Annotated in this window: 51 protein-coding genes, 2 tRNA genes and 1 pseudogene (1 of these 54 running past the window's edge); 26 read left to right on the forward strand and 28 right to left on the reverse strand. The window is 69.5% G+C overall.

The window, feature by feature from the left end:
- Positions 1–407 precede the first annotated feature (407 nt).
- Together ACWEVS_RS40840 and ACWEVS_RS40845 are read left to right on the forward strand one after the other, a co-directional pair.
- Positions 408–968: an SMI1/KNR4 family protein gene (locus ACWEVS_RS40840; protein ID WP_452556179.1), complete on the forward strand. Its 561-nt coding sequence runs from the start codon at positions 408–410 to the stop codon at positions 966–968.
- Between the two features lie 115 nt (positions 969–1,083).
- A complete protein-coding gene (locus tag ACWEVS_RS40845) occupies positions 1,084–1,323 on the forward strand; it encodes a hypothetical protein (protein ID WP_452556181.1) in 240 nt (79 codons plus the stop codon).
- On the opposite strand, the gene ACWEVS_RS40850 is transcribed toward ACWEVS_RS40845, so the two are convergent.
- Together ACWEVS_RS40850 and ACWEVS_RS40855 are read right to left on the reverse strand one after the other, a co-directional pair.
- Positions 1,307–2,137: an integrase gene (locus tag ACWEVS_RS40850; RefSeq protein ID WP_452556183.1), complete on the reverse strand. Its 831-nt coding sequence runs from the start codon at positions 2,135–2,137 to the stop codon at positions 1,307–1,309. The genes ACWEVS_RS40845 and ACWEVS_RS40850 overlap by 17 nt on opposite strands.
- 1 nt (position 2,138) lies before the next feature.
- Positions 2,139–2,906, reverse strand: coding sequence for a sigma-70 family RNA polymerase sigma factor (locus ACWEVS_RS40855; protein WP_452556185.1), 768 nt, complete (start codon positions 2,904–2,906; stop codon positions 2,139–2,141).
- 272 nt (positions 2,907–3,178) lie between these two features.
- On the opposite strand from ACWEVS_RS40855, the gene ACWEVS_RS40860 reads away from it, so the two are divergent.
- A complete protein-coding gene (locus tag ACWEVS_RS40860; RefSeq protein ID WP_452556187.1) occupies positions 3,179–3,427 on the forward strand; it encodes a hypothetical protein in 249 nt (82 codons plus the stop codon).
- A 69-nt stretch (positions 3,428–3,496) separates the two neighbouring features.
- Here ACWEVS_RS40860 and ACWEVS_RS40865 read toward each other — a convergent pair.
- The 6 genes from ACWEVS_RS40865 to topA form a co-directional block, all read right to left on the reverse strand.
- Positions 3,497–3,573: transfer RNA gene (locus ACWEVS_RS40865), tRNA-Thr, on the reverse strand.
- Positions 3,574–3,630: 57 nt separating this feature from the next.
- Entirely contained in the window at positions 3,631–5,097 is a 1,467-nt protein-coding gene (locus tag ACWEVS_RS40870; protein ID WP_452556189.1) for an alpha/beta hydrolase, read from the reverse strand.
- A gap of 161 nt (positions 5,098–5,258) precedes the next feature.
- On the reverse strand, positions 5,259–6,083 hold the full coding sequence (locus tag ACWEVS_RS40875; RefSeq protein ID WP_354909524.1) for a PSP1 domain-containing protein: 825 nt from the start codon (positions 6,081–6,083) through the stop codon (positions 5,259–5,261).
- Between the two features lie 114 nt (positions 6,084–6,197).
- Positions 6,198–7,373 (reverse strand): DNA polymerase III subunit delta', encoded by a 1,176-nt coding sequence (locus ACWEVS_RS40880; protein ID WP_452413437.1) that lies wholly within the window; start codon positions 7,371–7,373, stop codon positions 6,198–6,200.
- A 10-nt stretch (positions 7,374–7,383) separates the two neighbouring features.
- Positions 7,384–9,267: a dTMP kinase gene (gene tmk / locus ACWEVS_RS40885; protein ID WP_452556191.1), complete on the reverse strand. Its 1,884-nt coding sequence runs from the start codon at positions 9,265–9,267 to the stop codon at positions 7,384–7,386.
- 318 nt (positions 9,268–9,585) lie between these two features.
- Positions 9,586–12,246, reverse strand: a complete 2,661-nt coding sequence (gene topA, locus ACWEVS_RS40890) for a type I DNA topoisomerase (RefSeq protein ID WP_452556193.1) — start codon at positions 12,244–12,246, stop codon at positions 9,586–9,588.
- A 177-nt stretch (positions 12,247–12,423) separates the two neighbouring features.
- On the opposite strand from topA, the gene ACWEVS_RS40895 reads away from it, so the two are divergent.
- The gene (locus tag ACWEVS_RS40895) at positions 12,424–12,609 is read left to right on the forward strand and encodes a DUF5703 family protein (RefSeq protein ID WP_354909235.1); all 186 of its coding nucleotides are present in this window, start codon (positions 12,424–12,426) and stop codon (positions 12,607–12,609) included.
- 192 nt (positions 12,610–12,801) lie between these two features.
- On the opposite strand, the gene ACWEVS_RS40900 is transcribed toward ACWEVS_RS40895, so the two are convergent.
- The 3 genes from ACWEVS_RS40900 to ACWEVS_RS40910 all read right to left on the reverse strand — a co-directional run bounded on the left by ACWEVS_RS40900 (position 12,802) and on the right by ACWEVS_RS40910 (position 17,040).
- Positions 12,802–14,787 (reverse strand): chaplin family protein, encoded by a 1,986-nt coding sequence (locus ACWEVS_RS40900; RefSeq protein ID WP_452556195.1) that lies wholly within the window; start codon positions 14,785–14,787, stop codon positions 12,802–12,804.
- Positions 14,788–14,969: 182 nt separating this feature from the next.
- Positions 14,970–15,575: a hypothetical protein gene (locus tag ACWEVS_RS40905; RefSeq protein WP_452556197.1), complete on the reverse strand. Its 606-nt coding sequence runs from the start codon at positions 15,573–15,575 to the stop codon at positions 14,970–14,972.
- A gap of 187 nt (positions 15,576–15,762) precedes the next feature.
- On the reverse strand, positions 15,763–17,040 hold the full coding sequence (locus ACWEVS_RS40910; RefSeq protein ID WP_452556199.1) for a M20/M25/M40 family metallo-hydrolase: 1,278 nt from the start codon (positions 17,038–17,040) through the stop codon (positions 15,763–15,765).
- A gap of 108 nt (positions 17,041–17,148) precedes the next feature.
- Here ACWEVS_RS40910 and ACWEVS_RS40915 point away from each other — a divergent pair.
- A tRNA-Leu gene (locus ACWEVS_RS40915) sits at positions 17,149–17,234 on the forward strand.
- 320 nt (positions 17,235–17,554) lie between these two features.
- On the opposite strand, the gene ACWEVS_RS40920 is transcribed toward ACWEVS_RS40915, so the two are convergent.
- From ACWEVS_RS40920 to ACWEVS_RS40930, 3 genes are all read right to left on the reverse strand, one after another.
- Positions 17,555–19,771, reverse strand: coding sequence for an N-6 DNA methylase (locus ACWEVS_RS40920; RefSeq protein WP_452556201.1), 2,217 nt, complete (start codon positions 19,769–19,771; stop codon positions 17,555–17,557).
- Complete coding sequence (locus ACWEVS_RS40925; protein ID WP_452556203.1) at positions 19,768–20,412, reverse strand: hypothetical protein; 645 nt, start codon at positions 20,410–20,412, stop codon at positions 19,768–19,770. The genes ACWEVS_RS40920 and ACWEVS_RS40925 overlap by 4 nt, the downstream gene beginning before the upstream one ends.
- Before the next feature lie 904 nt (positions 20,413–21,316).
- Positions 21,317–22,009 carry a CAP domain-containing protein gene (locus ACWEVS_RS40930; RefSeq protein ID WP_452556205.1) on the reverse strand — a complete coding sequence of 231 codons (693 nt, stop codon included), beginning with the start codon at positions 22,007–22,009 and terminating at the stop codon, positions 21,317–21,319.
- 185 nt (positions 22,010–22,194) lie between these two features.
- Here ACWEVS_RS40930 and ACWEVS_RS40935 point away from each other — a divergent pair, with 185 nt between their 5' ends.
- The 6 genes from ACWEVS_RS40935 (at position 22,195) to ACWEVS_RS40960 (ending at position 29,594) form a co-directional block, all read left to right on the forward strand.
- Positions 22,195–23,205 carry a polysaccharide deacetylase family protein gene (locus tag ACWEVS_RS40935; RefSeq protein ID WP_452556207.1) on the forward strand — a complete coding sequence of 337 codons (1,011 nt, stop codon included), beginning with the start codon at positions 22,195–22,197 and terminating at the stop codon, positions 23,203–23,205.
- A 530-nt stretch (positions 23,206–23,735) separates the two neighbouring features.
- Positions 23,736–25,127 carry an MDR family MFS transporter gene (locus tag ACWEVS_RS40940; RefSeq protein WP_449922090.1) on the forward strand — a complete coding sequence of 464 codons (1,392 nt, stop codon included), beginning with the start codon at positions 23,736–23,738 and terminating at the stop codon, positions 25,125–25,127.
- 287 nt (positions 25,128–25,414) lie between these two features.
- Complete coding sequence (locus tag ACWEVS_RS40945; RefSeq protein ID WP_452556209.1) at positions 25,415–25,813, forward strand: hypothetical protein; 399 nt, start codon at positions 25,415–25,417, stop codon at positions 25,811–25,813.
- 226 nt (positions 25,814–26,039) lie between these two features.
- Entirely contained in the window at positions 26,040–27,506 is a 1,467-nt protein-coding gene (locus ACWEVS_RS40950; protein WP_452556211.1) for an alpha/beta hydrolase, read from the forward strand.
- 315 nt (positions 27,507–27,821) lie between these two features.
- A complete protein-coding gene (locus ACWEVS_RS40955) occupies positions 27,822–29,102 on the forward strand; it encodes an ArsB/NhaD family transporter (RefSeq protein WP_452556213.1) in 1,281 nt (426 codons plus the stop codon).
- Between the two features lie 51 nt (positions 29,103–29,153).
- Positions 29,154–29,594 carry a CBS domain-containing protein gene (locus tag ACWEVS_RS40960; protein WP_354909186.1) on the forward strand — a complete coding sequence of 147 codons (441 nt, stop codon included), beginning with the start codon at positions 29,154–29,156 and terminating at the stop codon, positions 29,592–29,594.
- A 62-nt stretch (positions 29,595–29,656) separates the two neighbouring features.
- Here ACWEVS_RS40960 and pdxR read toward each other — a convergent pair whose 3' ends face one another.
- Positions 29,657–31,060 carry a MocR-like pyridoxine biosynthesis transcription factor PdxR gene (pdxR, locus tag ACWEVS_RS40965; protein WP_452556215.1) on the reverse strand — a complete coding sequence of 468 codons (1,404 nt, stop codon included), beginning with the start codon at positions 31,058–31,060 and terminating at the stop codon, positions 29,657–29,659.
- Between the two features lie 120 nt (positions 31,061–31,180).
- On the opposite strand from pdxR, the gene ACWEVS_RS40970 reads away from it, so the two are divergent.
- The 4 genes from ACWEVS_RS40970 (at position 31,181) to ACWEVS_RS40985 (ending at position 34,000) form a co-directional block, all read left to right on the forward strand.
- Entirely contained in the window at positions 31,181–31,927 is a 747-nt protein-coding gene (locus tag ACWEVS_RS40970) for a metallophosphoesterase (RefSeq protein ID WP_449922154.1), read from the forward strand.
- Positions 31,917–32,567: an HAD family hydrolase gene (locus ACWEVS_RS40975; RefSeq protein ID WP_452556217.1), complete on the forward strand. Its 651-nt coding sequence runs from the start codon at positions 31,917–31,919 to the stop codon at positions 32,565–32,567. The genes ACWEVS_RS40970 and ACWEVS_RS40975 overlap by 11 nt, the downstream gene beginning before the upstream one ends.
- Positions 32,568–32,936: 369 nt before the next feature.
- Positions 32,937–33,380 carry a YbhB/YbcL family Raf kinase inhibitor-like protein gene (locus ACWEVS_RS40980; RefSeq protein ID WP_449922101.1) on the forward strand — a complete coding sequence of 148 codons (444 nt, stop codon included), beginning with the start codon at positions 32,937–32,939 and terminating at the stop codon, positions 33,378–33,380.
- Complete coding sequence (locus ACWEVS_RS40985) at positions 33,377–34,000, forward strand: protein-L-isoaspartate(D-aspartate) O-methyltransferase (RefSeq protein WP_449922102.1); 624 nt, start codon at positions 33,377–33,379, stop codon at positions 33,998–34,000. The genes ACWEVS_RS40980 and ACWEVS_RS40985 overlap by 4 nt, the downstream gene beginning before the upstream one ends.
- 53 nt (positions 34,001–34,053) lie before the next feature.
- Here the strand turns inward: ACWEVS_RS40985 and ACWEVS_RS40990 are convergent, their stop codons facing one another.
- The 3 genes from ACWEVS_RS40990 to ACWEVS_RS41000 are packed head-to-tail and all read right to left on the reverse strand — an operon-like array spanning position 34,054 to position 37,258.
- Positions 34,054–34,830, reverse strand: a complete 777-nt coding sequence (locus ACWEVS_RS40990) for an ABC transporter permease (protein WP_452556219.1) — start codon at positions 34,828–34,830, stop codon at positions 34,054–34,056.
- The gene (locus ACWEVS_RS40995; RefSeq protein WP_452556221.1) at positions 34,827–36,341 is read right to left on the reverse strand and encodes an ABC transporter permease subunit; all 1,515 of its coding nucleotides are present in this window, start codon (positions 36,339–36,341) and stop codon (positions 34,827–34,829) included. Before ACWEVS_RS40995 ends, ACWEVS_RS40990 begins: the two co-directional genes overlap by 4 nt.
- Positions 36,338–37,258 (reverse strand): ATP-binding cassette domain-containing protein, encoded by a 921-nt coding sequence (locus ACWEVS_RS41000; protein ID WP_452556223.1) that lies wholly within the window; start codon positions 37,256–37,258, stop codon positions 36,338–36,340. The genes ACWEVS_RS40995 and ACWEVS_RS41000 overlap by 4 nt, the downstream gene beginning before the upstream one ends.
- 134 nt (positions 37,259–37,392) lie before the next feature.
- On the opposite strand from ACWEVS_RS41000, the gene ACWEVS_RS41005 reads away from it, so the two are divergent.
- Positions 37,393–38,721, forward strand: coding sequence for a sensor histidine kinase (locus tag ACWEVS_RS41005; protein ID WP_452556225.1), 1,329 nt, complete (start codon positions 37,393–37,395; stop codon positions 38,719–38,721).
- A 96-nt stretch (positions 38,722–38,817) separates the two neighbouring features.
- Positions 38,818–39,477: a response regulator gene (locus ACWEVS_RS41010; RefSeq protein ID WP_449922112.1), complete on the forward strand. Its 660-nt coding sequence runs from the start codon at positions 38,818–38,820 to the stop codon at positions 39,475–39,477.
- Positions 39,478–39,596: 119 nt separating this feature from the next.
- On the opposite strand, the gene ACWEVS_RS41015 is transcribed toward ACWEVS_RS41010, so the two are convergent.
- Both ACWEVS_RS41015 and ACWEVS_RS41020 read right to left on the reverse strand, forming a co-directional pair.
- Complete coding sequence (locus ACWEVS_RS41015) at positions 39,597–39,938, reverse strand: hypothetical protein (protein WP_449922114.1); 342 nt, start codon at positions 39,936–39,938, stop codon at positions 39,597–39,599.
- Between the two features lie 110 nt (positions 39,939–40,048).
- Positions 40,049–40,960 carry a LysR family transcriptional regulator gene (locus ACWEVS_RS41020; RefSeq protein WP_452413408.1) on the reverse strand — a complete coding sequence of 304 codons (912 nt, stop codon included), beginning with the start codon at positions 40,958–40,960 and terminating at the stop codon, positions 40,049–40,051.
- A gap of 129 nt (positions 40,961–41,089) precedes the next feature.
- Between ACWEVS_RS41020 and ACWEVS_RS41025 the strand changes: the two genes are divergently transcribed.
- Both ACWEVS_RS41025 and ACWEVS_RS41030 read left to right on the forward strand, forming a co-directional pair.
- Entirely contained in the window at positions 41,090–41,677 is a 588-nt protein-coding gene (locus tag ACWEVS_RS41025) for an isochorismatase family protein (protein ID WP_449922117.1), read from the forward strand.
- A 50-nt stretch (positions 41,678–41,727) separates the two neighbouring features.
- Complete coding sequence (locus ACWEVS_RS41030) at positions 41,728–42,147, forward strand: hypothetical protein (RefSeq protein WP_452556228.1); 420 nt, start codon at positions 41,728–41,730, stop codon at positions 42,145–42,147.
- 45 nt (positions 42,148–42,192) lie between these two features.
- Here the strand turns inward: ACWEVS_RS41030 and ACWEVS_RS41035 are convergent, their stop codons facing one another.
- Positions 42,193–42,840, reverse strand: coding sequence for a response regulator transcription factor (locus tag ACWEVS_RS41035; protein WP_449922121.1), 648 nt, complete (start codon positions 42,838–42,840; stop codon positions 42,193–42,195).
- A complete protein-coding gene (locus tag ACWEVS_RS41040) occupies positions 42,825–44,084 on the reverse strand; it encodes a sensor histidine kinase (RefSeq protein WP_452556230.1) in 1,260 nt (419 codons plus the stop codon). Before ACWEVS_RS41040 ends, ACWEVS_RS41035 begins: the two co-directional genes overlap by 16 nt.
- Before the next feature lie 275 nt (positions 44,085–44,359).
- Here ACWEVS_RS41040 and ACWEVS_RS41045 point away from each other — a divergent pair, with 275 nt between their 5' ends.
- Entirely contained in the window at positions 44,360–44,800 is a 441-nt protein-coding gene (locus tag ACWEVS_RS41045; protein WP_452556232.1) for a hypothetical protein, read from the forward strand.
- Between the two features lie 107 nt (positions 44,801–44,907).
- Here the strand turns inward: ACWEVS_RS41045 and ACWEVS_RS41050 are convergent, their stop codons facing one another.
- The gene (locus ACWEVS_RS41050) at positions 44,908–47,394 is read right to left on the reverse strand and encodes a tetratricopeptide repeat protein (RefSeq protein ID WP_452556234.1); all 2,487 of its coding nucleotides are present in this window, start codon (positions 47,392–47,394) and stop codon (positions 44,908–44,910) included.
- A 178-nt stretch (positions 47,395–47,572) separates the two neighbouring features.
- On the opposite strand from ACWEVS_RS41050, the gene ACWEVS_RS41055 reads away from it, so the two are divergent.
- The 3 genes from ACWEVS_RS41055 to ACWEVS_RS41065 all read left to right on the forward strand — a co-directional run bounded on the left by ACWEVS_RS41055 (position 47,573) and on the right by ACWEVS_RS41065 (position 49,872).
- Positions 47,573–48,028, forward strand: coding sequence for a carboxymuconolactone decarboxylase family protein (locus ACWEVS_RS41055; protein WP_452556236.1), 456 nt, complete (start codon positions 47,573–47,575; stop codon positions 48,026–48,028).
- A 196-nt stretch (positions 48,029–48,224) separates the two neighbouring features.
- Positions 48,225–48,683 (forward strand): iron chaperone, encoded by a 459-nt coding sequence (locus tag ACWEVS_RS41060; protein WP_449922129.1) that lies wholly within the window; start codon positions 48,225–48,227, stop codon positions 48,681–48,683.
- A gap of 157 nt (positions 48,684–48,840) precedes the next feature.
- Positions 48,841–49,872 (forward strand): hypothetical protein, encoded by a 1,032-nt coding sequence (locus ACWEVS_RS41065; protein ID WP_452556238.1) that lies wholly within the window; start codon positions 48,841–48,843, stop codon positions 49,870–49,872.
- Positions 49,873–50,104: 232 nt separating this feature from the next.
- On the opposite strand, the gene ACWEVS_RS41070 is transcribed toward ACWEVS_RS41065, so the two are convergent.
- From ACWEVS_RS41070 to ACWEVS_RS41080, 3 genes are all read right to left on the reverse strand, one after another.
- Positions 50,105–50,659, reverse strand: a complete 555-nt coding sequence (locus ACWEVS_RS41070) for a hypothetical protein (RefSeq protein WP_452556240.1) — start codon at positions 50,657–50,659, stop codon at positions 50,105–50,107.
- A 443-nt stretch (positions 50,660–51,102) separates the two neighbouring features.
- Complete coding sequence (locus ACWEVS_RS41075; RefSeq protein WP_452556242.1) at positions 51,103–51,474, reverse strand: hypothetical protein; 372 nt, start codon at positions 51,472–51,474, stop codon at positions 51,103–51,105.
- A gap of 236 nt (positions 51,475–51,710) precedes the next feature.
- Positions 51,711–52,256: a GNAT family N-acetyltransferase gene (locus ACWEVS_RS41080; protein ID WP_452556244.1), complete on the reverse strand. Its 546-nt coding sequence runs from the start codon at positions 52,254–52,256 to the stop codon at positions 51,711–51,713.
- Between the two features lie 447 nt (positions 52,257–52,703).
- Between ACWEVS_RS41080 and ACWEVS_RS41085 the strand changes: the two are divergent.
- A pseudogene (locus tag ACWEVS_RS41085) lies at positions 52,704–53,207 on the forward strand (integrase core domain-containing protein); the annotation flags it as partial.
- A 474-nt stretch (positions 53,208–53,681) separates the two neighbouring features.
- Entirely contained in the window at positions 53,682–54,083 is a 402-nt protein-coding gene (locus tag ACWEVS_RS41090; RefSeq protein ID WP_452556252.1) for a tyrosine-type recombinase/integrase, read from the forward strand.
- 646 nt (positions 54,084–54,729) lie between these two features.
- Here ACWEVS_RS41090 and ACWEVS_RS41095 read toward each other — a convergent pair.
- Both ACWEVS_RS41095 and ACWEVS_RS41100 read right to left on the reverse strand, forming a co-directional pair.
- Positions 54,730–55,881 (reverse strand): hypothetical protein, encoded by a 1,152-nt coding sequence (locus ACWEVS_RS41095; protein ID WP_452556246.1) that lies wholly within the window; start codon positions 55,879–55,881, stop codon positions 54,730–54,732.
- Positions 55,882–55,923: 42 nt separating this feature from the next.
- Positions 55,924–56,052: a hypothetical protein gene (locus ACWEVS_RS41100; RefSeq protein ID WP_452556248.1), complete on the reverse strand. Its 129-nt coding sequence runs from the start codon at positions 56,050–56,052 to the stop codon at positions 55,924–55,926.
- A gap of 381 nt (positions 56,053–56,433) precedes the next feature.
- Here ACWEVS_RS41100 and ACWEVS_RS41105 point away from each other — a divergent pair, with 381 nt between their 5' ends.
- Positions 56,434–56,639 carry the 5' end (the start) of an HAD family hydrolase gene (locus ACWEVS_RS41105; RefSeq protein WP_452556250.1) on the forward strand. Its footprint extends 220 nt past the window's final position, so the window shows 206 of its 426 coding nt (coding positions 1–206); the start codon lies at positions 56,434–56,436; its stop codon lies beyond the right edge, outside the window.

Genomic DNA, 56,639 nt, shown 5'->3' on the forward strand with positions numbered 1-56,639 from the left:
TGGGCTGGCCTTCCGCTTCGACAAGACTCCCGACAGCTATCTGGCAGGCCTGCATCTACGCGGGGCGATCTTGTGGATCCGAAGCCTCCAACCCGTCTGAAGATCCGAAGTCCGTACAGGCCCTAGGCCCGTTCGTGGCCTCCAGCTCCGGCGCGCAGATGGGAAGAGATCGAAGTCGGTGATTGTCGCGGCCCCACCCTCCCAGAGCGGGACGTACCGCACCCGCATTAGAAGAGCGACGCTCCTGTGGTCCGGTGTGCTGGGTGGCCTGCGGGGATGCCAAGCATCGATAGATGCCACACCTTGATCATCTCGTGTATGTCCCGCACCTGGAGGTTATCGGGAAGGGCAGCCCTAGCCTTGTACTGCACATGCAGCAGCCACTCGAAACGGGGTATCTTCTCGCGATGAGTGCCAAGTACGCATGGTCTGAACGCTTCCCTGCAAGCCCTCTGGTGACCGAGGGTTCTGATCACCCGGCGGTCAGTCCACTCGGCGATCTGTATCCCCCGGCTACCGAAGCAGAGGTCCGCCAGCTTGAAGAGCGGCTGGGCATGGAGTTGCCGCCGAGTTACCGGCAGTTTCTCCTGTTCGCCAACGCGTGGGGCAGCGACGATGACTGCCGCCTGCTGCGTGTCGAAGAAGTCGGCTGGCTCCGTGATGTCGATCCCTCGATCGCCGAGATCTGGTCAGCACCCAAGCGGGAGAACTCATGGAGCGTGCCCGACGAGCTCTACTTCGTCTACGGACTGGAGCAGGACCCCATTCATTACAGAGGGGAGTATGTGCCCGACACCCTTCTGATCGGATACTGGGCTGACGGAGTTGCTCTCCTCAATCCCCACGTCCGCACCGCTGAAGGCGAGTGGGAAGCCTGGTACCTCGAACCAGGACTGGCCGGCGCTAACCGTTACAGGTCCTTCTGGGACCTCGCAATGGACGAGCTGCGAATGCGATACCCGAGTTGATGTCCCTTTCGTCGTTGAGCTAGCTTCGCCGTCTCGGGCCCTTCGTGGCGGTGGTCATGCGCGTGGGCAGGCAGATCCCTCATATAGGCAACGTCGTAGACGTGGTAGTCGAGTCATGGCCAGCACCACGGATGAATTTGGTTGGACGCCCTACACCAACCGCGGGACCTGGCTACGGGTCCGGGCTGTTCACCGTTACGGTGACGTCGAGTATGAGCTGTGCATGGAAGGCGGCCAGATGCTGATCCGCCGCCTGGAATATCGCCGAAGGCCGGTCGTCATTTCCGAGTCCTGTCGCGGCCTGGCCCGGCACGTCGAAGCTGCGTGGGTCAGCCTAATCAAGTCGCTGCACTGAACCCGTGGCAGAGCGCGATCGTGGCGTCGTCGCTCACCTTGTACCGAGGCCATCGCGATTTACGCGCGTCCGCCAGCTCGACCTCGCGCACCCGGCGAAGCCACTCCCCCGGCCCGGCCTCTGCGAGCGTTGCCAGGGCCTGGCCCCATTCCATCGCCTCGTAGGTGTCCACGAGGCAGGAAGCCCCATCCGACATGACGGCGACCGAGCGGACGTCCTCAAGGGGAGCCGCACCAACCAGGGCATGCTCGGCCGCTTCCGGTACGGCCCCGGCCAACCAGTAACCGCCCTCGACGTTGCGCAGCTTGCGCTGAGTGGCGATGAGCTCCTCCAGGCGCTCGCGCTGCTCCGCACTTCCTGGCACTGCGGTCTTGGCCGCCCGGGAAAGGCCCCCAATCAGGGCATCGACCCGCTTGTCCGAGACGACCTCGACGCCGGCCCCAAGCGCGATAGCGATCGTGGCGTCCGAAAGCACGAGGTAATCCAGCTGGTCACCGAAACTCCGTGCAATGGCCACGGTCGCCGAAGGCGTACCGTCAGCGGTCAGGTCGCAGGTGTCCGCGTGGCTTAAGGCGACCGCCTCCAAAGCCGAGTAGAGCACGCCCCCCAACTCCCTGCCCGGCTCTCGCGAGGCCACGGCCACGATCTGCGTGGCAAGGGAGTTGGCGTACCACGGGGTGCCGTGAATGCATCCCGTGGCCAGCCGTGACGTGCTCACCCCGTCCACCACCGCCACGACGTCCGAGGAGGCCGCCACGGCATCCTCATTGGGAACCTCAGCAGACCCGGCCAGCGTGGCGAAGTATACGTCCATATCAGACCCCCGGCGCCAGGTAGTAGTCAGAGGCGAGCCGTGTGGCCACGATCTCCCGGCCGGTGGTGTCCGGGTCGAAGTCACACTCGATGATCGCAGAGAACCGCTTGCCCTTCAGTTGCTTGTACATGTCGGCGATGTTGTGCTCCAGGAAGTGCGCGATGCCCGCCTCACCGACCGCGTGGATACCGGCCCCGTAGAGAAAGGTCCCCTTTCCATCGGGCCGACGCAGGCGGGCCAGATACGCGTAGTCGCGCGGCTCCTCGGCGTCCATCGGTGAGCGGAACATCTTCCCGGCCCGGTGGTCGATGAGGTGCCAGCCCTGTTCGTCCTTGTCGAAGGAGATCGCCTCGTCCGACTCGATGACCTCGCGCAGGTTGGGAAAATGACGCGGGCCGCACATGACAATGAGGTTGTCGCGATTGAGCCTGACGAAACCCCCGCTTGGCTCCACCTCGTGAGTAGCGTCCAGGCCGAGCGACTTGGTGGGCTGGCGCAGGCGTTCGAAGGCGATCAGGTCGTCATGCGCCACCACCGGCTGGGGGTCGGGCCGCCCTGTTTCGAGCTTGCCGACCATGACGACTGTGAGTGTGTCGGTACCGAGGAACGCGCGCTCGGGTGCCGGTCCTGACTTCAGGAGTTGGCCGACACGCTGACGGGTCATTCCGAGCGCCTCGCCGATCTGGGTGTTGTTCATGCCGCTGTCCACGAGCTCTTGCAGCGCCTCGCGCCGGACTCTGGCCAGCTCTTCCCCGCCTTTCTGGAACACGTCATGGACTCGCCCGGCTTAGCCCGTTGGAGCGGCTCTTTGATGCTCAGCACCTTGAGCACGTCTGGATGCATTTGGCCCTCCGTCGAAACCAGCAACACGCAAGGGGGGGCTTGACATTGGCCGTGGGGTGCGGCTCAAGCTAGCCTCTAGGCGCAATTGCTCCTTTCGTTAGAGCGAAAGAGGCTCTTGCGTAACGCGAGGTCAGCCGGGAAGACCTGGGAAGGCCCCCGCCGGAGATCGGAAAGGATCAGGGTCTCGTCTTCGCCTCAATGATTGCTCGACTCCCACAACGTCCGCGCGCCTTCCGCCTGATCGTCGCCAAGACCGACCTGCGCCCGAAGCAGTGGACCCCCGCGAGCTACGGCACAGCTTCGTGTCCTTGCTCTCCGATCAAGGTATTCCCCTGGAGGCGCCTGGTCGGCCACAGCAGCACGGCGGTAACCGAACTGGTCTATCGCAAGCAGATCAGGCCGGTCATGCAAGAGGCGACGGCCATGGATCGGATCTTCAAGACATGAGGGCAGGAGGCTTAGTCAAGCAGTTAGACAAACAGAAGCCCCTCGCGATCTTGCGAGGGGCTTCTGAGCTGGAGCCGCCTTCGGGATTCGAACCCGAGACCCCTTCATTACGAGTGAAGTGCTCTGGCCGACTGAGCTAAGGCGGCGTGCCATACAACGTCATGAAGTCTACAGGAGCCCGCGGAGTCCTCGCGCCTTCCTTTTCACTCGATCGCGGGGCATCTCGTGTCCTCGCGCGGCGCCCGGCCGGTCAGCAGGTAGGCGTCGACCAGCCCGTCCACGCACGTCGACCCGTTCAGGTAGGCGGTGTGCCCGTCGCCGTCGAAGCTCACGAGCACGCCGGACTCGAGCTGCCCGGCCAACGCCCTGGCCCAGTCGTACGGCGTGGCGGGGTCGCGGGTGGTGCCCACCACGAGGATCGGCGGCGCGCCCGACGCCCGCAGCGGCCGGGCCGGGGTGGTCGGCGGAGCCGGCCAGAAGGCGCAGGGCAGCGAGCTCCACATGATGAACGCCCCGAAGCCTGGCACCTTCCGCTCCGCCTCCTCCGCCGCCTTCGCGAACCCGGCGGTCGTGCGGGGGTAGGGGCTGTCGACGCAGTTGACGGCCATGTTGGCCTCGGTCTGGTTGGTGTACGTGCCGTCCTCCGCGCGTCCGACGAGTCGGTCGGCGCTCCGCAGCAGCAGGTCGCCGTCGCCGTTGGCCGCCGTGTGGAGCGCGTCGGACAGCAGCGGCCACGACCGCCGGTCATACAGCGGGGTCAGCGCGCCGAGCGTGGCCAGCGCCTCGGTGACCTGGCGCCCGCCACCTCGCAGGGGCCTGCGGTCCGTACGGCGAAGCACCTCCGCGAGCTCGGCGACGGCACCGTCGACCGTACGGCTCCGCAGAAGGCAGTCGGGAGCGGCGACGCAGTCTTCGGCGTAGGCCCTGAAGGCGTCGGAGAAGCCCTTGGCCTGCCCTTCGTTCAGCCGCACCCGGGTGAGGGCGGGGTCGATGCCTCCGTCGAGCACGAGCGCCCGCACGCGACGGGGGAACAGGTCGGCGTAGTGGGCCCCTAAGGACGTCCCGTACGACTTGCCGAGATAGGTCAGCCGGTCGTCGCCGAGCGCGGCGCGCAGGATGTCGAGGTCGCGGGCGGCGTTCGTGGTGCCGAGGTGCGGGAGCAGGCGGGCGGAGGCGGCCTGGCAACCGCGGGCGAACTCCCGGGAGCCCTTCTCGAGCGCGGCCACCTCGGCGGTGGTGTCGGGGGTGGCGTCGAGGGCGAGGAAGGCGTCCAGCCGTTCGTCGCTCAGGCAGTCGACCGGCGACGATTCGCCGACGCCGCGCGGGTCGAAGCCGACCACGTCGAACCTGGCCCGCACCTCGGGGCTGACGACCAGCCGGGCGGCTCTGCCGTACTCGATGCCCGAGCCTCCCGGGCCGCCGGGGTTGAGTACGAGGGAGCCGAGGCGGTCGCCGGTGGCGGGCAGCCTGATCACGCTGATGGACAGCCGGTCGGCGCCCGGGCGGGCGTAGTCGAGCGGTACGGCGAGCTCGGCGCACTGGAACCCGTCGCCGCAGTCGCTCCAGGCAAGCTTCTGCCGGTAGAGGTCGGGAGAGGGGGTGGCGGGCGCGCCGCACGCGGCGACCAGCAGGCTCACCCCGAGACCGATGACGAACCCGCGCCGCCCCACCCCACGTCACCTCCGCGATCCGACTCCGGCACGAACGCCGCCCGAGGCCGCCCTCCAGGAACGAGCCCGCGCCCTCAACCCACGCCGCCTCCGGCCGCTCCAGAGCCCGCGCCCTCAACCCACGCCGCCTCCGGCCGCTCCAGAGCCCGCGCCGGCAACCGTCAGTCGCCCTCGCCGTACGTCGAGTCGTACGCCTTGCGCGGACCGCACACGCTGGCCTTCGAGCACGAGCACCGCCGCCCGCCGTCGTTCAGCCGCACCACCACCGAGTCGGACGGCACGTTGTGCCCCACCACGGTCCCCGGCCCCTCGGGGGTGTCCACAGCGGCCCCGACCCGCGGCGTGGACGCCCGGAACTCCTGGTACAAGGGATGCTCGTACTTCAGGCAGCACATCAACCGGCCGCACGCCCCGGCGATGCGGAGCGGGTTGACCGGCAGGTCCTGGTCCTTGGCCATCCGCACCGACACGGGCTCGAAGTCCTTCAGGAACGTCGCGCAGCACAGGTCGCGCCCGCAGGGGCCGATCCCGCCCTGCAGCCTCGCCTCGTCACGCGGCCCGATCTGCCGCAGCTCGACCCTGGCCCGGAGATTGCGGGCCAGGTCGCGCACCAGCGCCCGGAAGTCGACCCGATGCGGGGCCGAGAAGTAGACCGTGTAGACGTTCTCCTTGTCGAGGTAGTCGACACCCACCACCTTCATCGGCAGCGCGTGGCGTTTGATGAGCCGCTTGGAGACGCTGCGGGCCTCCGCGCGCCGCCGTTTGTTGGTCTCGTCGCGCGTCAGGTGCTCCTCGCCTGCCAGGCCCTGGCACACCGGCAGGCCGTCGATGTCCTCGCTGGAGTACTGCGGCGCCCACACGCATTCGGCGACCTCCGGCCCCGCGTCGGTGGGAACCAGCACCTTGTCTCCCACCTTGGGGCTGTGCCCACCCGGATCGAGGTAGTAGAGCCTCCCGTAGCGGGTGAAGCTCACGGCCATGATCATTCCCATGGGCTCGCGCTCGCCTCCTGACGGCCTCGGACATCCATACCGGCCTTCATTCCCACCCTACGAGAGGCAGCACCGCTCAGGGGGCGCGGCAAGCATCGAAGTCGGCGGTCAGGGGCGGCGCAGCCCCAGCATCATCGCCTCGACCGCGATCTGCGGGTTGACGTTCGCGGCCAGCCGTTCCCTGCACTGCATGATCGCGTCGATCCGCCGCAGGCTCTCCTCCGGTGTCGACGCTCTGGCCAGCGCGTCGAGGTGGAAGCGGTGGTCCTCGTTGGCCAGCTGTACCGGAGCGCCCAGCTGTACGGCCAGCACGTCACGGTAGTACGACACGAGCTCGAGCAGCGCCACGTCCAGGGAGTCGCGTTTCACCCTGGTGGCCCGCGACTTCTGCCGGTCCTCCAGCTCCTTGAGCGCCCCGGCGCCGCCCCGCACCAGCCCCCTGTTGAGGCCCTTGCCCGAGGACCCCTCACCGTAGAGCTTCCTGAGCTCGGCGGTCTCGCTCTCGTTGAGCGCGGTGGTCGCCGCGGCCGCCTCCTCCTCGGCGGTCTTCACCAGGCGCTCGGCGGCCGTGATGCAGTCGCCGACCCCGCTGAGCGAGCGGGGGATCGCCAGCACGGCCTCGCGGCGCTGCCGTACCCCATCGTCGAGGGCGAGCGCCCGCGCACGGGACAGGTCGCCCTGCGCGGCCCGCGCGGCGAAGGCGGCCATCTCCCACGGCACGTTCTCGCGGGTGGCCAGCACGTGGGCCACGGCCTCGCCCGAGGGGGTGACCAGGCCGACGACCCTGCACCTGGACCTGATCGTGATGATCATGTCGTCGGGGGCGGGCGAGCACAGCAGCCACACCGTCCGCGGCGGCGGCTCCTCGATGGCCTTGAGCAGCGCGTTGGCCGCCGACTCGGTGACCCTGTCGGCGTTCTCGAAGAGGATCACGCGCCAGCGGCCCTGGGTCGGGGCGCCGGCGGCCCGCAGGATGAGCTCGCGGGTCTGCTTGACGCTGTAGGACAGGCCCTCGGGCTTGACCGCCTCCAGGTCGGGGTGGGAGCCGATCATCACCTGATGGCACTGCTCGCAGTGGCCGCACCCGCCCGACGGGCACAGCAGCGCGGCGGCGAAGGCGCGCGCCGCGTCTTCGCGGCCGGACCCGGACGGCCCGGTGAAGAGCCAGGCGTGCGTCATGCCCGCGCCGCGCCCGCCCCCCACCACCTCGGCGGCGGCGAGAGCGGCCCGCGAGAGAACGGCAGCAGCCTGCTCCTGGCCCACCAGGTCGTCGAAGACGCTCACCGGGACAAGGTTAGTCGCGGATGGCGGGCATCGTGCCGGTGATGTCTTCGGACTCGCTCGGCACCGGGTCGGGCAGGATGTCGCGCACCCGGTCCTGGACGGTCCTGCTGATCTCGTCGAGCGGCAGCGTGCCGTCGACCACGAGGTAGCGTTCGGGCGCCGCCGCGGCGAGCTTGCGGAACTCCTTGCGCACCCGCTCGTGGAAGTCCAGCGGCTCCGACTCGATGCGGTCGGCCGCGCCGCCCAGCCGGGTCAGCCCGATCGACGGCGGGGTGTCGATCAGCACCGTCAGGCGCGGCACCAGCCCCTTGGTCGCCCAGGCGTTGACGCCGGCCACGTCGGCGGGGTCGAGCGACCGGCCCGCCCCCTGGTAGGCGAGCGAGGAGTCGACGTAACGGTCGGTGATCACCAACGCGCCTCGCTCCAGCGCTGGACCGATGACCTTCTCCACGTGTTCGGCGCGGTCGGCAGCGTAGAGCAGCGCCTCCGCCCTGGGCGACAGGCCCTTCTCCGCCGCGTCCAGCAGGATCGCGCGCAACCGCATACCTATCTTGGTCGAGCCGGGCTCTCTGGTCTGCACCACGTCGTACCCCTGGTCGCGCAGCCAGATCGCCAGCAGTCGCGACTGCGTGGTCTTGCCCGAACCCTCTCCGCCCTCGAAGGCGATGAACACCCCCGGCACTTCTTCCACATCCCCCGGTGTGTAACGCTCACCACGCAGCGCGGCGAGCAGGTCCTCCGAGAGTGACACACCCTTCCTGTCGTCCACCCGCCGCAACGCCAGGGCGCCGCCGACCATCACCAGGCCGCCCACGGCGAGCAGCGCCAGCACGGCACCTCCGGCGAGGCCCGCCGCGGGCGCGACCACGGCCGCCACCAGCAGCAGCGTCACCCTGGCGACCGGCTCCATGAAGGCGCCCCGCAGGACGTCCATGCCGACCCGCCAGGCGACGCCCGCGCACAGGCCGAGCGCCACCGTGAGCATGACCACCACGGACCGGTCACCGACGAGCGCGATCACCCCCAGCGCAGCACCCACCGCGACGACCGAGACCCCCAGCAGGCGCAGCCGCGACAGCTGTGTCAGAACCCGAGAACCGAAGAACAATCCGATCGCGACGCCCACGCCGAGCGCCCCGACCACCACCCCGTAGGCCACCGCGCCGGCCAGCACGCTGACACCGACGAGCGCGCCGCCCGCGGCCACCGTGGCCAGCAGCCCCGCGCGCACACCGCGCGCGCGCCGGTCGGCGCCCACGCCCCGCCAGCCTTCGCGCACCGAAGGCGTCGCGACGGCGCCGCCGCGCCTGGGCAGCCCGCGCAGCGTGAACACCAGCGTGGCCGACACCAGGTAGGCGAGCGCGCTCCCGGCCACCATCCACTGCCCCGCCGCGGTCAGCACGGTGAACAGCAGCGCGGCGACCGGCGCCGTGCCGTACGTCACGAGGACGCCAAGCCTGGTCGCCTCCTCCAGCCGCTCCGTGGGCACCAGCGCGGGCACTGCGGTGTCGCTCGCGGCCCCCCGGAACAGGGCCGCGCACTCGACGAGGAAGGCCGCGGCCACCACCCACGTGTAGCTGCCGGCCAGCGGCACCGACGCCACCAGCGCGAGCCTGGCCAGGTCGGCGACGAGCATCGTCATGCGCCGGTCGAGCCGGACGCCGATCGGGCCCGCCAGCGGGCCCAGCAGCAGCGCGGCCAGCAGCTTGGCGAGGAACACCCCGCCGACGGCCGCCGCCTGCGACTGGTAGCCGTTCGCCGCGGTGACCTGCGTGGCCAGCACGGTCAACGCGAGAAGGGTGAGCCAGTCGCCCAGGCTGCTCGCGGACATGGCCATCCACAGCCTGCGGAAAGATGAGATGTCCAGCACATGCGCCGGTCTGCGGACGGTCATGGTGTCAGGGTATCCAGGGGGGTTGAGGTCGGGAGTCTGATATGCCCGGCTGTTCGTGGCCTGAGGGTAATACCTGTGGACTCCCCGCGCAGGCAGGTTCGGCCGGGGAGATCGCGCGGTGTCGGCCCACGCGCGCCCCCGCTCCCCGCGGCCCCGTTCGCGCGCGCACCCGTACGCCCAGGCGGCACCCGCCCACGCACGGTGAACGACGGAACGACGAACCGGGCACGGCACGCGCCATGCCCGGCTGAAACCGCTCTGCTGACCGGCTGCCGGATCACCCCGTCAGCTTACGATCGGTGACCGACAATTCACCGGTCACGATTTGGCGGCAGGCTTCTTCCTCGTCGTCGTGGTCGTCTTCTTCTTGGCCGGAGCCTTCTTCGCCGCGGGCGCCCGCTCACGCCGCTCGGCCAGCAGCTCGGCGGCCCGCTCGATGGTGATGTCCTCGACCGTGTCGCCCTTGCGGAGCGAGGCGTTGGTCTCCCCGTCGGTGACGTAGGGCCCGAAACGCCCCTCCTTGACCACGACCGGCTTCTTGGAGTTGGGGTCCTCGCCCAGCTCGCGCAGCGGCGCGGCGGCAGCCGTACGGCGACCGCGCTGCTTGGGCTGCGCGAACAGCTCCTTGGCCTGCTCGATCGTGATCGTGAGCAGCTCCTCCTCCGAGCCGATCGACCGCGAGTCGGTGCCCTTCTTGATGTAGGGACCGAACTTGCCGTTCTGCGCGGTGACCTCCTCGTCGTCGATCACGCCGACCACGCGCGGGATCGACAGCAGCCTGAGCGCGTCCTCCAGCGTGACCGTGTCCAGCGACATCGACTTGAACAGCGAGCTCGTGCGCGGCTTGGGCGCGTCGGCCTTCCTGGTGCGCTTCTTGGCGTCGTCGTTGGCCTCGGGCAGGATCTCGGTCACGTACGGCCCGAAACGCCCGTCCTTGGCGACGATCATGTTGCCGGTCACCGGGTCCCTGCCCAGCTCGCGGTCGCCGGTCGGCCTGGCGAACAGCTCCTCGGCCTTCTCGGCGGTCAGCTCGTCGGGCGTCATGTCCTCGGGGATGTTGACGCGCACGCCCTCGCGGTCGAGGTAGGGGCCGTAGCGACCCACCCTGATCACGATGTCGCTGTCCTTGATCGGGAAGGAGCTGATCTCCTTGGCGTCGATCTCGCCGAGGTCGGTGACCATCTCCTTCAGGCCCTCGTCGCCCTCGTGACCGAAGTAGAAGCGGCGCAGCTCGGGAACGCGCTCGGCCCGGTCGTTGGCGATGTCGTCGAGGACCTTCTCCATCTCGGCGGTGAAGTCGTAGTCGACGAGGTTGCCGAAGTGCTGCTCGAGCAGGTTCACCACGGCGAAGGCCAGGAAGGAGGGCACCAGCGCGGTGCCCTTCTTGAACACGTAGCCCCGGTCGAGGATCGTACCGATGATCGACGCGTACGTCGAAGGACGGCCGATCTCCCGATCCTCCAGCTCCTTGACCAGCGACGCCTCGGTGTAGCGGGCCGGCGGCTTGGTGGAGTGACCCGACACGTCGAGCCTGGTCAGCCCGAGCGCGTCGCCCTCCGCCAGGTTCGGCAGCCGCTTCTCGGAGTCGTCACGGTCGGTCGACGGGTCGTCGGCGCTCTCGACGTAGGCCTTCAGGAAGCCGTGGAAGGTGATCGTCCGGCCCGTGGCGGTGAACTCCGCGCCGCCGCCCGCCACCTTCACCGTGACCGACTCGCCGACCGCGTCCTTCATCTGCGAGGCCACGGTCCGCTGCCAGATCAGCTCGTACAGGCGGAACATGTCACCGCTCAGCCCGGTCTCGCCGGGCGTGCGGAACTCCTCACCGGACGGGCGGATCGCCTCGTGCGCCTCCTGGGCGTTCTTCACCTTGCTGGCGTAGACGCGTGGCTTGTCGGGCACGTACGCCGAGCCGTACAGCTTGATGGCCTGCGACCTGGCGGCCGCGACCGCCGTCTCCGACAGCGTGATGCTGTCGGTACGCATGTAGGTGATGAAGCCGTTCTCGTACAGCCGCTGCGCCACCTGCATCGTGTACTTCGCGGAGAAGCCCAGCTTCCTGCTGGCCTCCTGCTGCAGCGTGGTCGTCCGGAACGGCGCGTACGGCTTGCGGGTGTACGGCTTGCGCTCCACCGACTCGACGGCGAACGACGCGGTGCGCAGCCGTCCGGCCAGCTCGGCGGCGGCCTGCTCGGACAGGTGGAGCACGCTGGCGTTCTTGAGCCGCCCGTCGGGCCCGAAGTCGCGGCCCTGCGCGACGCGCTTGCCGTCGACGCCGGTCAGCGTGGCGGTGAAGTCGCGCGGCGTCTCCTCCGGCTTGTTGGAGTCGAACAGCGCGGAAAGGTCCCAGTAGTGAGCGGCGGTGAACGCCATCCGGTCGCGCTCGCGCTCCACCACGAGCCGCGTCGCCACCGACTGCACGCGGCCCGCGGACAGGCGGGGCTTGACCTTCTTCCACAGCACCGGGCTGACCTCGTAGCCGTAGAGGCGGTCGAGGATGCGGCGCGTCTCCTGGGCGTCGACCAACCGCAGGTTGAGGTCGCGCGGATTGGCGACGGCCTCCCGGATCGCCTGGGGCGTGATCTCGTGGAACACCATGCGGTGCACGGGCACCTTCGGCTTGAGCACCTCGCGCAGGTGCCACGCGATGGCCTCGCCCTCGCGGTCCTCGTCAGTGGCGAGGTAGAGCTCGTCGGCGTCCTTCAGGAGCTGCTTGAGCTTGCTGACCTGAGCCTTCTTGTCGGGGTTGACGACGTACAGCGGCTCGAAACCGTGGTCGACGTTGACGCCGAGGCGTGCCCAGGCCTCCCCCTTGAACTTCTCGGGGATGTCGTCCGCCTTCTCCGGCAGGTCACGGATATGGCCGATGCTGGATTCGACGATGTATCCGCGCCCCAGGTAGCCCGCGATCGTCTTCGCCTTGGCCGGCGACTCGACGATCACCAGGCGATTTCCGCCGGCGCTGCCGTTGTTGGCTGGCACGCTGCTTCCTACCTCGCTGTTCGCTTGCGTATCCCCCTGCCGGGAGCGGGCACAGATCTGAAAGGTAACCCGTGCCGAGGGTTTTTCCTTCCCCGGGGGCCACCGTCTCACTCAAGGACGCAGAATAAGGCCGAGTGAGTGCCATCGCTCCCTAACTCACCCTGGAGACTAATCGCTGTGCTGGCCTACTCCTACATGGACGTCTATATCCCACGCGACACTTCGCGTGAAGCCGCACGTCAGCTGCTGACCGAACATGCTGAATACGGACAGTGGGAGCTCGCCAGAGTGCGGCTGCACCCCGATGGCAGCCGGCATGTGCGGCTCCGTCGCAAGGTTATCCGGGTCCGCAGCACGTTGTGACATGGCTTTGCCCGCCCTGGGGCCGCGCCCCCCAGAACGGGCAAAGCGTCTCGCCTTTGCCCGTTCCCGCTGGCACGGCCGGGCAAAGTGTCATGGGTCCCGCGAGGGGACGACGGACCTGTGCCCGCCCCCGGTTTGGAGCGGGCAGACGATCCTTTGGTGTTCACCCGCCGGACGCGGGTGGTGCGATGGCTACTTCTTGCCGAAACGAATACGGCGGGTCGTCGCGAACAGCGTGGCGGAGACGGCGAACATGGCGCCCATGACCAGCGCCAGCAGCGCGTTGGAGGTCATCCCGGTGACGCCGGCCGGCTGAGCGGCGCTCATCAGACCGAGGTCGCCGACGGGCAGGGACTTGGCGGCCGAGCCGACCGCCCCGCCCACCGGGGTGGAGGCGACCAGCGAGCCGGCCGGACCGAGAGCCGAGCCGGGGTTGGTGCCGGCGGGAGCGCCCTCGCCCTGCTGCAGAGCGGGCACGGTGGGTACGGCGGGCATGGCGGGCGTGGCGGGCTGCCCCGGCAGGCCGGGCAGACCAGGCAGCGCGGGCAGGCCGAGCGTGCCGGTGAGGTCACCGACCACCGGCAGGGCGGGCAGGCCCGAGCCGCTCATCTGCTGGGTGAGGTTGCCCACATCCTTCACGCCGGCCATGGCGGGTACGGCAGGCATGGCGGGCAGCAGGCCGCCGGCCTTCGCGCCGGCCATCCTGCCGCTGGTGCGCGTCCAGCCGAAGGCGCTGGGGCCGTCGCCGACCGGCCGGCCCACCCTGGCGCCGCCGAGGCACCCCGCCGCGGCGTCACCCAGGACGGCGACCGCGTTGCCGCAGACGTTGACCGGAGCGGTGATCGGCGCGATCACCTGGTTGCCCGCCAGGACGCCGGACCGGCCGGACGTGGTGTTGCCGCCGCCGCCGACGCCGTTGTGCGGGGAGACGGACGCGCCGCCCCTGCATTGGGCCTCGGACAGGCCCAGCGCCGCCACCGCGTTGCCGCAGGCGTTGATCGGCGCGGTGATCGGCGCGATCACCTGGTTGCCCGACAGCACGCCCGAGCGTCCGGAGGTGGTGTTGCCACCCGCGCCCCTGCCGCCGTTCTTCACCGACACGCCGCCCTTGCAACCGGCGAAGGCCTGGCCGAGAACGGCGACCGCGTTGCCGCAGACGTTGACCGGAGCGGTGATCGGCGCGATCACCTGGTTGCCCGACAGCACGCCCGAGCGCCCCGAGGTGGTGTTGCCACCGGCGCCGCTGCCCGCGGCGGTGTTCTCGACCGAGCTGCCGCCCTTGCAACCGGCGGCGGCGTTGCCGACCGCGTTGCCACAGGCGGTGATGGGCAGGCTGATCGGGGCGATCACCTGGTTGCCGCTGCCGGCGCTGAAGCGCCCGTCGGTGTCGTTGCCCGAGGAGCCAGGACGGCCCGGCGTCCTGTGGTAGCCGTGGCCCGGCTTGCCCGGGCGGTTGGTGACGCTCGACCCGCCCTTGCAGCCGGCGAACGCCTGGCCGAACACCGCCACCGCGTTGCCGCAGATGTTGATCGGGCCGCTGATCGGCGCGATCACCTGGTTGCCGCCGAGCACGGAACTCCGGCCCGAGGTGGTGTTGCCCCCCGCGCCGCCCTTGCCGACGTTCTTCACCGAGGCGCCGCCCTTGCAGCCCGCGGTGGCGTCGCCGAAGATGGCCAGCGCGTTGCCGCAGGCATTGATCGGCGCGTTGATCGGCGCGGTGACCTGGTTGCCGCCCAGGATGCTGCTGTCGCCGGAGGTCCTGTTGCCCCCCGCGCCGCCCTTGCCGACGTTCTTGACGGAGGCGCCGCCCTTGCAGCCCGCCTGGGAACTGCCGAACAGCGACAGCGCGTTGCCGCAGGCGTTGATCGGGGCGTTGATCGGCGCGTTGACCTGGTTGCCGCCGAGGATGCTGCTGTTGCCCGACGTCCTGTTCGGGATGCCCGTGTTCCCGACGTTCTCGACCGACGCCCCGCCCTGGGAGGTCGCGGTCGAGTCGCCGGCCGCGGCGATCGAGTTGCCGCTGATGTCGACGGGAAGCGAGATCGGCAGGTTGACCTGGTTGCCACCACCGATGGAGGAGTCTCCGGAGGTGTCGGCGGCGGCGGTGCCGCCACCGAAGGACATGACCGCCACCGCGAGCAGAGCCGCGGGAGTCGAAGCCTTGGCCCACGTACGCATGATGAATGCTCCTAGTGGTTCTGGGGGGATTACCTGACAGTTCGCGGGCAGCCGAGGCCGAGCGAGGTCGTGACGACGACCGCGCACAGCGGAGACCTCGGAAAGGTCGCGAACCAGATCTGACCGGTGAAAGCACACGCTCCGCGGAGGGGACTCGGCCCACGCTCCGGCTTCGAGCGGAATCAGTCAGGTGAGAACGAAGGGTCGTCCGCCGCTGTGCGGAAGACCGGGGGCAGCACGCACGCCAGCGGGGCGCGCTGAGCCGTCTCGCGCGGGTCGACACAGGACCGCGCGAGGTCCCCCATGCCCGGCCCGAACGGGCCGTTGCCACCGCTGTTGGGGGCCAAACCCTTGGCGCCCATGCTCTTGCCCGCGGTGGAAGGTGCGGGGAAGCCGGGCTTCGACTGGCTGGTCAGCCCGTCGACTTCAGCTCCGGCCATGGCCTCGGCGGTGTCCATCACCAAGGCGGTGCCGCCTGCCGTGGGGAATCCGGCGACGGCCTGAGGGGTGTCGGCTCCTGTCGCCGCGGTGGTCTCCGCGGCAGCCGGAGTGATCCCTGCGGCCGCCGACGTGACATCCGCGGCAGCCGGAGTGGTCTGCGCTGCCGACGTGACATCCGCGGCAGCCGGGGTGGTCTCCGCGGCCGCCGGAGTGGCGGTGAGCAGACCGAAGAGCGTGGCGAGCAGCCAACCGGCGGCCAGCAGGCCGCCCACCGTCAGCGCTCGTGCGATGACCGAGCAGGCGCCGGCCGCGAACCGCGCCATCCGGGCGGCCCGATCGGTGGTCACGCGCTCCTCTGAAACAGTCACGGGCACGCGCCGAGCAGGGAGGGCATACGCCCTCCACTGCCGCACCGGCATGCGTGCCACGTGACCTCCCGAGCCAGAAACCGACCTCATCTGTGAGGCCGGTCCGTGGACTCACCCCTCAACGGTCCGTAACCGTAGCAGCACCCAAGGTGGTCGCAAGGGCTTTTCAGCAGAGTCCCAGGAATCGGTCAAGCACCCGCACCCCGAACTGGAGCGAATCGACCGGCACCCGCTCGTCCACCCCATGGAACATCCCGGAGAAGTCCAGGTCCGCCGGAAGGCGCAGCGGCGCGAAGCCGTACCCGGAGATGCCGAGCCGGCTGAAGGCCTTCAGGTCCGTGCCTCCCGACAGCGCGTACGGCACGGCCTTCGCGGCCGGGTCCTCCGCGACCAGCGCCTCGGCCATCGCCGACACCAGTCGTCCCTCGAACGGGAACTCCAGCGCCACCTGGTGCTGCACGAACTCCCTCGACACGTTCGGCCCCAGCAGCTCGTCGATCGTGGCGAAGAACTCCTCCTCGAACCCGGGCAGGAACCGCCCGTCCACCACCGCCTCCGCGCTCTGCGGGATCACGTTGGCCTTGTAGCCGCCCTGGAACATCGTCGGGTTGGCGGTGTTACGGAGCACCGCGCCGATCATGCGCGCCATCGGGCCCAGCTTGTCGACGTCCTCCGGGCCGATCTCCAGCTCCTCCAGCAGCCGCTTCACGGTCGGCGTCAGCCGTACCGGCCACTCGTGGCGGCCGATGCGCGCCACGGCGTCGGCGAGCTCGGTGACGGCGTTGTCGCCGTTGAGCATCGAACCGTGACCCGCGCGGCCCTTGGCCGTCAGCCGCATCCAGGCCATGCCCTTCTCGGCGGCCTCGATGAGATACAGGCGCCGGTCATCGCCCAGCGACACGCTGAACCCGCCGACCTCGCCGATCGCCTCCGTGACGCCCTCGAACAGCCCCGGATGGTTGTCCACCAGCCAGTTGGCGCCGTAGGCGCCACCCGCCTCCTCGTCGGCGGTGAACATCAGCACCACGTCACGCGGCGGCCTGCGCCCCTCCCGCACCCGCTGCCTGGCCACGGCCAGGATCATCGCGTCCATGTTCTTCATGTCGACGGCGCCCCTGCCCCAGACGCACCCGTCGTCGATCTCCCCCGACAGCGGGTGGTGCCGCCAGTCGCCCGCGTCGAACGGCACGACGTCCAGATGCCCGTGGAGCAGCAGCGCGCCCCTGCCCGGGTCCTCTCCCTCGATCCGGGCGACCACGTTGGCCCTGCGGTCGTCGCTCTCGAGGATCAGCGCCTCCAGGCCCACCTCGGCGAGCTTCTCGGCCACGTACTCCGCGGCCTTCCTCTCACCCGGACCGGCGTTGTCGCCGGCGTTCCTCGAATCGATGCGGATCAGGTCGCGGCAGAGGTCGACGACCTCGTCCTCGCCGGTGCGCGCGGTCATGCGGACTCCTTCGATCAGGTCTCGAGGAAACACGGTATGACGCACCCCGCAGAGTTTGCTAACCTTACTGAGCCGACGCGGGATGACGGTCCCGCGTGCAGGCACCAAGTCCGGGTGGCGGAATAGGCAGACGCGCTAGCTTGAGGTGCTAGTGCCCTTTGCGGGGCATGGGGGTTCAAGTCCCCCCTCGGACACTTCACAGCAAAGCGGGAGGAGTTACGACTCCTCCCGCTTTGCTGCGTTGGCCTTGCAGTGACTTGGAGAACCGGGTAGCAGCTCACCCCCAGGCCCTGGGTTTCCAAGCCCTGGCGCCCCATCTGGCTGATCACCGTAGGTCTTCTACGCAGGTAGGGTGCGCCGTTTGCACAGCCAAGCCGTACTTCGACCGTATCCCCGAGCGTTACCTTGATCAGCGCTTTCCATCCTGGCGACCCGCCACCGAGGGCCAGGCCCTGTACGAGACCCTCGACTGGCCCCTGTGACCGCCGCCATCCACACGATCGCCTGAGGCGTTTCACTCGGGGGGGATGGCTCGCCCCGAGATCAGGAGAGGAAGCAGCGCGTCCCGGAGTGCCGCGGTGGTCCGTGCGATCTGCTCATGCGTGGCGATCTTGTCGCTCAAGGCTTGGAGGGCACGACCGATCGCCCCCCGCGCCTCCGCAGGGGGAAGCACCACAGGCAAGGTTCCCAGGACGCGGGTGTTGATGCTGGGAAGCACGCTCCCGGCAGAATTGCGAGTCAGCCAGTTACGCACCAATGGGGAGTTCAGATAGTCGCTCAGATACTTTGGGTCAACCCCCTCTTTGGGACGAATCCTGATCAGTCCTGTGCCGCACACCCACCCTTGGTGCGCGGAGGTCACGAGGGCGTGTCGGCCGATCACCCCGGTCCGCGTGCAGACGATGTCGCCCTCCGTGAGCCGATAGCTCTCCAGCTTGCCGGCTGTGTCCTCGTCTATGCGATCGAAGGCTCCTGAGATGCGTCCGCCGACGAGATTGCGCGGTTTGACGACGCCCACGGACCCGTCGTCCGAGGCACGGGCGGAGGGACCTGCGGTGAGTTCGCTAATGGCGGCAAGGCTTACTTCGCGCCAGCCCAGCGGCAACTCGCGAACCGGAGATTCGAGGATCTGAGCTCGCCCGATCACCTGACCCATCACCATGTCCGCCCTCGCCCCCTGCTCATGTAGCCGATCTAGCTCACGAAGCAGCGTCTCGATGCCTCGACGGCCATCGTCCGTCCTGGCGGTGGGCTCCCTGAGAACGTACTTTCCGGGAGTGAGGTCATAGTCACTTCTGCTCAGATCCTCAGCAGTCACGACGGCGGTGGGCAACGACTCGTGGGCCGGGATCACACCCGCACGCAAGTTTGCGAGAACATCGCGAATCGCCTCGTGGTCCTCCTCCGAAAGCTCTCGCTGAGCACGCTGTGACAACCGGCCCAGCCCAGTTGCGTCCACCAGGAGAAGCTCCTCCCGCGGATTCGGAGACCGGCGCAGGACCCATATCGTGGCGCCGATCGCCGTGCCGTAGAAGAGCATCGGAGGCAGTGCTATCACCGATTCGATGCAGCCGTCCGCCACCATAGCCTGCCGGATCACGCGCTCGCGTCCCCCGCGGAAGGCGGCTCCAGCTGGCATGACGACCGCGGCGCGCCCACCCGGCGACAGCCGCTCCAGCACGAACTGCAACCACGCGAAATCCGCGTTGCCGCGGGGCGGTGGTCCGTAGAGCCAGGACCTATTCAGCGCCGGATCTTCCCGGGACCAATCGCGTATGCCGAACGGAGGGTTCGCGACGATGTAGGAATAACTAGACGAGGGTTGATCAGGACGGCTCAGGACGTCGAGCGACTGCCTGCCGAGCCGAGCGTCGATGCCGTGCAGCGTCATGTTCATCTTTGCCAGGGCCAGGGCCTCGGCATTGAGAGCGTCGCCGTGAACGGTGAGGCCGGGGGCTCGAAGAGCTGCGGCGAGCAGTATTTCCCCCGAGCCGCAGCATGGATCGTAGATCTCCCCGGGCGCCTCGGCGGTGAGGGCGTCCACCAAGACGCGGACGATGGAAGGGGGCGTGTAGAACTCCCCACCGCGTCTGCCCTCCAACGTGGCGAAGCGATCCAGCAGAGCGCGAAAAGCTGCGGCGCCGCCCATGTCGCTAACCGCGGCGTCGGCGAACTCGACGAGCTCCACGGGGATCTTCGCGCCCACATTGAAGGCGACGGGTGACAGAGTGTCGCCGGTTCCGAGCTTGTTGACGATGGAGCTCATCAGGGCTGTCGCATCGCTTCGGCTGCCTGTGAGAACAGATGACCACCCATCTCGATCGTGCGCTCGCGTATAGATCAGGCTGAGCACCAGATCGCGATAACGGACGACGTCGTATGTGCCTCTCAACCGCTCGAGCGTCCGCCACAAGTCGGTTGTCGCTGGGTGCTCACGCCTGGCTGCCGGGCGGGCCTGCGGCATCTGTGCTGCTGGTCCTGCGAGATTCCTGCGGAACCGTTCGCCGAAAGTCGCGCCTGGCCGCTCTTCCGGCAGGAGCGCGTTGCTCGCGATCCTCCGCTGGTCGAGCCATTCCAGCACCGCCTCGACCGCAAACAATTGCTCTCCTTCGACGAGCTGCGGCCGGGGATAATCCTGGTGACGGCGCTCCCAATTGCTCACGGCGGGGCGTTTTACCTGAGCCAGTCGCGCGATCTCGGTCCGGGAGACGAAACCCTGCGGAGAGGTCAACGTCTCGTCCCTTCCGGTCGGCGAGTCAGCACCTCCGGCACCCGGTCGAAGGCTCGCAGCCAACCGACGAACTGCGGCTCCACGTAGCCGAGCAACTTGTAGATCTTGGCATGGTCCGCTGCCAGATGCCGGTGATGGATCGGCTCGTGATGCATGATGCGATTACGCAGAAAGACCATGGTCTGCAGATTGTCGCGCAGCGACTCTCTCCTGCCCGAATAGTACGGGAACGCCCGGTGCAGAGCCGGGACCCACAAGTGCCGGTCGTACTTTCGGCTCAGAAGCGACACCCAGAAGCCAAACGACAGCTCGGTGACCACGTCGTCGGCGAAGGGCGGGCTTACGCCCTTCCTGGCCAGCTTCTGCTTCGCCGCGGCGACCTTGGCCGCCTCGTACTCGTCCAGAGGAGCCACCCGCCACCAATCGTCCATCCCGAACCGGTTCCGCAGCCGGTCGTGCTCGGCGTTGCGCAGGCAAATCTCCAGGCAGTGCAGCGGCCCGTAAAACGCCTCGGACACCTGAACGTTCCACTGATACAAGTCCCACGCGACCAGACGATCGCCCGAGAGCGCGCCGAGATACGGGGCGAAGCGCGGTACGGAGATCACCCGCTCAACCCATCCGGGCAGTTCGGTATGCAAGACGGCACCTCCGAAGTCATGGCTGACGTGCAGCGACGCCTCGGGGTATGCTGGGTCTCGTAAGCCCCGGGTCCGCCTCTGCTCTGCATGCCGCCCGGGGCACGGCTTTTCCTGATCCAATAGCCGTTACGAATCCCGCCGCCAAAGGCTCTGGCTACGCCGCAAAGGTACATCTCTACGATCACTCGACGCAACTGTATTGAGACTACACAAACTGTTAACGCTGGGAGCGGAAGGGCGATCCCATACACCGATGGCAGAAATCGGGACGCCGCTCCTCTCCTCCAGCGTGCGCATGTGCGACTGCGCGTCCGGCAGCAGGTCCCCGGATGTCTCCTCCTGCCACGCGGCAGTTCTTCGTACACCGGGGTCATGTGGTAGAAGCCGGCCTGCGTCATCGGGATCTACTCGTGCCGTACGCCGTCAAACTTCGTCGACATCCGGGTGCCGATCTGGCCCCGTTGCCGCGCCCACCTGTCCGCCTGGCCAGAAGGAGAACAGCTACCCGAGGCCGAACGCCACCGCCTGATCCAGCAGTCACCACCACCAACAACCTGGACGACGAGGCGAGTAGGTCACTGGCCGAGCTGTTCCTGACGACGGCGAGGGCTACATCGTCTCCGGCCCGCTGGCCTGGAGGCCCACGAGGTCATGCTGCTGCTCACCGACCGACTGTCCCAAAAGGCCATCCTCGATGCCGCCCAGTGCACAGCCACTCCCGACGTCCTGCGCCAGTGGTTGACTTACGCCCTCGAGCAGCGCTTACGACCTCGCGGCTGATCAGCGCTGGGAAGCGCAGCGCCCCCGTCCTCTCGCTGATGGACGGGGGGTGCTCTCGTTCGTACGCAGCGGCGCCAGGCGGTCGGCAGGCGGGGAGCGGCGGGCCGTTCGTGGACCGGACGGGTTACCTGACAGGCCGAGGGACGTTGTCCCTGAAGTGGGCCCCGTCGTTCCCGAGGAGGTTGCCGGGCGGGTTGTAGAGGCACACGACGTACGTGTCGAACCGGCCGGATGCCTGCCTGGTGGCATGCGCGCAGCCCAGCTGGGTTGAGGACTTCCACACCACCTGCGTGAACCAGCCGGTGTCGAAGGAGTACCCGGGCTTGTTGAAGTCGTAGTGCCTGATCCCGTCGTACCAGCCCTTCACGGTGTCGGCGCACGAGGTCACCGCGCCGGAGTTGGCGGTCGAGAAGAAGGACAGCGCCTCCCCGCGGCCGTTCTTGAAAGGTGAGCTGTGGTCGATGGCTCCCTTGTCGGCGTAGTAGGCAGCGGATTTCTTGGCCGCTTCCAGGCCCTCCGGCTCAGTCCACATCGCGGGTACCCCGTGCCGCGCGCGATAGGTGTTGTGCGCCTTGAGGCAGTCCTGCTGGTAGGCGTCATCCGCGGTCAGCCGTGAGGAAGAGCGGACCTTCGCCGATTCAGCGGGGCCGCTCCCGGGGGGAGAGGCGACGGCTTCCCGCGGCAGCGGTTGCGGGCCGTGGGCCTGGCTCCGCGTCGACGCCGAGAGCGGCGGTGTGGCGCTCGCGGGGGTGACGCCGAGGGCGAGAGGGAGTGTCAGTGCCACGGCGGCCGGCAGTACCTGCGGGGGGAGGGACATGAGAGGACTCCGATCGAAACCTGTCGCGCTACGTGATCCTTCAGACGCGGACGGTAGCTGAGCGTGATCGGACGGTCACACTAGCCGGTCGGTGACATGCGCCTTTCCCATCAAAGGCGATCTTTGCCGGCGCGGCCGGACCGGCGTCCCGACAAGGTAGGTGAAAGGATCTTGCACTGCCCCGCATGGAGCAAAGGCGCGAAATCCGCGTGCACCGGGCGATCTCGAACAGCCATGCTTTGCCCATGCATGGGCATCCCACGGAGCCGATCCTCTCCAGCGAACTGCTGGGCTTTTCCCCTGATGCTCGCGTGCTCATCGTCAACTGCGACGACCTGGGTATGAACGAGGCCATCAACATCGCGGTGATCGACTCGATCGACAGGGGAATCGCCAGTTCCTGCAGCCTGATGGTCCCCTGCCCGGCCGCGCGGCATGCCATGGTCCAGCTCCGCCGTCGACCGGAGATCCCCTTCGGCATCCACCTCACCCTGGTCTGTGACGCCGCCGATTACAGGTGGGGACCGTTGACCGCACCGGAGAAGGCGCGCTCGCTCGTCGACGATCAGGGCCGGCTGTTCGTCGCCACACCCGACGGACGTGCCGCGCTGCTCGCCCGTGCCCGCCTCGACGAGGTCGAACGCGAGTTCCGGGCACAGATCGACACCGTCCTGGACGCCGGGCTCGCGCCAACGCATCTGGACTTCCACTGCCTGGCCGACGGAGGGCGTGACGACATTCTCGACATGACCGTGATGCTGGCCGCCGAGTACGGCCTGGCCGTTCGGGTATGGCTGGAATCGGGGCGGCGCAGGATGCGCGAACAGGGTCTGCCGGTCATCGACAACCCCTTCCTCGACAGCTTCTCCCTTCCCCTGGAGGACAAGACGGCTCGCTACACACGCCTGTTGTGCGAGCTACCGGCCGGGCTCAGTGAATGGGCGGTGCATCCGAGCCTCGGCACCCCACCGACCCGGGCGATCGACCCTGGGTGGCGCGTACGCCGAACCGATCACGAATTCCTCACCTCGCCCGCCACCCGCGATCTCTTCCGCCAACAGAACATCACCGTCATCGACTACCGGATGATCCAGGAGGCCTGGTCCCGTCGCGGGCCTTCTTCTCCAGAAGTGCGGGAAACGAGCGAAGCCGCTTCGGGCAGCGATCAGGACGCCGCAGGGAGAACCCGCTCATGAACGCCCCATTTCCAAGCAACGATCACGTGGGTGGAGCCTTGGCAGCCCGAGTGTCCCCTCGGACGCGAACCGCCGGCCCTGAGGTTCTGGTCGGGTGAACGTCATGGCCAAGACTTCGTGCTTGTCGGAGCGACAGATCTGGCGCGTGCCCGGTTCGCCGTGAACTTTCGCCTTGCGCGCGGGCAGCTTCGGCCCCGCGCGAAGCGACTGCGGTATCTCACCGGCCAGACCCCCGGGACAGCCGGCCTGACCAGGGGAAGGCCAGCCGGAGAGGTTCCCTGACTCGAGGGTGACCACAGGTGAAAACCGGGTGACATTTCGCGTCACTTGCCGCAAGGTGGAGCGCGGTCGATGAGTTTTGTCGGTGGTGTCGGTCAGTCTTTGTATGACCACGACTGCTAGTGCGACCCGAGGCTGGGCCCCAGCCATGACCATCATGTCCGACGACCCCGATCGAGGTATCCGTGTCCAGCCCACAGCTCGACTCACCCGCCACATCCGCGCCCGCCGTTGCGGGCCGCACTCCGCCCGTGATCCGGCTGCTGGTGCTCGCCACCTTCGTGGTCATCCTCAACGAGACGATCATGATCAACGCGATCCCGAAGCTGATGGGCGCGTTGCACATCACCGAGCAGACCGCGCAGTGGCTCTCGACCGCCTTCATGCTGACCATGGCCGCGGTCATCCCGGTCACCGGCTGGTTCCTGCAGCGGGTGTCCACCCGTCGCGCGTACACCACGGCGATGGGTTTGTTCCTGCTCGGCACGGCGTTGGCCGCGGTCGCGCCGACGTTCGAGGTGCTGCTGGGCGCCCGCATCGTCCAGGCGTCCGGGACGGCCGTGATGATGCCGCTGTTGATGACCACGCTGATGCAGGTGGTGCCCGAGGCGGACCGGGGCCGGGTGATGGGCAACGTGACCCTGGCCATCTCGGTCGCGCCCGCGATGGGGCCGGCGGTCTCGGGAGTGATCCTCCAGTTCGGGTCCTGGCGGCTGCTGTTCGCCGTGGTGCTCCCCATCGCCGCAGTGATCGCTTGGGGCGGGCTGAAGCAGCTCAAGAACGTCGGAGAGCCCCGGTTCAGCACCGTCGACTGGTTGAGCGTGGTGACCGCGGCCGCGGGCTTCGGCAGCCTGGTCTACGGGCTCAGCCGGTTCGAGGGCGGTGACGTCCGCCTCGCCGCCGCGATCGTGGCCTCCGGCCTGCTCCTCATCGCCGTCTTCGTCGTCCGCCAGCTGAAGTTGCAGAAGCGCGGTGTGCCGCTGCTGGACCTGCGTACCCTGCGCCACCGCACCTACACGGTCGCACTGATCATGATGTCGGTGGCCTTCATGTCGATGCTCGGCTCGATGATCCTGCTGCCGCTGTACCTGCAGAACATCCGCGGACTCAGCGCCCTGCAGACCGGACTCCTGGTGATGCCGGGCGGCCTCGCGATGGGGCTGCTCGGTCCGACCGTCGGCCGCCTGTTCGACCGGTTCGGCGGCCGGGTCCTGGTCATCCCCGGCGCGATCGGGATCATGATCGCGCTCGCCGGCTTCACCCAGGTCACGATGACCATGCCGTACTGGCAGCTGCTCGGTCTGCACGCGCTGCTGATGGTGTGTCTGGCCGCGACCTTCACCCCGGTGTTCACGCTCGGGCTCGGCGCGGTTCCCCCGCACCTCTACTCCCACGGCAGCTCGATCCTGAGCACGCTGCAGCAGGTCGCCGCGGCCTTCGGCACCGCGCTCGTGATCACCGTGATGAGCGCGCGAGCCGATGCCCTGAGATCCGCGGGAGCCCCGGAGGCTCTGGCGACCCTCGACGGCATGCGGCTGGCCTTCATCATCGGCGCGGTGCTGTCCGTGGCCGTGGTCGTCACCGCCCTGCTCCTGCCGGCCCGGGCGAACAACTCCGGCGAACTCGTCGGAGCCGGTCACTGACGCCGGCGTGCCGGCGGTGAGCGGAACGCCCAGGCGGGCGGGCCATCAGCGACCCTTCCTCGACGCTTGTCGAACGTGATGCCGGAGCAATGCGAGATCGCCCGCCTTGACCGAAGTGGCCGAGCTGCTCCCGAACGACAGGGTCCGCCTCGACGAACGCCCCATCGCCGATCATGGCGTGGGGCGTTCGTGCGGGGACGGCACCTCCAGGCCGCGCAGGACGGTGCCGTACCAGGTTCCTTGCTCGTCCCCATGTCGCGAAGGAGATGGTCGCGTTGACCAGGTACGTGATCGGGCCGGACGTGGCCCTTCGACTGGCCCGCGACGAGGCCGTGATTCCCGATGAGCACCAGATCCTGGCTCCGACGCTGCTTCGCTCACAGCTGCTGTCGCTCCTGTACCAGGCGGTCCGCCGCGGTGAGACGACCAAGAAGGACGCCGCTCGGCAGCTCGACCACGTACGTGGGCTACGGATCCGGCTGCTCGGCGACCGCGTCCTGCAGAGCACGGCGTGGAAGGTCGCCGACCGGCTCGGGTGGGATGACACGTACGCCGCCGAGTACATAGCCCTGACCCAGCTCCAGGCCGACGTGTTCGTCACGCTCGATGCGGAGCTCGCTCAGGCCGTGAATGGGCTGGTGACGACGGCGCCCATCGAGGCTCTGTTCTCGTCGAACGCGGTGTGAGCCGCAGCGCGTCGAGCCGGCCTGGTCATAGGCGTCTTATCGGCATGGGCAGGCGGATCCGCGCGGCCCGCGCGCTGATCGCCCGGAGCTCCCGTGGTCGGTTCGAAGCCTCCTGTCCGTTTCATGACGAGGTCATGGGTGATCGGTGACGCGGTCTCTGGGACGGAGATCGGCGGTTCGGCAGAGTCGACGACACAGGCCGAACGATCACTGAAGAGGACCCACCATGCGAAATCTTGCGAGACTGGCCGCTGTCGGAGCATCCGCCGCCGTGCTTGCCGCGGGCCTGGTCACGCCCGCGCAGGCGGCCGCCACCTCGTGGGCGCCCTGTCCGGCCGAGCGCGGGGTCGACGCGCGGCAGGAGTGCGCCACCCTCCAGGTTCCGATGGACTACCAGGCGCCCAGTGGGCCGACGATCTCGCTGGCGGTGTCGCGGATCAGGACCGCCAAGCCCGGCCTGCGCCATGGCGCCCTGTTGATCATCCCGGGCGGGCCGGGCAGCCCTGGCCTGAACCGGCCGAGCGTGCTGGTCAAGCGGCTGCCCCAGGAGGTGCTCGACCGCTTCGACATCGTCGGGTTCGATCCTCGCGGCGTGGGCAGGAGCTCGCCGGTCTCGTGCGGGCTCGAGTCCAGCGATCTCTCGCTCACCAGGCTCAAGCCGTACCCCGACGCCGACGGCGGCATCGCGGAGAACGTCGCCTGGTCACGCAGGATCGCCGAGGCCTGCGCCCGCAACGGCGGGCCGCTCGTCCGGCACATCAGCACCCGCAACGAGGCCAGGGACATCGACAGGATCCGTACGGCGCTGGGCGAGAGGAAGATCTCCGCCTGGGGCGTCTCCTACGGCACCTACGTGGGCGCCGTGTACGCCACCATGTTCCCCGACCGCACCGACCGGGTCGTCCTGGACAGCAACGACGATCCCGATCCGCGCCGGGTGGCGCGGCAGTGGCTGGCCAACTACGCCGTCGGCGTGGAGGACCGCTTCCCCGACTTCGCCTCCTGGGCCGCGGCCCGTGACGGCGACTACGGCCTCGGCACTGACGCCGCCGCGGTTCGCCGCGCCTTCCTCGACCTCGCGGCGAAGCTGGACCGCAGCCCCTTGGCGTGGCCAGGCGCCAACCCCGGGCAACTGAACGGCAACCTGCTGCGGGAGATCATGCTCAACGCGCTCTACTCCGACGCGAACTTCCCCATGCTGGCCGGACTCATGCGCGCCGCTCTGACCACCCCGGACGAGCTCCCCCCGCCGAACACGCCGTCCCCCGACGCCCTGCAGAACACCGCCGCCCACGCCGGCGCGACCATGTGCAACGACGTCGAGTGGCCGGACTCGGTGGCCCAGCACGAGCGTCAGGTGTCGCGCGACCGGGCCGCCCACCCGCTGACCGCGGGCATGCCGGTCAACATGGGGCCGTGCGCGTACTGGCCCGTCAAGCCCGCCGAGCGGCCCGTGCGGGTCAGCTCGCGCGGACCGGCCAACGTGCTGCTCATCCAGAACCTGCGTGACCCGTCGACGCCGTACAGCGGTGCGCTGAAGATGCGCCAGGCGCTCGGGCAGCGCGCCCGCATGGTCAGCGTCGACTCCGGCGGCCACGGCGTCTACCTCGCCAACGGCAACGCCTGCGGCGACCAGGCCGTGACCGAGTTCCTGACCACCGGGGCGCTGCCGGACCGCGACAAGGACTGCTAGGAATCTCCCCGATCGTGAGTGCGGGCCCGCCCGTAAACGTGCCGCGACGCCAGCCCGCGCTCCCGGGCCGAAGAGTGGCGTACGGGCGGGGGTACGGGATCCCGACGGGTCACGGGCGGGGGTGCGGGATCCCGACGGGTCACGGGCGGGGGTGCGGGATCCCGACGGGTCTTGATACGTTTCCTACGGGTGCGCCGGGAAGTCTGGTCGGCATTTTCAGGTCATGCGGCTGAAGGGCTGACACATGCGCGCTGATGATCTCACTGTCACGTTCCCGGCCGCCTGCCCGGCGCCGGCGGGCCGGGCGAACTGCGCATGGCGGTGACCGCCTGGCTGGCGGTGGCGGTCTTCCTGGGCGCCTACGCGCTGATCGCCACCGAGAAGATCCACCGCGTCGCGGCCGCGCTCGGCGGGGCGGGGATCATGCTGCTGGTCCACGCCACCGACGCCGAGGCCGCGTTCTTCTCCGAGTCGACCGGGATCGACTGGAACGTCATCTTCCTGCTGCTCGGCATGATGGTCATCGTCGGGGTGCTGAAGCAGACCGGGGCCTTCGAGTACCTGGCCATCTGGGCGGCCAAGCGGGCACGCGGCCGGCCGTTCCGGCTCATGGTCCTGCTCATCCTGATCACGGCGGGCGCCTCGGCGCTGCTCGACAACGTCACGACGGTGCTGCTGATCGCGCCGGTGACGCTCCTGGTCTGTGAACGGCTGGCGTTGCCGGTGGCGCCGTTCCTGATCGTCGAGGCGATGGCGTCCAACATCGGGGGTACGGCGACGCTGGTGGGCGATCCGCCGAACATCATCATCGCCAGCAGAGGCGGGCTGACCTTCAACGACTTCCTCGTCCACCTGGCGCCGTTCATCGTGGTGCTGCTGGTGGTGTTCGTCGGGGTGTGCCGGTTGCTGTTCCGTGAGTCCTTCTCCTACGACCCGGAACGCGCCGCCGAGATCATGAGCCTGAACGAGCGTGCGGCGATCAGGGACCGGCGACTGCTCTGGCAGTCGCTCGCCGTACTGGCCGTGGTGATGGCGGTCTTCGTGCTGCACCTGTACGAGCCGTCGGTGGTGGCCGTTCTCGGCGCGGGTGTCCTGGTGGCCGCCACCAAGGTGACCACGTCGGAGGCGCTGGACGAGGTCGAGTGGCCCACGCTGGTGTTCTTCGCCGGGCTGTTCGTCATGGTCGGCGCGCTGGTGCACACCGGGGTCGTCGCGCAGATCTCGCGGCTGGCCGTCGAGGCCACCCAGGGACAGCTCGGGCCGGCGACGATGGTGCTGCTGTGGGGCTCGGCGGCGCTGTCGGCCATCGTGGACAACATCCCCTACGTGGCCACGATGAGCCCGATCGTCGAGCAACTCGTCAACGCCAGCGGCGGCGAGGGCGGTCAGGTCCTGTGGTGGGCGCTGGCGCTCGGCGCCGACCTGGGCGGCAACGCGACCGCGGTGGGCGCCGCGGCCAACGTCGTGGTGGTGGGCATCGCCGCCCGCAACGGCACCCCGATCAGTTTCTGGCAGTTCACGCGCTACGGCCTGGTGGTCACGGTCGTGTCGATCGTTCTCGCCACGCCGTACCTGTGGCTGCGCTACCTGATGTGACCGTCCTGGCCGGTCCTGATCCACGACCCTGCCGCGCGTTACGCTGACGGCATGCGAGCGCGCGACCTTGCCGGCGACTTCCCCACGGTCACCCTCGACACCCCCGCCATCGAGGCCGCCCGCCTGCTGGCCGACCGCGACCTGCCGGGGTTGATCGTCCTCGACGAGAGCGGCCGCCCGTTCACCATCCTGCCCGGCACGCAGGTGCTGCTGCTGGCCGTACCGCGCTACTGCCAGGACGACCCGGCGCTGGCTCGCGTGGTGGACGAGGCGCACGCCGACCTGTTCCTGCGCCGGCTGGGCGACCGGACGGTCCGCGCGTGCCTGCCCGAACGGCAGCGTGAGCTGCCGATCGCCGAAGGGAAGGCGACGGTGCTGGAGATGGCCGCGCTGATGGCCCGCACCCGCAGCCCCCTGGTCGCGGTGGTGGACGACGGCAGGCTGCTGGGTGCCGTCACCCTGCAGGCCCTGCTCGACCACACGCTGGCCTAGCAGCCGAGACAACGCGGGAGTACCGGCCCCTCGCCGCGATGCCGCCTCCCGCGGTGTGCGGGCTACGGGAGAAGCGCGGAGGTCAGGGCTGTGGACAGGGCGTCGAGGGCGGCCGGGTAGGCGCGTTCGGACGACGCCGCGAAGCCGATCAGCAGGCCGGACGGGGAGCCGGCGGGGTCGTGGTGGAGTTCGGTGAGTCCGCGGAGCGCGAGCCCGTGGGCGGCGCAGTGGTCCAGGACTTCCCGCTCGGTGGGGCCGTCGTCAGGGAGGGTGACGAGGGTGTGGAGCCCCGCCGGTACGCCGTGGGCGGTGAGGCCCGGGATCGCGGCGACGCGGTCGAGCAGGAGCGCGCGGCGGCGGGCGTAGCGCAGGCGGGCGGCGCGGATGTGGCGGTCATAGGCGTAGGTGGCGATCAGGTCGGCGAGGACGAGCTGGTTGAGGGTCTCGGTGTACTGGTCGGCTTCCCGCTTGGCCAGCACGACCTCCTGGAGGATGTGGGGCGGCAGCACCATCCAGGCCAGCCGGAGCGCGGGGGCGAGGGTCTTGGAGGCGGTGCCGCAGTAGACGGTGTGGTCGGGGGCCAGCCCCTGGAGCGCGCCGACGGGCTGGCGGTCGTAGCGGAACTCTCCGTCGTAGTCGTCCTCGATCAGGAGACCGCCGGTGTCGCGGGCCCACGCGTAGAGCGCCTGGCGGCGGCTGGAGTGCAGCGGGACGCCGGTCGGGTAGTGGTGGGCCGGGGTGAGGAACACCGCCGGAGTGCCCGGCACCAGCGCGTCGGCGCGGGCGCCGTGCGCGTCGACCGGCAGGGGGACGGTGGCCAGCCCGGCGCGCCGGACCACGTTCCTGAAGTGGTTGTGGCCGGGGTCCTCGACGGCCGCGGTCGTGGCGTGGCGCGCGGCCAGCACGGCGCCGAGCAGGGTCACGCTCTGGTAGTAGCCGGAGGTGATGACGATGTGGTCGGGGGAGGCGATGACGCCGCGCGTGCGGCCGAGGTAGTCGGCGAGCGCGCGCCGTAGCGCGATGTCGCCCTGCGGGTCGCCGGACGCGAAGATCTCCGGCGGGCCGCCGGTGAGGACCCGGCGGGTGGAGGCGAGCCAGGCGCGGGTGGGGAAGGCGCTGATGTCGGGCAGGCCGGGACGCAGGTCGTGGCGGGGAGGCGGCGGCGCGGACGCGGGCCGCGGGGCGGCCGGGGCGCGCGCCGGCAGCTCGGCCACCGTGGTGGCGGACCCGGGGCGGGTGACCAGGAAGCCCTCCTCGACCAGCTGGTCGTAGGCGGCGGTGACGGTGCCGCGTGAGAGGCCGAGTTCGCGGGCCAGCCCCCGGGTGGACGGCATGCGGGTGCCCGCGGGCAGCCGTCCCTCCCGGATGGCCGAGCGCAGGGCGGACTCCAGGCCGGCGCGCCTTCCGGTGCCGGTCTCGACGCGGAGATACAGGTCGATCCCCGAACTGGTCCAAGAAAGTGGCACAGGACTGGATCTTATCTGTAGTCCGGTTGCTTCCTAGGCTCTGAGCTCGACAGCCCGGGACGCGGCGGGCACCAGCGTGCCGCGCGACGACACCGCCTCGAAGGGATGCCCGCCTTGACAGTGATCGCGCACCTCAGCGACACGCACATCGACGACGGCGAGCGCAGCCTCGAACGCGCCGCGGCCGTCATGAGCCACCTCGAAGACCTTCCCTACGACCTGGACGCCGTCCTGATCACCGGGGACATCGCCGACCACGGCCTGCCCGCCGAGTACGAGCGCGCCCGGCGGCTGTTCGCCTCGCGGCACCCGGTCCTGATATGCCCGGGCAACCACGACGACCGCGCCGCGTTCCGCGAGCACCTGCTCCAGCGGCCCGCGTCGGCCGCGCCGATCAACCAGTCGCTCCGCGTCGGCGACGCCGTCGTCGCGCTCTGCGACTCCTCGGTGCCGGGCAAGGACGAGGGCTTCCTGGAGGACGAGACCCTCTCCTGGCTGGAGCGCCTGCTCGCCGACACACCGAGGACGGTGCCGGTGCTGGTCGGTTTCCACCACCCGCCGGCCCTGCTGCACGACCCCTTCATCGACGGCCTCCGCCAGTTCGGCGCCGAACGGCTGGCGGCGCTCGCGGACCGCCACGACAACATCGTGGCCTTCCTTTCCGGGCACGCGCACACGGCGGCGGCGACCACCTTCGCCGGTCGGCCCCTGCTGGTGGCACCGGGTGTGGTGTCCACCCTCCGGCTGCCATGGGAGCGGCGGGCCCGTCCCGATGACCACGTCCACCTCGACCAGCCGCCCGCGCTCGCCTTCCACATCCTCGACGACGAGGGGCGACTGACCACCCATTACCGCAATGTCGTCTAAGTTGGTGATCTTCGACAACGACGGCGTGCTGGTCGACAGCGAGCCCACGGCACACCGGGTGATGTCCGCCTACCTCACCGAGCTGGGGTACCCGATGACCGTGGACGAGTCCCTGCACCACTTCCTGGGCAACGCCGGGCGCAACGTCCACCAGGTGATCGCCGACCGCTACGGAGGAGTCCTGCCGGAGGACTTCACTGCCCGCTGCCACGAGCGCGTCTTCGCCGCCTTCCAGGAGGGCGTGGCCGCCGTGCCGGGCGCGGCCGAGGTGCTCGCGGAACTGCGCCGGCGCGGCGTCCCGTACTGCCTGGCCTCCTCGTCGGACCACGCCTGGATCGACCTCACCCTCGACCGGGCGGGGCTGCGCGACCTGCTTCCCGCCGAGGCCGTCTTCAGCGCCCAGGACGTCGGCGGCGTGGGCAAGCCGGCGCCCGACGTCTTCCTGCACGCGGCGGCGACGCTCGGCGTCGCTCCTGACGACTGCCTGGTGGTCGAGGACAGCCCCAACGGGGTCCTGGCCGCCCGTACGGCAGGCATGGACGTGCTCGGGTACATGGCGCTGACCCCCGCGCAACGGCTCGTCGACGCCGGGGCGACCGGGCTGGTCTCCCACCTGCCCGAACTCCTCGACCATCTCTGACACCTGCCGACTAGGGCGAGGCCCGGCTCCCGGAGGCGACCGCTCACGAAGGCCGGGCCCGGTTCCCTGGAGGCGGCCGCGCTCGGCCCGGTCCTGCCACAGCCCGAGAGAGAGACGACGAAGGCTGATCCGCGGACGAAGGGGCGGGCGCGGGCCCGGAGGAAGATGCGGACGCCGATCCAGGGCGCGCAGGCGCGGGCCCAGCGGAAGACGGGGGCACAGGCCCAGGAAGGCACGGGCGCAGGCGCGGGCCCAGCGGAAGGCGCGGTTCGCCGACCAGGACGGGGCCGCCTGGCCAGGGCGGACAGGTGGAGCCGGATGCCCGGGATAGCCTTCGGGCGGCCTGGGCAGCAGGTGGGCATGACTGGGATGACAATACGGAGCACCGCGTTCAAGGATCACGGGGAGATCCCGCGCGACCACTCCCGCGCGGCCGGCGACGTCTCCCCCCAGCTCCAGTGGTCGGGCGTGCCGGACGACACGGCCGAGCTGGCGCTGGTCTGCGACGACCCCGACGCCCCGAGCGGCACCTTCATCCACTGGCTGGTCGCCGGCATTCCGCCGGGAACCACCGGGCTGGACGCCGGCGCCGACCTGAAGCAGTACGCCGTGGGGCGCAACGACTTCGGCGAGCCGGGGTACGGCGGGCCGCACCCGCCTTCGGGCGGCAGCCGGCACCGCTACTTCTTCCGCGTCTACGCCCTGTCGGCCCCGACGAACCTGGCGGACGGGTTCGACTTCGAGGAGCTCAAGCTGCGGATCGATGCCACCACGCTGGCTGCCGGAACCCTGGTCGGGACCTACGCTCGGTGACCAGGACCCTGGTGCGGGCCGTCCAGGAGGCAGGGGTGCGCGACCCGCGCCTGCTGGAGGCCGTGCGCGCCACCCCGCGCAAGGGGTTCGTGCCGCCGGAGTTCGCCGCGCGGGCCGAGCGGGACGAGCCGATCCCGATCGGGCACGACCAGCCGACCTCGCAGCCGACGCTGATCGCCCGGATGGTCGAGGCCCTGCGACTGTCGGAGACCGACAGGGTCCTGGAGATCGGGACGGGATACGGCTACCAGACGGCCCTGCTGGCGCGGCTGGCCCGGCAGGTGTACTCCGTCGAGCGTCACGCGGACCTGGCGGCGCACGCCAGGGCGAACCTCGGGTCGGCGGGTGTGCGCAACGCCGAGATCGTGGTGGGCGACGGCAGTCTGGGCCTGGCGGAGCACGCGCCCTTCGACGCCGTCGTCGTCTCCGCGACGGCGCGCCAGGTGCCCGCCGCCCTGGCCGCGCAGCTCGCCGAGGGCGGCAGGCTGGTCATGCCGATCCGCACGCGGGAGGCCGACATGGTCACCCTGTTCGTCAAGCGGCACGGCCGCCTGAGACAGCAACGCCTGCTGCTGCCCGCCTGCTTCGTGCCGCTGGTCCAGCCGGGGACCGACCGGTAGTCCTTTCCCGCCGGCAGTCGCGTCCCCCACGTCCCGCCGGGCAGTCGTGTCACTCAGGCGTCGCGCCCTCGCAGGAGCAGGCCGCCGGTCAGCAGCGCCGCGGCGGCCCACGCGGCGAGGACGCCGAGGCCGGCCCACGGGCTGAGAGGCAGGCTGTCGAGGTGGGCGGTGGCCTGGACGGCGAGCCCCGCGTTCATCGGCGAGATCCGCCACAGCAGCCGCTGCCAGTCCGGGTCGTTGATCAGGAAGGGGACGGCCGCCAGCACGTACAGCAGGCCGAACAGCACCCCCATGGCCGTCGCCGAGTCCCGTACGGCGGTCGCGACGCCCAGGCTGAGCAGGGCGATCAGGGCCAGGTAGAGCACCGAGCCGGCCGCCGCGCGCAACGTCGGGCCGTCGGCGAGCGACAGGGGCGGGAAGCCGTTCGCCGGGGTGAAGCCGTTGCCCGGCAGGATGAGCCGTCCGGCCGTCAGGGAGCCCAGGACGGCGACGGCACCGGCGGCCAGCGTCACGCCGGTGAGGACGACCGCCTTGGCGGCCAGGACGGTGGCCCGGCGCGGCATCGCCGCCAGCGTGACGTGGATCAGGCCGGTGCCGTACTCGCCGGTGATCGCCAGGACGGCCAGGATGGCGACGACCGCCTGGCCCGCCTGGACCCCGATGAGGCTGAGCTTGGTGACGTCGTCGGTGCATCCCGTCGCCTGGCAGGACACGGTGGCCGCCGCCGCCGCGCTCAGCGCCGGGGTCAGCGCGACGAGGGCTAGCAGCAGCCAGGCGGGACCCGCCAGGGTGCACAGCTTGGTCCATTCGGCGTGCAGTGCCTGCCTCATGCGTCCCTCCGGCGCAGCCGGACTGCGGCCAGGCCGAGCGCGAGCGCGGCGTAGCCACAGGACACGGCGAGACCGGCCCAGGGTGGCAGCGGGTAGTAGCCGGCCTGCGGCGAGATGTTGCCGACCACGTGCGCGTACTCGGGAAGGCTCTGCTGGATCGCGAAGCCGGCGGCCGGAGTGAGCCGCATCAGCCACTGCGTCGCGCCCAGGGGCAGAACGGAGGACGTCGCGAGGATGTGCGGAAGGACGATCGCCGCGAGGGCGACGGTGACCGCCGCGGCGCTGCGCCGGAACAGCGCGCCCAGGGCGAGCGCGAAGACGGCGACGACGGCGAGCAGCGCCGCGACGCCCGCGACAACGCGCACCTCGGTGAGCACGGGCACCGGAAGGACGTAGTTGCCGTTGGCGCGCAGGACGCGCGTGCCGATCAGGACCGTCGCCGTGGCGGCGGCCAGCCCGGCCACGAACGTCGCCACGGCGATCACCACGGCCTTCGCCGCCAGCACCCCGCCGCGCCGCGGGACGGCGATCAGCGTGGTGCGGATCAGCCCCCTGCGGTACTCGCCGGTGACGAACAGCACCGCCACCACGACCACCCCGATCAGCCCGGCCAGCACGCCGGACAGGGTGCTCTCGATGGTCCTGCCCTCGTCGCTCGGGCCGATGTCGCCGACGCCGGTCACGCTGACCGTGCCGCCGGACCGCTCGACCCTGCCCGGATGGTGCGGCTTGCCGTCGGGCCCCACGGTGACGCCGATGTCGTCGTGGCTCCACGCGCCGCCCGCCGTACCGTCCACGCCGACCTGGTCGAAGACGGCGGTGGCCTCGGAGAAGCGCGCCGCCGTGATGCTCCCGCCGAAGTCGCCCCGCGTCGTCGTGACCGCGCCGGGGGAGGTGGCGAAGATCCCGACGCGCACCGTGTCCGGCAGCCCGGCCAGGGTGACCGTGCCGACCGTGGTCCACCGCCGCCCGTCGGCCGACTCGTAGCCGGTGAGGGAGTCGCCGGTCCTGGTGAGCCGCAGCCAGCGCGGCGACTCCTTCGAGACGCCGCCAGGACGTCCTGCGACGTCGTGCACGAAGTCGTGCTGCATCCGGACGCCGTGCTCGGCCGTGACCATCACCGCCGCGTAGGTGGAGCCCTGGCGCGTGCTCTCCTTGACGATGACCCCGGCCTTCGCCCACGGCGTCAGTCCGGCGGCCTCGTTCCTGACCCCCGGCGTGACGTCCGGCAGGCGGATCCTGCCGCTCAACGAGGTCACGCGGGCGGTGATGCTGCCGTCCCCCGCGAGCGACCGGTGCACGAAGAAGAACCTGTCGTTCACCGCCTGGCCCTCGGGCCCCAGCGGTGGCTCGGGGCAGGGAACCTCGACCGGGCCCGCGCTGCACGACGTGTGGCTGCCCGACGCCGCCAGCAGCCCCAGCAGCGCGGTGACCAGCGCCGCCACCACCAGGCCGACCACCCAGCCGCGGACCGTGCGGAACTTTGTCCATTCCGCGCGCAGCACGCTCATCGCGCCGCCCCCCTGAACTCCACGGTGTCCCTGGTCAGCTCCATGTAGGCCTCCTCCAGCGTCGCTCGGTGCGCCGCCACCTCGGAGAACGGCACGCCGTCCCGGCCGAGCAGCGCCACGACCCGCTCGGGGGCCAGCCCGGAGACGGTGAGCGTGTCGCGGCCGGCGGCGGCCACCGCGGCGCCGCCCTCCCTGGCCAGCGTCCGCATCGCTTCGGAAAGTGCCGAGGTGCGCAGCGTGACCCGGTCACGGGAGGCGGCCGCGATCAGCTCGGCCGTACCGGTGTCGGCCACGACCCTGCCGCGGCCCACCACCACGAGATGGTCGGCGGTGTCCTCCAGTTCGCTCATCAGATGGCTGGAGACCAGTACGGCGCGCCCCTCGGCGGCCAGCGACCGCAGCAGGCCGCGGATCCACACGATGCCCTCCGGGTCGAGGCCGTTGACCGGCTCGTCGAGCATGAGCACCGGCGGGTCGCCCAGCAGCGCCGCGGCGATCCCCAGCCGCTGGCGCATGCCCAGCGAGAACCCGCCCGCCCTGCGCCGCGCCGCCGACGCCAGCCCGACCAGTTCCAGCACCTCGTCGACCCGCCCCGCGCCCATGCCCTGCGAGTGGGCCAGCCACAGCAGATGGTTGCGCGCGCTCCGGCTGGGCTGCAGCGCCCCGGCGTCCAGCAGCGCGCCCACGTGGCGCAGCGGGTGCCGCAGGCTCCGGTACGGCCGGCCGCCGACCAGCGCGTGACCCTCGTCGGCCGCGTCCAGGCCGAGGACCACCCGCATCGTGGTGGACTTCCCCGCGCCGTTCGGGCCGACGAACCCGGTGACCTGGCCCGGCCGTACGGTGAAGGACATCCCGTCCAGCGCCATGGTCCGGCCGAACCGCTTACGCAGCCCGGCGACCTCGATCGTTGCTCGCATGCTGGGAGATTAGGCAGCGGCGGCGGCGCGAGTCGTCACGCCGCCGAGCGATCTTCCCCGTCGCTGGGCCGAGCGACACCGGGTCCCTCACACGAGGGATGCCATCGACCCGGCCTGCGGCGACAATGACCTGTGTGGTTCGGGCATGGGTGCATCGCAGGGGCGCGGAGTTTCCGCACGCGTTCATCGTGGTCGGCGCGCTGCTGACGCTCGTCGCGGTGGCCGAGTCGATCCTGCGTGCCCGCGGCCTGACCGCCGACCGGCCGGCCGGGCTACCGGTGTTCATCCTGCTCGGTCTGGCCACCACGCTGCCGCTGGCGCTGCTGCGGGCGCAGCCGGCCGTGGCCGCCGTCGTCGTCTCCGGCACGGCGGTGCTGTCGCTGACGGCCTTCGAGACCCTGACCGTGGCGGGGGCGTGCGCGCAGCTGGTCGCGGGCTTCCGGCTCGGGCGCGGCGACGGGCGGCGGTGGCTGGCGCTCGTGCTGGCCGCGCCGTTCCCGCTGCTGGCCCTGCTCGGCACCGGCGCGGTCAGCGACGTCGCACCCACGCGGGGCGCGCTTGAGGCGGGCGCACTCGGGACGGGCGGGCTCGGGACGGGCGGGCCAGGCGGGCTCGGGACGGGCGGGTTCGTGTCTGGCGGGTTCGGGCTGCACGACGCGGCGGGCATGTCCGCCGGCGGCTACCCGTACCTGCTCGTCCTGCTGCTGGCCTGTCTGGCCCCGGCGGCGGCCCTGGCCGGCGTCGCCTGGCGGGCGCGCGGCGACGCGCGCGAGAGCGGCGTCGCCCGGCAGGCCATCGCCGACACCCTGCTGGAGCACACGGCGCGCGGCGAGCGCGCGCGGATCGCACGCGAGCTGCACGACGTCGTCGCCCACCACATCTCCCTGGTCGCCGTGCAGGCGGAGACCGCGCGGCTGGCCACCCCCGGCATGCCGGCCGCGGGTGCCGAACGGCTCTCGGCGATCGGCGACACCGCCAGAGCCGCGCTGACCGAGATGCGGCGGCTGCTGGGCGTGCTGCGCGAGGACGCCGAGACCACCTCGGCGGACTGGCACCCCCAGCCGGGCCTGCGCCTGTCCGAGCTCAACGAGCTGGTCGACGAGTCGCGGCAGGCGTCAGGGACGGCCACCCGCCTCATCCTGCGTGGGGACCCGGTCGAGCTCGATCCCGGTGTCGAACTCGCCGCCTACCGCATCATCCAGGAGGCCCTCACCAATGCCAGGCGACACGCGGCGGGCGCCGCCGTCGACGTGGAGCTGCGCTACACCGGCCAGGGGGTGCTCGTGCGCGTCCGCGACAACGGGCCAGGCCCGTCACCGGACGCGCCGACCACGGGCCACGGGCTGTCCGGCATGCGCGAGCGCGCGGCGGCCGTCGGCGGCGAACTGTCCACCGGCCCCGCCCCGGGCGGCGGCTTCCTCGTCGAGGCCCGCCTGCCGGGCAGAACGGCGGCCGACCGGTGAGCGCGCCACCGAGCCGCGAGCCGCGCCGACGGAGAAGATCGGCGACCAGTCAATGAGCGCGGCACGAAGCATGCCGGGAAAGGGGACGAGCTGCCCATGAGCACGGTGCGGATCGTCGTGGCCGACGACCATCCGGTGGTGCGCACCGGATTCGCCGAGCTGCTCGGCACCCAACCCGACTTCACCGTGGTCGGCACCGCCGGCGACGGCGCCGAGGCCGTACGGCTCTGCCGCGAGCTCTCCCCCGACGTCGTCCTGATGGACGTGCGCATGCCGGGCACGAACGGCATCGACGCCACCAGGCGGCTGGCCGGCGACGGCGGGCCGCGCGTCCTCATCCTGACGACCTTCGACCTGGACGAGTACGTCTACGACGCGCTGCGCGCCGGCGCCAGCGGGTTCCTGCTCAAGGACGTCACCGCCGAACGGCTCTTCGACGCCGTGCGGGTCGTCGCCGGCGGCGAGGCCCTGCTCGCGCCCACCGTGACCCGCCGCCTGATCAGCGAGTTCGCCCAGCTGCACCGCCGGACCGAGACCGCCGCGCTCTCCGCGCTGACCCCTCGCGAGACGCAGGTGCTCCGGCTCATCGCGGAAGGACTGTCCAACCCGGAGATCGCCGGCCGGCTGACCGTGACGGAGGAGACGGTCAAGACGCACGTCAGCCGCGTGCTGAACAAGCTCGGCCTGCGTGACAGGACGCAGGCCGTGGTGGCCGCCTACGAGACCGGCCTGGTCGTCCCCGGCCGCCGCCCCTGACCCGGCCGACCCGGCCCGGCGGCCGCCGGCCCTGACCCCGCTCATCCGGCGCGACGGATCCCGGTAGAACGGACGGCACTCCAGCATGCGCCCGTCCCGCACCCTGATCAGCTGCACGATCAAGGTGTCGACGTGCCTGCCGGTGGCACGGGCCAGGAAACGCACCCGGTTCCGCACGATGACGGTGTCGGGTGCTCCTGCTCCAGGAACTCCATCGACTCCCAGACGTCGCTGAAGACGGCCAGAAACCGCTCCATCTCGGCATGTCCCCGCCAGGTCCCGGTGCCGGTGAACGGCAGTCCCGGCGCCTGGTGAAGGACCACCTCGGCGTCCAGGAGAGCCGCGACGGGCTCGTAACCGGCCTTCCCGAACCCTCCCGCGGCCACGTACGCGGCTTCGGCCGCGTAGAACTTCTCCATCACCGCCCAGGCCCCCGACCGCTCCCCGTCAACCGTGCTCACGCCAGGATCATCCCCGGCATACCGGGCCGTCCGCCGGCGCGAATCGGACTTCTCGCCTGGCCCGTCACCGGACGGCCTGGCGCTGACCGATCTCGAGACGATCGGCGCGGTCAGCCCGGCCGGCCGGCCAGCGGGCCTCTGTCGTTGACGGCGGCGTGGGTGAAGGCGTCGACGCGGGCGGTGGCGCCGGTGGTACGCCAGATCAGCCCCCATTCGAACGGCGGAGCGTCATCGATGGGCAGGTAGACGACGTCAGGACGGGCGTAGTAGTGGACGGCCTGCGCACCCACGACGAGCATCCCGGCGCCCGCCCCGACCAGGGCGAGCGCTTCCTGGACCGTTTCCGTGACCTGGCCCTGGCGGATGGGCCTGCCTGAAGGGGTGGTCTGCGGCGCCCGGTCCAGACGCCAGTAGCCGGGCAGGGAGGCGGACGGCTGCAGGAGGACGTCGCGGGCCAGGTCCTCCAGGGTGACCGAGGCGCGGCCGCTGAAGGGGTGTCCGGCGGAGACGGCCAGCATGCGCGGCTCGGTGAACAGGACCGGGCCGGTGGCCAGGTCGGGTTCCCTGACCGGGAAGCAGACGATCGCCACGTCCACCTCCTCGGTCCGGAGCCGGTGCAGGAAGTCGGACATGTGCAGCTCGTGCAGCCGGACCTGGCAGTCGGGATGGCGTCCGCGGAACGTGGTGGCGGCCTCCAGCGCCACCTGGCCGGCCGCCGCTCCGGCGAACCCGAGGTGCAGCAGGCCGCTGATCCCTCTGGCCGCGGCGATGGCCCGGTCCAGCCCCGCCTGGATCTGCGCGTGCGCCGGCGCCAGGTCGTCGTACAGCCTCCGGCCGATCGACGTGAGGTTCACCCGGCGGCTGGTCCGTTCGAACAGCGGGGCGCCGATCCGGCGCTCCAGCTTCTGGATGGTCTGGGTGACGTGTGAGCGGGACACCAGCAGCCGCTCGGCCGTCCGGCCGAAGTGCAGTTCCTCGGCCAAGGCCAGGAATGCCGCGATCTCGTGCCGTTCCAGCCCCACTGCTCCCCCTGCGCCGTTCACTGTGACTGAACGATTGTTCCAGGTTGCGGCGTTGTTGGGCGATTCACCGTCGATCAGAGTTGGCGGTGCGGGGGACACCCCGCGATCACCTGCTGACAGGAGCTTGAGATGAGCTTTGTGCCCTTCACCCCGGACGACGCCGCCGTGCTGCTGATCGACCACCAGGTCGGGACGATCGGCTGGGTCGGCTCGGCCGACCACGACGAGCTGCGGGCCAACACCGTCCGCCTGGCCAGGACCGTCAAGGCGCTGGGCATGCCGACCGTGCTGACCACCAGCATGGAGGACCAGGTCCAGGGGCCGCTGATCCCCGAGCTCGAGCAGATCATGCCTGCCGAGTACGCCGCGCGGATCCAGCGCACCGGAGTGGTCAACGCCATGGCCGACCCCGCCTTCTCCGCCGCCGTGGAGAAGACCGGCCGCCGCCGGCTGATCGTCGCGGGTGTGACCACCGACGTGTGCGTGGTCTACCCGGTTCTCAGCGCCCTCGCCGGCGGCTACGAGGTCCAGGTCGTCGTGGACGCCTCCGGGTCACTCACCACGGTCAGCGACGAGATGGCGCTGCGCCGCATGGAGCGCGCCGGCGCCGTGCTCAACACCACCCGGCCGCTGCTGGCCGAGCTCGCCGACAACTGGGCCGGCCCGGCCGGTCAGGCCGTCCTGCGCGTTCACGCCGAGCTCGAGGCGCAGCGCTGATCCTCCCGGGCCCCGGAGAGCGGCCCCGTCCCCGTGGCAGGAGCGACGACATGACAAAGATCCTTCTGATCGGGCTCCATCCCGGCGCGATCGACTTCGGCAGGCATCCGGGCCTCGACGAGGCGACGCTCGCCGCCCGGATCGAGCAGGGCTTCGCGGCCGTGCGGACGGCCGGCTTCGAGGCGGAGCCGTGCCTGGTCGACGCCGACCCGGACGCGGCTGAGAAGACCGTCCGTGACCGGCTGGCCGAAGCATCCTTCGACCTGACCATGATCGGCGGCGGTGTGCGCATGACGCCCGAGCACACCCTTCTCCTCGAACGGCTGATCAACGTGCTGGTCTCGGCGGCCCCGGGCATCCGGTTCTGCTTCAACACCTCCCCGGAGAGCACGCTCGATGCCGTACGCCGGTGGGTGCCGGCCGGCCGCGCCCACGAGGGGAGGTCACCCGGCCCGAAGGAAGCCGTTTGACGCGCCTCGAAGGCAGCCCGCCGCACGCCCGGCCGGGGAAGGCTGTCAGGGGTTGTTCAGGTAGGCGAGGACGGCGAGGACCCGGCGGTTGTTGGTGTCGTCATCGGTGATGCCGAGTTTGCCGAACATCGAGGTGGTGTACTTGCTGATGGCGCTTTCGCTGAGGAAGAGCCGCTGGCCGATGGCCTGATTGGACAACCCCTCGGCCATCAGGCCGAGCACGGCGTGTTCGCGTTCGGTGAGCCCTCCGAGTCGCCGGTCCGAGGACCCGCTGGACAGCAGCTTGGTGATGACGGCCGGGTCCATGGCGGTCCCGCCGCCGGCGACGCGCTCCAGCGCGTCGATGAACTGGTCGGCGTCGAACACGCTGTCCTTGAGGAAATAGCCGACGCCGCCGGAGCCGTCGGCCAGGAGCTCGCGGGCATACAGCTGTTCGACGTGCTGGGAAAGGATCAGGACCGGCAGTCCGGGCACTTCGCGGCGGGCGGCGAGAGCCGCCCGCAGGCCCTCGTCCGACTGGGTCGGCGGCATGCGGACGTCGACGACGGCAACGTCCGGCCGCCACGTCAGCAACGCGTCGAGCGTCTCGGGTCCGGTGGTCGCGGTCGCCACCACCTGGTGTCCGTACGCCTCGAGGAGGCGGATCATCCCGTCGCGCAGGAGGTAGAGGTCTTCGGCTACAACGATTCGCATGGGACCACCATCCTCACACGGGTCGGACCGCCCGCCGGACTGGTGATCTCCACAGTGCCGTCGAAGACCGACAGCCTGCGGCGCAGCCCCGCGAGCCCGCCGTCGGCTCGCACGCTCACCCCGCCCCTGCCGTCGTCCTCGACCTCGACGGCGATGCCGGTGTCGTCGCGGACGACGGAGATCCGCGCCCGGGTCGCACGGGCGTGCTTGGCGGCGTTGGTCAGCAGTTCGGCCACGCCGAAGTACAGGGCGGACTCGATCGGCGGGTCCAGGCGTAGCCGGACGTCGGCGCTGACGGTCGCCTCGAGCGGGCTGTCCAGGGCGAGAGCGCGGACGGCGTCGACGAGCCCCCGCTCGTTCAGCACCGGCGGGCTGATGCCCCTGACCAGTTCGCGCAGCTCGGTGAGGGACGTGGTCGCGCCGGCTCGCGCCTGTCGCAGCAACGCCTTGGCCTGGTCGGGATCGGTCTCCATCAGCTTCTCCGCGGTCGCCAGGGACATACCGAGCGCGACCAGGCGGGCCTGCGCTCCGTCGTGCAGGTCCCGCTCGATCCGGCGGATCTCGGCGGCCTGCGCGACCGTGGTGTCCGCGCGCTGGGCCGTCAGCTCGTCCACCCGCTCGGCCATCGTCATCGCGGGCGACGGGCCCAGGAAGCGGACGGCTACCGGCTCGGCGGACCGCCAGGCGTACGAGGCGCCGCCGATCGCCACGGCCAGGCCGAGCACCCCGATCAGGCGCGCGAAGAACGCCGGCTGGGACAACCCGAGGACGGCCACCGCGAGTCCGGCCGGCGGGATCGCGCAGATCACGCCCACGGTGACCGGTGCGATCGCCGTGAACCGCAGGTCACGCCAGGTGGCGGGATCGCGCCACCTGGTCCGCCATTGCTGGTCCATGCGGGCGTCCCGGCTGGTGCGCTCGTAGGAGTACCCGTTCCACCAGTACCCGGTCGACATCTGTGTCACCGCCCCGGGCTGCCGGTATCCGCCGGGGATGACGGTGCCCGTCCACTTCGCGACGAGGGAGCGGAACATCCGGCAGACCGGGCGGGACAGGGCGAGCGTGCCGATACACGCCCACAGGAACGGCACTGTCCCCGACCACGGGTCTCCGTCCCACCACCAGATCCACACCGCCACGGCAGCGGCCCACACGGCCGGGACCAGCATGGCGACGGCCGCCACGACGCACGCTCGCCCGAACCCCACACAGGCACTCACCACCCACGACACCAGCTGTCGCATGATTCCCCTTCTCACTCCGGCACCCCGACTCACCAGCACCCGGACCGCGGCACCCGCAGCGGGCTGGTGTCTCCACAGTGCACCGCACGGAGTCTGACACCCCCCGGATCGGCGCTGAAGTGGGGCTGGACCCACCAACCCGTACGTCCAGGCGCATACCGCCCCTCCCGTCGCGCTCCCTAACGTCGACACCACGCCAGCCGACACAAGGCCGGCACCACGCCAGCCGACGCAAGGTCGGCACCACGCCAGCCGACGCAAGGGGAGAAAGAGACATGGAAACCACCAACCGCACCACGGCCGAGACCGCCCGCCCCGACCGTCCGCACACGCGACGAGCCTTCGCCACGGCGAAGATCCTCGTCGCGGCCTACGGCGCGCTCAGCGCCGCGGTCCTCGTCACGGTCGCCATCCTCTCGACCACAGGACACGCGGTGACCTCGTTCATGTGGGGCCGGTCAGCCGGAGTGCTCGCGAGCGCCGCGGTGGCCTACTGGCTGACCGTCCTCGCCGCGCGGGGAGCACGATGGGCCTATCTCCGTATGCGCGTCATCACGGTCATCATGCCGATCGCGATCATCGCCATCGACATGATCCCCGGAATGCTCCCGGCGTGGTTCGTCATGACGCAGGCCGTCTGCGCCCTCCCCGTCGCCGCGGCAGCATTCGTCGTCAACGGATCCCGGCTGCGCGCCGCCTTTCCCAAGACACGCTGACCCCCTCGGTTCCCGCACGCTCCGTGCCCCGTCTCCAGTACCCGGTCGGCCGAACGGTGCGTCAATCGCGACCCGGCGGATCCGCGGCGTCCCGACCGGTGGCGTGATCAGTAGGCCCCGGGGTTGAGCTCCTTCAGGACGGCCTGCCCCGCCGCGCGATGCTCGGCGGCCGCGGCCGGATCCGTCCCGTCGAGCACGACCGCGATCCCCTCGTGGGCCAGCGCCTCCGCGTACCGGTTGCCCAGTCTCGGGGCCAGCTCCAGCGCCTGCCGGTGCAGCCGCAGGGCCTCCTCGGGCAGGCCCGCCAGCCGGCAGGTCTCGGCGTAGCCGTTGAGGAAGCGGATCTTCCAGTGTTCCTCGAAGAGTTCGTCCAGCAGCGCGAACGCCTCCCGATGGCTGGCCAGCGCCTCCTCGTACCGGCCCATCTGCCGCAGCGCGACGCCCAGGCAGTTGAGGCACCAGGCCTCGTTGTGCTTGTGCCCGTCCTCGCGGGCCAGCGTCAGCGCCTCCTGCAGGTGCCTCACCGCGTCGCCGGGTTCCTCGGGGGCGACCGCCACGCCGAGGGTGATCCGGGCCGTCAGCGGGGATGCCGACGCGGGGTCGGTGTGCGGGATGTCCAGCGCCTGCCTGGCCAGCCGCGCCGCCTCCTCGCGGTGTCCCAGCTGCAGCATCGCCCAGGACTCGCACGCGGTCGCATGGGCCGCGCCCATCGGGCAGTCGGCCGCCGTGTACAGCCTTCCCGCCAGCCGGAAGAGCTCGAGCGGCTCCTCGACGTGCCCCTCGTCCCATCGCAGATAGGCACGGCGCATGGCCAGCTCGGCCTCGAACCGGGCGTCCCCCGTCCGGGACACCAGCGGTGCCGCCGCCTCGTACGCGGCCTCGGCCTCCGCCATCCGGCCCGCGTTGTACCGGGCGAAACCCAGGTCGCTGTGCGCCTCGGCCAGTTGCAGCGGATCGCCCAGACGCTGCGCGGCCACCAGCGACCGCTCGAACAGGACATTGAGGTGCGTGGTGCCGCAGCGCCGCGCGAAGAAGGTGCGCATGAAGCGCGGCAGCTCGCACGCATGGGCGTCGGCTCCGGTGGCGACCGCCACCTCGAAGGCGGCCATCAGGTTCGAGTACTCCGTGACGAACCAGAAGAGGGCCGCCTTCTTGTCGGCGAACCGCGGCAACTCGGCGGGAGGCCGGCCCGCCGAGGCCGCCCGGCTGCCCGAAAGCAGCGGCATCGCGGCGTCGGCGGCCGCTGCCGCGTGCACGTAGTAGTCGAGCACCCGGCCGAGCGCCTGCTCCCGCTCCTCCGCTGAGTCCTGCTCCTCAACGGCCCGGCGCGCGTGCTGGTGCACCAGGTCGTGCAGCCGGTACCGGCCGGCCGCCGGCTGCTGGACGAGGTGCGCGTCGAGCAGGTCCTCCAGCATCGCCCGGGCGCTGCGCAACGGCACGTCCGCCAGCGCCGCCGCCACGTACTCGTCGAAGGAGGACCCGAGCAGCAGGCCCAGCAGGCGAAACAGGCGGCGCTGGCCCCTGTCCAGCTGCCGCACCGACATCGCGAACGCGGTGTCGAACTCGTCCGCGCCCTCCCGCATCCGCTCGACGAGGATGCCCACGGTCCAGCCCGGCCGGTGCCGCAGCCTGGCCGCGGCCAGCCGCAAGGCCAGCGGCAGGTGGCCGCACAGCCGCAGCACCTCGGCCGCGGACTCCGGTTCGCGGGACAGCCGGCCGTCCGAGCCGCTGGGGTCACCGCTGGCGCGGGCCAGCAGCTCCGCGCTCTCCTCGGGGGTCAGCACGTCCAGCGAGACGGGGGGCACCTCGTCCAGGCCCAGCAGCCGATTACGGCTGGTGATCAGGGCGACGGAGGCGCCGGCGCCGGGCAGCAGCGGGCGGACCTGGTCGGCGTCGGCGGCGTTGTCGAGGACCACGACGGCCCGCCGGCTCGCCAGTTCCGACCGCCAGCAGGCGGCCAGCGGTTCGATGCCGCCCTCCTGCGGGATCTTCTCGGAGGGGACGTCGAGCGCGGCGAGCAAGGTCCGCAGCGCGGCGTCGTGATCGAGGGGCTGCCGTCCCTCGGTGAAGCCGTGAAGGTCCAGATAGAGCTGGGCGTCCGGGTAATCGGCGGCCAGCAGGTGTGCGGCGTGCACCGCCAGGCAGGTCTTGCCGACGCCCGCCATGCCGTCGACGGCGACCACCCGGCCGCTGTCCACCGCGGCGAGCACGGCGGCGAGCTGGGCCTGGCGTCCGGTGAAGTCGGGCACGTCGCGCGGCAGATCGTTTCGTGGCGGGCGCGGGGCCCCGGCGGGCGGGGACGGCGGCTGCACCTGGCGGCTGCTCTTCGGGGGCGCCGGCAGCGGGCTCGAGGCGCGTTCCCACAGCGGACGCAGCGGGCGGGGGTCACGCTTGACGAGGCGGCAGAGCGCGATCACCGCGGGCCAGGGCGGTGCCGTCTGGCCGCTGAGGTAGCGCGACAGCGAGGACGAGCTGAGACCCGTGTCCCGCGCGAGGGCCCGCACGCCGAGCCCGGACAGTTCCTGGAGCATCCGCAGCCGGGCGGCCAGCTCATCCTGGGGATCGGCCGTCGTCGTCCGCTGCTGCACACCCACGGTTCTCCGCCTCTCTGTCCCGCCCCGGCACTGACTTTCCGGGCCGGATCTGCGCTGGTCAAGGCCGTTTCAGCTGTCCCAGCGTGTCCCATCTCCCTCGTCCTGGCAAACCCGCTGGGCTGTGATGGACCCACGCCCCGCAAGGACGGGCGCCGAACCTGAAGAGGAGAACACCGACATGCAGTCCCGTATGCAGAACCCCGCCGTCATCCTGTCCGGTGCGATGCAGCCCATCCAGGAGCTCTTCAAGAGCGTGCACTCCGGCGGGGTGGACGGGCAGATCCTGGAGCTGGTGCACCTGCGGGTCAGCCAGATCAACGGCTGCAGCGCCTGCGTCGACGGCGGCGTCAAGACGAGCCGCAAGGCCGGAGTGAGCGACGAGAAGCTGGCCACGGTCGTCGCCTGGCGGGAGACCCCGTACTTCACCGACGAGGAGCGGGCGGCGCTCGCGCTGGCCGAGGCCGCGACCCGGCTGGCCGACCGTCCCGACGCGGTGAACGACGAGATCTGGGACGCGGCCGCCACCTACTTCGACGAGAAGCAGCTGGCCGCGATCATCCTGATGATCGGCGTCACCAACCTGTTCAACCGGCTCAACGCCACGACCCGCCAGCTGGCCGGCGCCTGGGGCTGACGGTCCCGCGCCCGCCCGCCGGAAGCCGGAGCGCGCTCGCCCGCCGGAAGCCGGAGCGCGCTCGCCCCCCTGGAAAGCCGGAGCGCGCTCGCCCGCCGGAAACACGTCGCGTCGAACGTCAGTTTCGGAGAAGCCGCCGCAGCGGCGTCCATGACACCCTTGACCATCAAAGCCGCATACCGGAAGGAAGCTCCCAATGAAGGACACGAAGCAGGCCGACAAGACGTTCGACGGATTCACGGAGCATGAGCGCGCCGCGATGAAGGAGCACGCCAAGGAGCTGAAGGCGGCCGCGCGCCGCGGATCGCGCGCCGACAAGGCCGCCGAGGACGAAGCCGCCGTGCTCGCGAAGATCGCCGAGATGCCGGACGCCGACCGGGTCCTGGCCGAGCGGATCCACGCGATCGTCAAGGAAAGCGCGCCGAGCCTCGCGCCGAAGCTCTGGTACGGCATGCCCTCGTACGCCAGGGACGGCAAGGTCGTCTGCTTCTTCCAGAGCGCCCAGAAGTTCAACGCGAGGTACGCGACGTTCGGCTTCAGCGACCAGGCGAACCTCGACGAAGGCGCCATGTGGGCGACCTCCTACGCCCTGAAGGAGCTCACCGCCGCCGACGAGGCGATGATCGGCGAACTCGTGAAGCGAGCGGTGAGCTGAAACCGGACCGCCACGCCGTACAACGCGGCTGATGGGAGTCTGGCCCGCGAATCGCGACAACCCAGCCCGCATGACACCGCCGCCAGAAAGCGGACCCGCTCAGTCGACGGTCATCCGCTACCCTGACTCGGATTGATCATTTCCGGGAGAGGGCGCCGTGATGCAGGAACCCGCGGCAGATGCGTTATCTCCCGTTTCGACAGCGCTGCGCTTCGGTGCGGTTCTGGCCGCGGCTGGACCGGTGGTCCTGACGGCCTTCGGGGTCGGCAGGCAGAGCGTCGGCTGGTTCTGTTCCGGGATGGGTTTCGCTTCCTCTTCGGGTGAAGGCCCATACGCGCTGGAGCACGTGCCGGGAGAACTGCTGTTCTGGGGCGTTCTCCTGCTGCCGGTCTTCGTGGCCGGCCTGCTCCTGCGCGGGTCACGTCGGGCCACGCGCGCCGCCGTCGCCACGGTCAGCACCGTGCTCGCGTTCGGGCTGGTCACGGCGTTCTACCTACCGGGTCCCGACCCATGCACCGGGCAGGAACGTGCGGTCATACCGCCCTGGCCTTTGATCGCCTGTTATCCGGTGGCCGCAGGGGCACTGCTCCTGGTGGCCCGGTCATCCCTGCCTCGGAGACCGTACCGGATCATCCTGTGGGCGGGAGCCGTCGGCGCGGCGGCATGGGCGGCGATGTTCCACCGCTGGACGATCACATACGACATGTTCTTGGGTGGCTTCGTCTATCTGAAGACCCCGGAGTCCATCTGGGACGGCCTCGCCTGGTGGTCCGGTAACGCCGACGCGATCGGCTTACCGGTCGCACTCGTCGCATTGGCGGCGGCCGCGAGAGTCACCGCTTCCATCCGATGGGGACGGTGGGTGGGCACCGCGGCCGCGGTCGCCCTTCTCCTCTTCCCGCTGCTCGACGTCGTGACGTACGCCGGCCAGTGCAGCGGCGACTACGAGATGTCTTTCGCCGATTCGGTACGGTGGCCGCTGCTTGTCTCGGCCGTCCTCGTCGCGTCGGCCACTTGGAGCCCCGCCGGGCGGATCTCCTGGGCCACGACCATCCGCCTGGCGCGAAGCATGATGCGCGGACAGTCGAAAGATGTGGCCGCCGGTCGGGTGAAAGAACTCGCCGTCGCCACTGTGATCGCGGTTGCCGGCATCTGGTTGATCGTCTCGTCCTTCACACCGACGCGGTAGGAGTACAACGACAGATCCCCCGGTCCGGAGTGGTATCTACGCCGGGAGCACTTCATCACGCGATTCGATCGTCCAGTACACCGGAGTGCTCCACCCAGCTCAGAAGCGGATTCGACATGGTCGTCTTCCGTGCCCGTTCACCCGCGTCCGGCGTCGTTGCCAGCACCAGCGTTAGCATCGTCCACTGAAGCGAAACTTGCCGTCAGCTGAGGCGAAGGCCTCTGTCATGCGCTCAGTCGCGAACGGTGTAGCCGCCCTTGCTCAGGGGCAGGATCGGCGCCGTGCCCATGCAGATCGGCAATTCCTGCTCGAACCCGAGGACGGCCCAGCTCCAGCCGAGCCGGTCCCGCTTGCCTTCGTCGTCGACGGTGAACCCGACCCGCTTGCCGGTCGGGATCTCGATCTCCGCAGGGGACGCGCTGACCTTCTCGATAACTCCGGTCACCACCGCGACGTCTCCACCGACGTTGAGGCAGTCGATCTTCCCCTGGAAGTCCGCGAAGACCTTCCCGTCGGGGAACCAGTGCTGGACCCGGAAGGTGCCCTGGGACTCCGTGGCGAAGCCCTTGGCTTCGATGGCGAACCGGACCTTGTGCCCCTTCCACCCGGCCCCGAGGATGTCGAGAGTGCCCTCACCGGTCCCGGACAGGAGGAAGTCCGGCAGCGCGGCGGGCTTCGGTCCGGGGTCGGCCTGTACGGCCGGCGCGGTCACTGTGAGTACGGCGAGCCCGGCAGCGAGCCCGGCGAGGGCGACACGGCTCCGGCCTGCCAGTCGTGTGATGGTCATCGAGAATCCCTTTGATCTCAACTGTTCGTAACACCACCAGGCTCGCGACCGGGATGCCGCCACCCCTCCCACCCGAGGGTGATCCCGCTCCCCCTTACGTGGGAACTCGCCCGGCCGGTGGCACGTCGGCGGAACGGGACACCGCGATCGCATGATCGGCCCCGGTTGGGAGCCCTTGGAAGCGCGGGTGGCTCCCAAGGAGGGAGAAGAGACCGGGTGAGCCGGGAAAACGAGAAGGTCCCTGGAGGCGTAATGCCTGCTCAGGGACCTTCTTCGTGAAGCGCGGCCGAGAGGACTCGAACCCCTAACCTTCTGATCCGTAGCCAGTTCGAGATCGTCCACCGACGTCTAGCGGTGCCAGAAATGCCTGCTCACGGGCATCTCCGCCGTGATCACTTTCTATGAACGTCCATCGGTATCCAGGGACGTTGTTAGCAGCAGCGTTAGCAAGACCGGCCGTCGTCGGCGTCATCGCGGTGCGTGCTTTCCAGCAGAGTGCGCAGGCGCCGAATCTCGGCCAGCAACCGCGGGACATCAGACCGTGCGTGCGCGATGAACGTCGCGTTCTCATCCCAACGATCGTCAGGACCTGCAACGTAGGGCCTCGGAAACTGCACCAACGTGGCCGCCACCATCTCACTGCCATTCCACGCCGGCCAACGCTCACCCCCTCCAGCATCGGGCATGGTGCTGATAGCGACCAGGTTCGCGGCAGCATCATCGTCAAGGAACCGCACGTACCACGGTCCAGGCGTTGCGGCTTGGGCACGGCTCTCGATCTCTTGTAGCTCACTATCGCCGATCGGCACGCTCATCGATCAAGCATCCGGGCCACCGGCCGTCGAATGCCAGGGCCCCTTCATTACGAGATTCTCTATGACTGTCCAACGGCGTCCGCTGCCATCCCTCCGGCCCTGGTCGGTGGCCTGTTCGCCAAGATCCCGGTCCACCAGCGTCCATGGCTGTTCGGGGTCGTTGTTAGCAACCGCGTTAGCAAGATCACCTACTCTGGTGCTCTTCGGGGAGTGGATCGCGGCCGGTGCTCACGTCTCTACCTCGGGTCGAGTACGCGCGTCATCCAGATCGTGTTGCCGCGTTCGGCGTCCTCGGTGATGCGGTCGCTTCGGTGGAAATCGAGTTTCTCGAGGACTCGGAACGAGGGTGTGTTCCACTCCCACACGGTCGCCCAGAGTCGTCGACGTCCTGTTCGAGTCGCGGCTTCGATGACCGCACGGGCTGCTTCTGTCGCGTAACCATGGCCGTGAGCTCGTTGTGCCAGCTCATAAGCGATCTCAGGTTCGTCGAAAGATCCCTTGCCGACAGTCAATCCGCAGTACCCAATAAACTCACCGGTGTCTCGCAGCTCGATCGGCAGCAACCCGAGCCCCGGATCCGCCGCCAGCGGATTGCTGAGGAGCCAGCCGCGGATGTCCTCGACCGTCGGGCGTCCCTCGGCGTCGATCCGCCGTACCGGCGGCACTCGTGGATCCCGCTCAAGCCATAACCCGCGGTACTCCTCGGCATCCGACGGCACCCACCGCCGCAACCGCAGCCGCTCGGTCACCAGCTCCGCCGGTAGATCCTCATAGGTCCCCACCCGCCCAACCTAACCCGGTGCTGGCCAAGACCGGAAAACGGCTGCAAGAGGCGGACGTAGAGCTTCTCAACTGCGTTCGCCCTCGTCGATCTCCCGTCGGCTCTAGTCGTGTTCACGATCTGTTCGCCGCAACCAGGCCGGCACGAGGACTCCAACCGCACCCACCAGATACGGGCCCGATTGACCCGGCGGCGGATGCGACGCCTTCCAAGTTCATAGCGGTCAGCATAGAGCGAAGAAGCCCCGTGCGATTAGCGTGCGATTGGCCACGGCCAATCCGGGTCAAATCGGGAGCACTCGGACATGGTGGCCGATGGCCGGATTCACGCTTGATGAAGGTGGTCAGGGGCGGTCTCGAACTGCCGACCTTCCGCTTTTCAGGTGTAGCAATCGCCCTGCTGCCCTTTGATGAGCTGGGGGCAGAGGGTGCTCGACGAGGGCGGGCCGACCGGAAGACTGGTGTGTGCCGCGTTCGCCGGGGCGATGCGCGCCTATGGGGTGCCGCTAGAGGTGCTGACGGACAACGGCAAGCAGTTCACCGGCCGGTTCGGCGGGCCGAAGGCGGGTGAGGTGCTGTTCGAACGGGTCTGCCGGGAGAACGGCATCAAGCTGCGTCACACCGCACCACGCACCCCGACAACCACCGGCAAGATCGAGCGGTTCCATCAGAGTGTGCGCCGCGAACTGCTGGAGCAGGCGCCGCCGTTCGCCTCGCTGCAGGCCGCTCAGGATGAGATCGACGCGTTCACCGAGCATTACAACACTGCCCGCCCGCACCAGGCGCTGGACATGGCCTTCCCCGCCGACCGGTTCTTCACCGAGTGCAGCCCCGGACAGCTGCGCGCCGAGCGGGAACTGCCGCTTCAGCTGCCCGCCGGCCTGATCACGGTGCCCACCCCCGCCGACGTTGCTCTTGAGACGCCTCTCCTTCCCGAACCGCCAGATCTGCCGGTTCCGGCCATCAACCACGGTGATCAGCCCGAACGGCCCGAGCCCGTTCTGAGGACCTCGGTCGATCCGCTGGAGCGCCAGGCGATCGAAGTCGACCGGATCGTGCCCGCCTCGGGGAACCTGTCGATCGGTGGCCAGCAGCTCTGGCTCGGCCCCGACCGGGCGGGCATGCCGATCAACTTGTGGATCAGCACGCAGCGGTTGCACGTGTTCACCACCGGCGGCGGACGGCTCAAGAGCGTGGCCTCCCGGCTGACCGTCAAGGACCTGGCCACACTGCTCGCCTCGGGCCAAGCCCGCCCGGCACCGGCCGAGCCCGCCGGCGAACCGCCGATCGAGGCGAGCGCCGTCGAGGTGGACCGGCAGGTCAGCTCGACCGGCACGATCAGCCTGGCCAGCCGGGCCTTGTGCATCGGCGCCCATCTGGCCGGCCGGCGCGTCACCGTCCGCCTGGACGGCATCACCGCCCGCGTCATGGACGAGCAGCGCCTGCTCCTTCGCGCTGTGCCCTGCCCGCTGCCACTCGCCGAGTGCCTCGCCCTGCGCAACGCCCGCCCCGCCGGACCACCGCCGACCTCTCCGACTGAGCCCGTCACGGTCCAGCGGGTGGTCTGCAGCCGCGGCCACTTCCAGGTCGTCGGACAGAAGACGGTGTACAACGAAACCCATTCGACAGCCCAGCTACCGCATGCCCGGCTGCACGACCTCCGGCACATCCACGCGACCACGCTCCTCCTGGCGGGTGTGCCCGTCCACGTCGTCGCGGCCCGCCTCGGCCACGCTGACCCGTCCATCACCCTGCGCGTCTACGCTCACGTGATCCGCGCGGCGGAAGCCTCAGCGGCAGACGTCTTCGCTCAGGCGATCGGAGAGTAGCGGAGCCTCCCTGTTAGCAGGGGCGTTAGCAAGATCCCGAGATTGTCGTTACAAACACGAAGGCCCGCTACAGGTTTTCCCTGGTAGCGGGCCTTTCGAGTGAGCGCGGCCGAGAGGACTCGAACCCCTAACCTTCTGATCCGTAGGGAAGGGCAAGCGCCTCGTCCTTCGCCTTCCGCCCTGCTCAGGCGGTAGATGTGGTCCGGTGGTGTGTGATCGTGTAAGGCGGTGTTGCTGTACGGCGCTGCTGTACAGCAACCAGCTACGGCCGCCCGCCCTCATGTCCGGTGGCAAGAGGACCCGCACCGCAGGGCCGCCAGGCCCGAGGAGCGGAAGCCTCGCGGCAGCCATCCGACACCCGCATTAGGAGAGCGTCTGCTCTGCTGCTCCTCTCCCCTTCATGCCTGCACAAACCTCCGTTAGCGATCTCTAAACCTTTAGATCATTCCGCACATATTCCGCGAACGGCGGCACCGCATAGTGGCCTATTGACGCATGGAGTGGCAGCCGCCTCGGAGCGCAGAGACGTCAGGCGCAAGCGGGGGAAGTGACGTGATCGTGTCCCTGCTCGGATGTCGGCACGCGAGGGCGGCAAGCTGCATAGAGGAACCTATTATCGCAATCATTTCTGAGGGTCCGAACCGTTTTACGGGGCGTAAATTTCGGGACCATAGCTCACTACTGGAACCCCGATACTTGCGCTTTCGGGGTGCACATCTCGGATAATAATTTCTTTCGCCGGAGGGTTGACGTTGATCGAGAACTGCGATTCTATCGATAGTGACTGTTTTAACTCATCGGACGCCGGAACAAGCCCTTTATAGGAGGCGACTTTATCGCCCGCAGGTGAAACGGCTATGCCATCCGTCAGTACTGGCTGAAGAGATAGCATGCGGTTTGCTGCCGCATGCAGATTCTTCTTTAGGAGGGTCAGATACGTCTCAATGAAGCTCTCATGCACGACATCGAAGCAACGAACCGTCGAGGCCGAAGCTCGTGACTCCTCCTCTTGGAAAGGTTCGGTTCGAATTCCGCGAACCCAAGGAACCCCGATAAGCTGTTGTTGGCCCTCACGTAGAATTACTCCGAACATTGGCGCTCGAATGACCACAATTGGCATTACGAAGTGCGGAATACTTCGCGCCCCTCGATCTTTAGCACTCTGACTTCTGAAGTAATCAACTGCCTTTATGAGTGGGAGGGTCAATGATCGATAGACCTCCTCCCCCGAAAGGTCTAGTCGAGATCCAGCACGTTGCGCCTTGCTGATTGATATGGCATATGGCGTTGGGGGATCGAAAATAGGAAATTCGTGAAGCTCAAAGATGTCGGACAGTCGGGAAGAGAAGGTGAGAGGTGAGCCATTCTTGCTAAGCCCATAACGCTCTGGTGGCATAATGACCTTGATTCTCGGCTCCAACCCGACAATCTCTGGATACTGAAGTCTGAATTGGGATGATTGAAGTCGCAGGAAGAATATGTATGGCAGTGCACTTTGCTTGCATTCGACGAGTAGGCTAGCACGAAAGGATCGCAGGCCTGAAGCTGCTTGAGGTTCATTGCTGACGTGAAATTCGGCATAAATATCCAGCGATCGGATCTGGTCGGAGTCCTTGTCGAGGTACGGCCACTCCTCTTGAACAATAGCAAAGCCCTTGCTGTCGACCTTCTGTCGGATGATGTCTGCGATTTCAGCTTGGAATGGATAGCCAGATTTTCTGATAGCATCCATTAGATCTTTTGGCTGCAATCCTTCGCCCAGATTAATAAAGGGTGGCACTGCTTTGCGATCTTGCATGACGCTCCTAAGGGTGAGTCGCTGCGCCTGGAGTCGGCGACACTAATATGAATGATGTAGCTTGCCATGTCTCGCTTTTGCCTCTTTTGCTACACGCCTGACACGGTCGTTGTTGCCGGTGTGGCGGATCATCAGGACGTCGTCGGCGTCGTTGGTAACGATGACGTTCACGAAGGGGATGGGGCTGTTCGGTTCGGGGGGCGATGGGGTCGTCGAAGTAGTCGATTCGCGTGAGCATCTGTCAGGGCTTTTGGAGGGGACCTGGCCGCTTGGTGGCTGAGCTCAGATCCGAGCACGGTCAGAGGTGGCGCCGGTGAGTACCCCGGTGGACAGTGGCAAGTCGACCCGGAGCGCAGGGCCGTCAAGGCCCGAGCACCGGAAGCGGCGCGGCAGCGATCGCCCCCGACCCTGTCCAGTGGGAGCCGAAGTCGGCGATCGTCAGGGCGCAAGGGCGGCGCGGGCCTTGGGCGTTACGTGCGTGGCGATAGAGCGCGGGCCGCTGTCTAGGGTGATCTATGTGCAGAAGCTGGCGCTTTCGACCTCGATGACACCTTGATTGATCTACGAGCCGCATTTCAGGTGTGGCCTGTCGAGTTCGTCGAGGTCCATCGGCTGGGGTCGGGCGCGGTCGAGTGGTTGGTCGACTTGGATGGGAGCGGTCTAGCGCATCGAGGGGAGTTCTTCGCTCGGGTGCGCGAGCGGTACGGCCTGGCGAACGAGGTGGACGAGCTGTGGGCGGCGTATCGGCGGCGAATGCC

The sequence above is a fragment of the Nonomuraea sp. NPDC003754 genome, assembly GCF_053605785.1.

Bases quoted from the DNA above. Each gene is read 5' to 3' on its own strand.
- ACWEVS_RS40840 (WP_452556179.1), top strand. From the start codon at position 408: ATGAGTGCCAAGTACGCATGGTCTGAACGCTTCCCTGCAAGCCCTCTG.
- ACWEVS_RS40845 (WP_452556181.1), top strand. From the start codon at position 1,084: ATGGCCAGCACCACGGATGAATTTGGTTGGACGCCCTACACCAACCGC.
- ACWEVS_RS40850 (WP_452556183.1), bottom strand. From the start codon at position 2,137: ATGGACGTATACTTCGCCACGCTGGCCGGGTCTGCTGAGGTTCCCAAT.
- ACWEVS_RS40860 (WP_452556187.1), top strand. From the start codon at position 3,179: ATGATTGCTCGACTCCCACAACGTCCGCGCGCCTTCCGCCTGATCGTC.
- ACWEVS_RS40875 (WP_354909524.1), bottom strand. From the start codon at position 6,083: ATGATCATGGCCGTGAGCTTCACCCGCTACGGGAGGCTCTACTACCTC.
- tmk (WP_452556191.1), bottom strand. From the start codon at position 9,267: ATGACCGTCCGCAGACCGGCGCATGTGCTGGACATCTCATCTTTCCGC.
- ACWEVS_RS40900 (WP_452556195.1), bottom strand. From the start codon at position 14,787: ATGCGTACGTGGGCCAAGGCTTCGACTCCCGCGGCTCTGCTCGCGGTG.
- ACWEVS_RS40910 (WP_452556199.1), bottom strand. From the start codon at position 17,040: ATGACCGCGCGCACCGGCGAGGACGAGGTCGTCGACCTCTGCCGCGAC.
- ACWEVS_RS40930 (WP_452556205.1), bottom strand. From the start codon at position 22,009: ATGTCCCTCCCCCCGCAGGTACTGCCGGCCGCCGTGGCACTGACACTC.
- ACWEVS_RS40935 (WP_452556207.1), top strand. From the start codon at position 22,195: ATGGAGCAAAGGCGCGAAATCCGCGTGCACCGGGCGATCTCGAACAGC.
- ACWEVS_RS40950 (WP_452556211.1), top strand. From the start codon at position 26,040: ATGCGAAATCTTGCGAGACTGGCCGCTGTCGGAGCATCCGCCGCCGTG.
- ACWEVS_RS40955 (WP_452556213.1), top strand. From the start codon at position 27,822: ATGGCGGTGACCGCCTGGCTGGCGGTGGCGGTCTTCCTGGGCGCCTAC.
- ACWEVS_RS40960 (WP_354909186.1), top strand. From the start codon at position 29,154: ATGCGAGCGCGCGACCTTGCCGGCGACTTCCCCACGGTCACCCTCGAC.
- ACWEVS_RS40975 (WP_452556217.1), top strand. From the start codon at position 31,917: ATGTCGTCTAAGTTGGTGATCTTCGACAACGACGGCGTGCTGGTCGAC.
- ACWEVS_RS40980 (WP_449922101.1), top strand. From the start codon at position 32,937: ATGACAATACGGAGCACCGCGTTCAAGGATCACGGGGAGATCCCGCGC.
- ACWEVS_RS40990 (WP_452556219.1), bottom strand. From the start codon at position 34,830: ATGAGGCAGGCACTGCACGCCGAATGGACCAAGCTGTGCACCCTGGCG.
- ACWEVS_RS40995 (WP_452556221.1), bottom strand. From the start codon at position 36,341: ATGAGCGTGCTGCGCGCGGAATGGACAAAGTTCCGCACGGTCCGCGGC.
- ACWEVS_RS41000 (WP_452556223.1), bottom strand. From the start codon at position 37,258: ATGCGAGCAACGATCGAGGTCGCCGGGCTGCGTAAGCGGTTCGGCCGG.
- ACWEVS_RS41010 (WP_449922112.1), top strand. From the start codon at position 38,818: ATGAGCACGGTGCGGATCGTCGTGGCCGACGACCATCCGGTGGTGCGC.
- ACWEVS_RS41025 (WP_449922117.1), top strand. From the start codon at position 41,090: ATGAGCTTTGTGCCCTTCACCCCGGACGACGCCGCCGTGCTGCTGATC.
- ACWEVS_RS41030 (WP_452556228.1), top strand. From the start codon at position 41,728: ATGACAAAGATCCTTCTGATCGGGCTCCATCCCGGCGCGATCGACTTC.
- ACWEVS_RS41035 (WP_449922121.1), bottom strand. From the start codon at position 42,840: ATGCGAATCGTTGTAGCCGAAGACCTCTACCTCCTGCGCGACGGGATG.
- ACWEVS_RS41040 (WP_452556230.1), bottom strand. From the start codon at position 44,084: ATGCGACAGCTGGTGTCGTGGGTGGTGAGTGCCTGTGTGGGGTTCGGG.
- ACWEVS_RS41045 (WP_452556232.1), top strand. From the start codon at position 44,360: ATGGAAACCACCAACCGCACCACGGCCGAGACCGCCCGCCCCGACCGT.
- ACWEVS_RS41055 (WP_452556236.1), top strand. From the start codon at position 47,573: ATGCAGTCCCGTATGCAGAACCCCGCCGTCATCCTGTCCGGTGCGATG.
- ACWEVS_RS41060 (WP_449922129.1), top strand. From the start codon at position 48,225: ATGAAGGACACGAAGCAGGCCGACAAGACGTTCGACGGATTCACGGAG.
- ACWEVS_RS41070 (WP_452556240.1), bottom strand. From the start codon at position 50,659: ATGACCATCACACGACTGGCAGGCCGGAGCCGTGTCGCCCTCGCCGGG.
- ACWEVS_RS41075 (WP_452556242.1), bottom strand. From the start codon at position 51,474: ATGAGCGTGCCGATCGGCGATAGTGAGCTACAAGAGATCGAGAGCCGT.
- ACWEVS_RS41090 (WP_452556252.1), top strand. From the start codon at position 53,682: ATGGACGAGCAGCGCCTGCTCCTTCGCGCTGTGCCCTGCCCGCTGCCA.
- ACWEVS_RS41095 (WP_452556246.1), bottom strand. From the start codon at position 55,881: ATGCAAGATCGCAAAGCAGTGCCACCCTTTATTAATCTGGGCGAAGGA.